Raw genomic sequence first — 57,671 nt, forward strand, 5'->3', positions numbered from 1 at the left:
TTAAGCAATGAGCTTTTAAGAAATGACCCTTTAAGCAATGGCTTTATATATAACGGGGTAAATAGCTGTTTTTTGAAATATGGGTTCAACATTTTTTTGTTCGACATCCTTGGCGTAACCTTCCCTTTCTAACGACCACAACTTCACTCATCATTAGATGAGCATTTAATCATTTAAGTTAAGCTAGCATGTTTTCTGCTTACATTTCCAGCACCAACCTCGCCACTAGCATTTACTCTCAAGATAAATTCTTATTATCAACAATATACATGACTCTTCAGATAGCACTGCATATCCGTTTGAGCTGCCAAGTTCCATGAGTATAGTGTGAAGATTTTTAGAGATTCATTAACAAGGATTAATAGTCAAAGTTGGGTAAATTAGAAGCTCAGTAAACAAAAAAGCTACCTAATAGGTAGCTTTACTATACTCTCTAAAACGCAGTCTAAAACGCGCTATAAAATCAAAGCTTCACTTTAATTTATGGCAGGATTACCCGCAGCACTGGTCACGGAGTGTGAACGAGATGAGTTCTCAGTAAAGGTCTTGCTTGCAATGGTATCCACATACATCCATTCACTTTTTACTTCATCTTGAGTAAATGTCAGTAATAACAAACCACGATCGTTAATATTGGTATATTTAAGATTAGTAACAAGATCCACCAATGCCGCTTCAGTTGCTGTAATTTGCTCATCTGGTAAGCCCAAATAGTATTCAAGACCTGGGGATGTCACTGAACTCGTTGCAAACTCAACCCCAACAGTATCCCCTGCTGCATCAGTTAAATCACTTGCCCAAGCATTATGAGTATCGCCTGCGATGACAACCAAGTTATGTCCCATAGACTTAGCTGACGCGAAAATGACTTCACGTTCATAAGCATAACCATCCCATGCATCTAGATTGTATGGAATGGCAGGTAATTGCAGTAACGCTAGTACTTCATCAGTCAGTTCAGCTTGGTTCTGTTGTAAATAGGCTAACTCTTCAGCGGTGAGACTCGGATCGCCAGCTTGTGCTCTTGCTGCTAATTGCGCTAATCCGCCTAAACGAGCAAATTCAGGAATACTCATTTGCAGTGTAGCAATCGCAGCAGGTAGTAACATGCTCCCCATTAACACTTGCTGCCCTAAGACTTGCCATTTTGCCGTTGACTGTAATAGTGAGCTTTGCAGCCATAATAATTGCTCTTGACCTAGCATGCTGCGCTCAGTATTGGTGACATCAGCCATAAACTGCTGGCTATCAAATGCACCTGTTGCAGGATCTGTGTAAGTGGCATATTCCAATTGTTTATCACGAGCTAACACACGAGTGTCCAGCATATGTAAATCGACTAAATCTCCGAATGCAAAACTACGGTAGATTTCCTCATGGTTACCTTCTGTCCATGGTCTAATTGGCAACCATTCAAAGTAAGCTTGCAACGCCGCTTGTTTTCTTGTGTCGAAATCACCTTCGTCATCATTATGATTTTCAGCGCCATCACGCCAAGTATCATTCGCGACTTCATGATCATCCCAAACGGTAATAAATGCGACAGCAGAGTGCAGTTTTTGCAAACTTGTGTCAGTGCGATACTGGCCATAACGAGTACGGTAATCGGCCAATGTAAATAGCTCACCTTCGGGTAGCACTTGTCGGTCATACTCTACGGCTTTTTCACTGGCATATTCATCGCGAGCATATTCGTAAATATAATCCCCAAGATGGATCACAGCATCCAAATCATCTTGCTGAGCAGCTAATTCATATACATTAAAATAACCGGCTGGGTAATTAGCGCATGACATAACAGCAAATTTAGCAGCACTCACAGCGCCTTCAGGTAAGGTGCGCCCTTGACCTACAACAGACACTTTATTAGCCGTTTTAAAGCGATAGTAATAAATTGTGCCCGCTTCTAAACCAACGGCATCGACTTTAACAATAAAGTCTTGATCTACAGTCGCTACCATTTGGCCATCTGTCACGACTGAGTCAAAATTTTCATCTGTAGCGACTTCCCATGACACTTTCACTTCGTTATCTTGCGAATTTTCTGGCGTTGCTCTGGTCCATAAAATAATCGCATCGTGAGTAGGATCACCACTTGCTACACCATGAAGAAAGTCTGCATTAACGCTCTTTTCATCGTCATCATCAAAAACGCACCCCATTAAGCCACATGAGACAACTACAGCCCCAACACCTTTTGAAGACATCGCCAAAAAATCACGTCTCGTCACTGACAACTTCATACCTATTCCTTTATTTATAATTGTTACTGATACGATTACGATTAGAGCATCTAATCTAATTGGATTATTGTGAGAGAATTTTGTGACACCAACATGATCAAAGTGTGACGAATAGAGTTCGTTACTCGTTGAGCTTTATAGCACTTTTAAACAGCAAAAAAAAAGCTACCTGAAGGTAGCTTTTTAGAGTCTAAAAACTGAAATTAATCTTCAGTTGTCAAATTAAGACTGTTGACTTCAATACCTAAACTGTAAGAAATATAGCCTTCTTGAGTTTCAGGGATCTGGTCTGTTCTATCTGTGATAACCACTTTAGATAAACGACAACCTTGGTAAAACTCTGGAGCGAAGTTGTATTCAAAAATATCACTGGTTTGAACTTCATAAGGGTTTTCTGGATCCGCAGAGTAGTGTTGGTTCGCTAATAGTGTGCGACCATTTTGGCTTTCGTCCTCACAGCCTATTAGCTTAATACCGATAACCCCTTTCTCAGCGTAAGTTAAATACGTTTGATCATTTGCAGTAAATTCATTGAATTTAAGAGTTTTACCAGCAATAGGGCAAGCAGCATTAATACCGTTCTGTCTCATGGTTAACTTAAGCTTACCCGCTTGACCTAGCGTTAAAAACTTATCATTAGCAGTACTAAAAACATTCGAAACGGTAGAGCGATCAGGGTTCGTACTTACTTTTTCCCCTTGAATCCACTCTATGTTAGCAGCTGTCAAATCACAGCCGATAGATTGAGGGTCGACATCCCCAACTAAACAACGTTTTAACGCTCGCGTGTGGGCAGCATAATAAGCCGAACATTCCAGCTCGCGTTCATTATCAGCTGTTTTAAAAGCTTGAACTCCGCGGATTAAAATACCGTAACTATCAGGAAAGCCACTATCACGTAAAATTAGCGGTGTATAAAAGCGATCAGCAGTAAATGTTATCCAGGCTTTCTTAAAGCCCTGATCTAATGCCTCGCCTTCAACTGCATCAATAGAAAGTTTATGCTTTTCAGAACCGACTCGAACAATCAAATCGCGAAATGCTTGCGCTTCATTGCGGGCACCAAGTCTTTCATAATCATAATCGCGCTTTTGATATTTAACTGAAATAGCGTATTCAGCACCAGGTACAGTAGGTACATATGTACGCATTCTGACTGTACCTAGCTTTTGTTCATTATTACATGCATGCGTATCAAGTTCTGCTGCGTAACCTTCACCATCAATGCCGTAAGTAGTGGCATAACCCACTTCCATACGCGCGTCACAAGCTTGATTACGGAGCTGTTTGATAGCAGCTCGGCGCTCATCACCGTCCAATGACTTTACGTTTTCCCATTCAGCAGGAAACATTTTCTTCAGTGTTTTTCGAGTCCACTGCACGTCAAAGTACATTTTACCATCTTCAGAATAAAGCGCTTTCAATTCGCGTTTAAGTGAATTGGGGTTTTCCTCTTGTAGTTCTGAAAAGTCGAGGTCATCAATAATCCCCCAAGTACCATTATTAAACTGGTCTTCATAGCCATAAAAGTATTGACCAGCAACAAGCTCTAGATCATTAGCTTGAGCCATAGAAACTGTGGAGCAAGACAGTGCTAACAGCATCCCTAACTTCTTTGTAAATTTCATATAAAATCCTAGTGTTATAAGTTGTACAAACAATCTGCCATCTTTTAACACTCAGTAATGCAGCCCACAGACCTGCCTGTGCTGTCACTTTGCGTCCTCATTTTACAACGAGTTTGCCGTTAGAGTATCTATTACATCCTAAATCTAAGCACATTTTAACATTGACCACATCAGGTTAACAAGTCAAAATATTGACAAACACAAAACCCATAAATAACTGAAATATAACCATTTAAATTAAAACGAAAAACTTTTGACTAGTAATTTATATCAAAAATACAACTTAAGAATGACAATAAATTTGCAAGATAAATTACATTTTTATCACTTAAAGTGCGAAGCAACCCTCAAATATCTAAAATAACGATTAAACTATTCTCATTAGTCGTACAAGACGATTGCAAATACATTTTTATAATATAAATTATCTATAAGTATCATTTAGATACGAAAAAATAACACACAAGGATTACAAACATTATGAAGATCAGTGCACGCAACTCGCTCGTGGGAAAAATTCTTTCAATTGAAGAAGGTTCAGTCAACAACGAAGTGGTTATCGAGCTTGCTCAAGGCGTAGAAATCACTTCTGTTGTGACGAAAAAATCTTGTGAGCAACTAGGTTTAGTGGTTGGCGGTAATGCTTACGCGATTATCAAAGCAAGCAATGTGATGGTTGCAGTAGACTAATTCAGCTAAACCGTAAGCTTGATACAAGCGATTCAATCACTTGTTGAATGATGAGGTTTATCAGAACAAAGTGGAATTCATAACATAATTGGGTTCCACTCTTTAATGCAATAGAAATCAAGAATCTCATTGCGGGATCAGATTTAGCGTACTTTTTGTCACCGCTGTAGATTGAATTCACCAGCCAGCTCTCTCGGGATTTATCACCCTCAAAAACGCAACAAACTGAACCTAGCAACTTTACATTCACAACTATTACGCTAACATTCCTCTCAATCCCTTTAAGACCATGTTAATTACAGCTTCGATCAGCTGGTTAATCCTTCATTTGGCTTTAATCTCATTATATTTAGCTTCTTCATAATCTATAATCAGCATAACTAATTAATTTGAGTCATATATAAAAGGCATACCATGTGGTGATGCGTTACGGCAGTGCGTAATTTTTTTTACTGCTACAAAGAGGAGTTTCATGAATACAGTCTACTCAATTGGAGAGCTTGAATCGTTTCTTATCGCGATTTTAGTTTTATTCATCGGCCATAGCGTTAACCGTCACGTTGCCGTTTTCAGAAAATACAATATTCCAGAACCTATTGTAGGTGGCTTGATTGTCGCTGGAATCATCACGGTTTTGCATTTTAATAATGTCAGTCTGCAGTTTAGTTTATCGATGCAAAACACCTTGATGCTGATGTTTTTCAGTTCGGTTGGGTTAGCGGCCAGCTATAAGCTGTTACTCAAGGGTGGTAGTAAAGTCTTTTTATTTTTAGGTATTGCTTCTCTCTACATTATTATTCAAAACGGTGTCGGTGTAGGCATGGCCTCAGCACTCGGTTTAGAACCAATAATGGGGCTTATTGCTGGTTCTATTACTCTCTCTGGTGGACATGGTACCGGAGCAGCATGGGCGCAAACATTCCAAGACTCTTACGGCATTAATACGCTTGAATTTGCCATGGCTGCTGCAACTTTCGGTCTTGTTATGGGCGGTATTATTGGCGGACCAGTCGCGCAGCGCTTAATTAATAAGAACAACTTAGTGTCATCTTATGGTGTTGGTGGTAATCATCATAAAGATCATCCTGATTTGGTCACCTATGACCAATTAGAAGAAGACAGAGTCACTGCAAAACGTATATTAGAAACCTTGTTTACATTATTGCTTTGTGTTGCAGGTGCAAAGTGGTTTGGCAGCTTTGTACATGAATCAGGGCTCACTTGGCTTAAAATGCCTGACTTTGTGTATGCATTATTCTTAGGTGTTGTTATCACTAACATCACTGAGTTAACCCGTGGATTTAAAATCAATAAAGAAAGTGTTGATATATTAGGTACGGTGTCATTGGCCCTATTTTTATCTATGGCATTGATGAATCTAAAGTTATGGGAAATTTTTGACCTTGCAATCCCATTACTAATCATCTTGCTGACTCAAGGTATTATCCTGGCATTTTTTGCTTATTTCGTGACATTTAGGTTGATGGGTAGCAATTATGATGCCGCGGTAATGGCAGGTGGTCACTGTGGGTTTGGTATGGGAGCAACACCAACCGCTGTAATGAATATGGGTGCATTAGTATCAAGAACAGGCCCTTCTCCACAAGCCTTTATGGTAGTGCCAATTGTAGGCGCATTCTTTATTGATATTGTTAATGCCATAATCTTGCAAGGCTATTTAAGCGTGATAGGCTAAGCCGTCACCTGTGATAAAAAACGCCACTCAATAGTGGCGTTTTTTTATGGCATCAGTTCATTCAACTACCTGTTATTGGAATTAATTGACACTGAAGTTGCTGAGGATTATCGCAGCATGACAACAAAGCTGATACTGAAGGACTGTATACCTGTTGCCAAAACGCTTGGCTATGGAAATTATTAATCGGCATCCAAGTACTCAAAGGATACTGGTTCGCTAATTGATCCCCTCCCTTAACAGGTAATGCCATTCCAGAGGCGACTTGAATATTACCAGGGAATGTTTGTCCCGTTTCAAGATCGACATTAACACAACTCCCTAAATTACCAATCCGATGACAAGTGGTACAGGTATTTCCCTCGGTTTCAATGCTTGAAGACGTTGGCCACAGAGCAAAATCACCAATCGCATTATTATATGGTCCGAATGGATCAACCGGCACATGTTGCCAAACCTGCCCTATATATGGACTATACATAAACGGATCTGCATCATGACAACCACCACAATTCTTGCTCACTGTATCAAGCGGCTTCCACCAAAAAGTCATTGCATCAACATGCCCTGGAGGAGGACTGACTTCATTAGGTGGTGGTACCCTTGAAGCATCAAATCCGGCACTTGTTCCAGAAGGGGCTTCAGCATGAAACCAACACGTATCACCTGTAGTGGTACTATGCAAAATGACGTCAACTTCGTCATATAACGGACTATCATCGGGTCGAAGGTATTTTCGGCGACAAAAAGCAGATATTTGAGTTGTCTTATTTGATAAATCTAACACCTTAGAATAAGGAGTACACTGGCCAAAAGTGCCTTCACCATAAGGCAATAATGCAGGACGGTCGCAAACCATATTTTGCGTATACTCTTGATACTCTGGTATTTGCCCATTAACTGTAATTGGCACATCAACCCCGTCATTACAGTCAAATGCTGGCACCTCAGCAACCAAGTTTGCGCACTGTTGGCCATACTCAATAATCGATTGGTTTGGCTCTACAATAACCACTTCATCAATCACTGTACTCTGCTTCTGCTGAGATGATGTACCCAAGCTATCACAGCCAATCAAGGCTAAAACACATATTGAGTGGCAAATATAAAATAACCAAGCTGGTAAAAATCGTTTATATCCCTTCATGACAAGTGCTCCCTCGTTAAAGGCAGCGCTAACTCTCTGATTGCTTGATAATATCTAACATAGCCACTACAGCGACAAATATTGCGGCCAACACCCTGCTCTATGGCATCATCCAGCTCATTCTCTGAAATGGGAGAAAGCTGTAACTTCTGCAATAACACCCAGGTGGCCATCAAAAATCCTGGAGTACAATAGCCACATTGAAAAGAAAAGTGCCTTAAAAAAGCTTGCTGAAGAGGTAACAACTCATCTCCTTGTTGTAATCCTTCTACAGTAAAAATTTCTAAGCCTGTCAAACTATCAACCGGAGTTGAACAAGATAAAGTCGTTTGCATTGCTGCGTTAGGGCCATTTCTAGTGGCAACAGTACACGCTCTGCACTCTCCTATACCACAACAAAATTTGGTTCCAGTTAATCCTAGTCGTTCATGTAGATAATCAACTAAAGCCATATCACCATCAGTAGTAGGCGCTTCAGTTTCCTCACCATTTACCACAAAAGAAATCCGTAAATTATCCATTAGATTGCCGTCCTTATTGCCGCTGGCGTTACAGGTAACTGTGTAAAACGATGTTGAGTTGCCATCGCTAATGCGTTGAGAATAGCTGGAGGAATTGGACACATTACAGCCTCAGCAATCCCCCTCGCAGTCGCTTCATTATCGGCAGGAGGCATAACCAGCAACTGTTGATTTAAAGGTACATTACCCATTTTCATTAGCTTATATTTATCTAAATTCCAATTGCCAGCACCTGGTCCTTCAGGACTTAAAGGGCAGTCTTCAGACAGTACATAACCCATTGCCATTGCAACACCACCTTGAGATTGGCCACTCACCAATTGCGGGCAATGTTGCACACCTGCACTTAACGCTGTAATACAATCTTCAACAACAACATAACCAGTGTTAGGATCGACAGATACCGCAATTAATGCCCCACTAGGTGCGTAAGTGCTACGCCCATAACGTGAATTAACCTTTGGTAGTGTAGTCATATTAGTTCGAGTGACAGTCTGTAAAGCATTAGGCGAGGTGCCAAGGGCAATATAGTCTAAAGGCAGAGTGATTGGGTCTTGGCTTGATGAAGAAAAGCTAAAGTCAGCATTGACGAACTCGCCAACAAAGCTGGCATGAACGGCAGCGCTATTGGGTAGTTGCTGACTAAAAATTACTTCAACAATCTGGCTCCATTCAATAGCAGGAAACCCTTCTAGACTGATACTTCCTTGGGAGAAAGCTAACAGTTTATAGTCCACTTGTGTTTGCCAAAGCTGCTGTAAAGCCGGAATAACAGAGCCTATAAGTAGACTTAGCCCCGCATATGATACGGCATGGTATTGGTAAAAAGCCCCAAGACAAGCACTTGATGAACCCGATAACTGTGCCACTTGTTTCGCAGGGTCATCTTGAACATCTGATGGTTCGCAAGAAGGGTAAGCATCTATCTTCGTTAAGCCAAGATTATTAAAAAATCCAGCATCGCCCATCATAATATTACTGGCATTTTTCCCTAACCAAACAGATGGTGCTAAGCCGAGCGCCGTGGCTGCACCATTACCCATATCGATATAGGGGGTGCGAACAGTAATGCTGCCATCAGGGTTAATCATCACAGCGCCAAACATACCATCACCACCGGTACCATACGCTTCGTTTGCTAACGCTAACCCCACACCATATTTAAGCCCTTGAGTGGCAAACTGTTGCTTTGTTGCCTCACGGTTAGTCCACAATGGCTGAGCTTCTAATGCATCAAGAATTTGGGGTAATTGCAAATCTTGCTGAATAGGTGCACCTGTTACCGTTGTGCTCTGATTATCAAGCAAGTTTAAACGGCGGATAGTGAAAGGGTCTCGACCTGTATCTTCTGCAGCCTGATCCAATAAGGTTTCTAAAGCAATAAAGGCTTGTGGTCCACCAAACCCACGTTGCGACCCGCCAATTAAATCAGGTGTATCTAGAGCTTCACCATAAGCGATGATTTGCGGGATATTATATGCATTACAGACACTTAACGCTGCAAGTTCAGCAACATAAGGGCTTAAGTTTTTTCTTCCTCCCCCATTTAATGTAAAACTCGCAGTAACAGCTTGAATAAGGCCATTATCATCAATACATAAATTTTCTGTAAATTCAGTATGATGACGTTTTAACCCGACTTGAAATTGCTCAAATCTGTCTTGTGCCCAGCGCAATGGATAGCCATTAGCATAGGGCGCTGCCATGGCTAAATACATGGTAAAGTAAGAGCTATCACGCCCACCAAATCCTCCTCCTGGATAGCAAGCAATCAAATCTACTTCACTGACATTATAAGTACATTTTGCATTTCGAAATATTTCTGCTGCTCCAGATATATCCCCTGTGGGTGATTGAGTACCGAGTAATAAGTGCAGACGAGACGATTGCTTGTCATACCAAGCTAAACCAGCCTCAGGCTCCATGAACATAGGATCCATAACTTGAGTGACATAATTAGCAGAATATTGCTGCCACACTCCAGAGGCAGTGTTAACCTCAATGGCAGAATTAATGTTGCTCTTTACTAAAGGACTGTGACTTTTATAGTACTCAGGCTCATCATGTACCACATTGAAGGGATTATCATTCAATGAGCCTTTTACATATTCATAAGAGTTACCATAAATACTCGGCTGAAGTGGAGTAACTGTATCACCATAAATAATAGTATCTTGATTAAATTGCAGGATTTTTTTAGCACGGCGATAGACATCAAAATTTGCAAAAATTAGCAAAGCTACAGGCTGGCCGTAATAATCAGCAACATGCCTACTCTTACACTTACTCTTACTCTTGTTCCTATTCTTGGCACACACAAAAAATGGCTTTTTCATATCACAGCTAATATCCACTTTATCTTCAACCAGTTTGTGCGCATCAATAATGGTAATGGGTTGTAATTCGGCTGGGAGCATTGAAAGCTGATAATCCATTACAATCGTATTTATCCGATTGGTTCTTAGGGCATACACCACCCTTTCTTCAGCTTGATATGGCCAGCCATATTCCGCTAAATCGCGAGCACGAAAATCACGAGCATATATCTTTTGCCCCATGACTTTTGGCTTACCATCGATCCGCCATTGCGCAACACCAGGCTCAGGTGCCCATGCTGGCTCAGGAGAAATATCGGTTAAAGGTGGGGATTCTGCAGCAAGCAAAGAGATGGGAAGGCTTGAAATAGTAAAACTGACGGCAGCGCCACCAGCGATAGTTTTAATAAAACTGCGACGACTAATGGGGTGACTGTTAAGTTTGTTCATCCATGATTTCCTGCATCCTGTGTTGTTTACAATTTAAGCAGGTGATAGGTAATTCATCAATGTCTTAATTAAAAAATGCTTTAGTGCTATGACAATATATCTCATTAAGACAGCGCATTTGTCACGATTAAAGAATCCAGTTACATTATTTACCCCCATAAAAAAACCACTCAGAGACTGGCTTTTATGAATAATCAAAACTGAATTCTGTCTCATTTAATCGTGTGAGTGAGTCTCTTCACCATGCTCTTTACCCGCACAATGACCACATTGATTGATCTCAAAGCCAGCTTCAGTTTCAGTTAAACGGCCGTTGCTGATAAACAAATCAACCAACTGAGAACCCGTCATATCACTAGCACGACATGTGTGAAACTGTGCATTTTCGCCAAACTCTTGCGCCATAAGAGCAAGCCATTGTTGATGTGGCTGTGGCGTATTCTGCGCTTTCAGCAACTTAATAACATTACGACCATGAATTGAGTCAGACATTTAACGATTCCTTATATTGAAAAAACCATTTTACGACAAAGCGCACACCCACTCATTGCGATAGCTCATGGTTTAACAATAATTAATCTACAATTTATCTTCGGTAGCAAGATTGGGTATAGTGTAGCGAGAATTTACATGGTGACAGTAGGCAGTGATGGCAAAGAGTATTTCTCAAGAAACCCAAAATGAAGCAATGAAGGTAGCAAAAGCCACTCAAAAGCCTTCGCAAACCAAAGAACAAACCAAGTTAATTGCGCTAGGCATCGAAAAAGGCATTGCTGAATACAAAAAGCAGCAAAAGGCCAAAGCCCGAGGAAGGGACAAACTGCGTAAACAAAGCCTAAAGCTAAAATCTCAGCAAGAAAATACTGAGCAGGAAGAAAACATTATTGCGCATCCATCAAACGCTAAACTTCCATGGATTTTATTAGTCGCTAGCTGGGTTGGCTTTTTAAGCTACGCCTTATTAAACGGCCAATAGAGCTCAGGTTAAAAGTTAACTTCCTCAATAAAAAAGGCCTCTCACGAGGCCTTTTGTTTAGGTTAGTTTGCTTAACATACCTGGAGTCTGTTGCTCTTTACAGGTTAACTTCTGTTCAAGATAAAAAACGTTGAAAGATCAACAGGCCCTAATTACTTAATGAGTTTTACGGCGACGAATTGCCAGTAAACCTAATCCACCTAATGCTAACCAGCCTAAACTACCACCACTTGAAGACTTCTTCTCTTCAGCCACTTGTTCAACTGGGAAGGCGCATGAACCATCATCGGTATTAGCGTTGGCATCATAATTAGTTGCATCTGAGTCAGTACAACCATTTTCAATACCATCAGAGGTAACTGTTAACATAAAGCTTGTTGATGCACTGTCAGATGGATATGCCATATCGTGCACCATCACGGTCACTAATGTTTCACCATGCCAATCTGCATCAGGCGTGATAGTGACAGTATCGCCATCGGCAACCGCAGTGATATTTTCACCTGACACTTGAATACCATTTACAGTCCCTTTTTGGTCAACATAAACCACATCAAGGCTTAAGTCAGTATTCTCAGCAACAGTATGATCACTCAAGCTTGCTAGTTGAATATTACTCGCTGAGCTCACCACTTCAGTCACGGTCACTAACTCAGAATCTGAATATTGGCTATTGACTGTTAGTGCGTTATCAACACCGACAGCATTAGCAGATACACGAGCTGAGAAAGTCACTTTCAAACCTGAGCTTTCAGGCCCTTGGTAGTTGGCACACACCAACATACCATCAGACACTTTGTCGTTAACATCATTAAAAGCAAACCCATCGCTTAACCAACCAGTTACAGGGCCAAAGGTGCCACGTTCACCGTAGTAACCGTGAAGACCAATGGAACCAAAGTGATCATTGCTAGTATGAATAGCTTTATAACCAAACATGATTTCATGCTGTCCTGGTGCAAAATCCAATTTAGTAGATATTATGGTTTCAACATCAAAATACGCTGCTGCATCCGGCGCTCGGTTACCCGTAAAACGGTTATAGATCTCTTCACCACCTTGCCACTGGAATACAAAGTAATCATCAATCACCGCACCATAAACAAGGTTAGCAGTAGCACCAACATCTTCACGGAAGCTTGCTTCAGGCATATAGACATCACCACGCCACAAAGGCGCAACTATTGTGTCAGGGAAGCTCTGGAAGCTATCGTTAAATTCACGATGGAAGTTATAGAAGTCAGGTAACTCATCAAACTTCACATAACCAAATGGTGAAATTTGCAGCAAGTCATGCAACATTTCTTGCTGTGCACCGTACAAAGGTACATGCGGTAAACCACTTTGCGACATTGGAATGGTTAAATACTGGTTAGAGTACCCACTAAGTCCTAAGTCTGTGAAACCATACTGAGTTGGAATATCTACATAGAGTTCATCATCACCCTGCATTGAAGCTGGCACTCGACAAGTGTTATCAGTTTCATTGGTGGTGAATACATAATGACGCTTAGTATCCAATGATGATGGCTGCAGTGTATCGATAACAATGCTATTACCTTCTACAGTCATGTCATCTGCATAATGCTCAAGACCAGAAACGGTAATCGTATCGCTAAGCAACTGTAACCCAGGTGCAAGCTCTGCATTCAGGTTAAGTGCTCGTTCACCACCTAATAAATTAGGCTCTACAGAGACGGTAAAGTCTACAATATCTCCAGCTTTGGCTTGTGACTGACTGGCTTCAACCATAGTATCGGTACCAATATGCATCAACTTGACAGGTAAATAACCTAGGTTGTCGGCATTATAGCTATCAGAACCTAAACCAACATAGCCATAGTAAAAATCACCTTCGGCTGCATCAGCAAGGTCATAGCTCAATTGCACATTGAAAGGCTCCATGCCATTGGTAGTTTCAGGTCCTTGAGCAGTTAAATTACCATTATCTTCATCACCAATGATGGCTAATGCAAAAATAATATTATCCGCTAAGTTATCAAAATCCTCATGGTCAAACTTATAGTTTGAACCATAAGCCCAGTATGTACCTGGGGTCGGATTATTGATTGCACAGTAATCGTTGTTATCAACTCTTGAGTAACAAATGGCTTCATCGTACCACTGAATTTCACCATCATTATTCACGTCAAGACCAATATCCAATGAAGCATAGGCATTGTAATCAGCTTTAACGACTTCCCAAACGATGCGTTTAGTGCCTTCTGGTACGTCAAAGAAGGTCACCACTTGACCATCATCCATACGGGCTTGAGCAGTACTATCAAGGGCTCGTACATCAGTACGTTGCATATTTACATCAAATAATTCAGCCTTAACTAAGCCATTTACAGCACTGTTAAAGCTTTGAATCTCATCAGTCATGATCTCAGGAGATAGAATATGGCCTTGCTGGCGATGAATTTGGCCAGAGATATTTTCAGGCATATTTTTACCACTATAACGAATACTCACAGGCAAATGCTGTATAGGCATTTCTGTGCTTTCTGGAGTAATCGTCACATCACCTAATAAACGTAAAGATGATGAGTCAGCACCTGGTGCTTGCACTTCCAACACTTTAGCTGTCAGTAAAATAGCTTGAGTTTCACCTTTCATTAAGCTGAAGCTTTTAGGTGATACCTCTAACTCCAACATATCGGCACCTTCCATTTCCATAGTCTGTGCATCAACGGTGAAACTACCATCTTGAGTCGCGGTGAAGGTTCGCATCATGGTGCAAGAACCACTACACGCTTCGTTATAAAAGTATGGAACGTTCAAAGTATTAACGGTGCCACCGTTACGTGGATTTGCAGCACGGTAATTATCACCTGTTTCATCCAACACTAAGCCTGCTTTATAGGCGCGCGCGACATTAATCACACCACTACCCGCATCGCTAAAACCTGCAGCCTCAATGCCTTCAAATGGATACACTTCAACAGAGCGCGTCATACCTTCAAGACTTGCAGTGGTCATTAGCGCTGATTGAATTTCAGCAGGTGACCAACTAGGTTGTGCTTGCTTTAAAAGTGCCATAGCGCCAGCAACATGTGGCGCAGCCATCGAGGTCCCACTTATCGCGTGGTAATCACTTGGGATACCATTGGCGGAAAACGGCATATCATCAGCCCAAGCAGCATAAACATCGACGCCTGGAGCGGCTAAGTTTGGCGACATAACTTCTGGATTATCGAAATTATGGCCTCTTGAAGAGAAGTCAGCCACCATATCAGCTGTACGTTCTTTAGTAACGACAGTTGAAGCTGTGATCGTTAAATGATGGTCACTACCTTCATTTAACCAATCAGACAAACCATAATAATCATTACTGCTATCGCCATAAAATTCGCCATAGCTTATTTGAATACCAGGAATGGCATAAGGATCGTTGGCTAACGATTCATTAGCAGATGCATTACGTAATATGAAACCACCTGCGCCACCAGTTGCAACATTCACAGCTTTATCGACTCGCGCTATATCACCACGTTTACATACAACAATCGGCGCAACAGCATAAGGCTCACCATCAGGTGAGTTTAAGAAAAAGTCTGCAGGAAAAGGATCATTACATTTTTCATACTCCCAACCATAGTCTGCAGCTAACACGACTGGGCCAGTGTACTCATCGGTAATCCCGCTACCTTCAATGTCCAGAGGCGACTGCTCACCACCAACAAAGTCTGTTAGCATTTTGCCTTCTACACCAAATTCACGTGGGTGGGTGGTTGCCGCAACAGATGTTAACCAAGGTGATAGATGATCAATTGCACCTCTGCGGGCGTTGGCTTCAGTTGGGTCAAACGAGTTACCTGCTGATGCAGATACTGAAATACCTGCTTCACGTGCTGATAAGAATGCCATTTCCATTGGGTCTTCCCATGGAAAAGCACCATATGCTGTACCAATTGAATAGTTAATGACATCCACGCCATCAGCAATGGCATCCTCTAGGCCAGCCAGTAACGCAGAACCTGGACAACCGGTGATGCCGTTTAAGGTGCCATCACCAGGTAAGCACACTTGATACATAATAACGTTGGCATGTGGAGCTACGCCTGATATGCGAGGTAAAATTAAGTCGGTAGGCTGACCATCGCTTTCCACGCCAATTTCAGGCAGAGTGTAAGCTTTATTGAATAGTACATTACCGGCAGCGGTTGAGGCAGTATGCGATCCGTGACCGTTATAATCTTCACCATTTGCAGGTCGAAGTGGGCCGTCTATTTCCCACCAATTTTTATCTGGCTGGAAACTTTCGTCACTATAAGTGTCGGTAATGACATCGTAAGAGCGCACACCAATTAACTTATCATTACACATTGACTCAAATTCAGCCTGCTCACAGTCACCTAAATAACTGTCATATCGAGCTGGAAGTTGATGCATATAACCATCGTCACCTTTTGCAGCAAACGACTCATGATCACTGTTAATTCCAGTGTCTAAAACCCCTACAACAATACCTTGACCAGTAAACTCTTCACCAGTTACTTCACCAGTCCAAAATTTATCGGCACCAATATGCTGTGGGCCGACATCGGTGTGTAGTTCGTACATGATTTCACGCGTCACACTGACAACATTAGGTAACTCAAGCACATGCTCTGCCTGCTCTTGAGTCATTTTTATCGCTAATCCATTAAAAGCAAGTTGGTAATCAGCAACTTGTTTCACTTGTCCGACAGTACTTAAAATAGCGGTCGCCACGTTTTCTTGTTGTTGTTTTAGGTAGCTAACATATGATTTTACATCACTGCTTTTTACATCAAGCTTGTCATGTAATTGTGGACTTAGTGCCGCTGGGATTTTATTGATTCTAGGAGTTGTTGCCTGTAGTCCTGCTACACCACCTTGATAAAGAGAAACGGGTGAATCAACTAATTGAATAATATAAGTCTGCTCACCACTGATATCAGCCTCATAAACAAAATCGACTTTTCGAGTTTGCGAATGCACCGCACGATGCACATTTCGCCCGTTACTATTTCGCTGTTGTGATTGCTCAGGATTAATTCGGTCTTTATTGCGATCTTCATTAAATTTTATAATGGCATCGGTTATCACAATAGGCTTTGCATTAGAACCTGAAGTGGAGTGACTTACACTATCCGCTGAGGCACCAACACCACCAGCATATATGGCCGCAAGGGTCATTATGTGCAATTTATTAAATTTCATTATTATTATTCCATCCTTGTAGATTGCCCAACCTCTTAGTGGGTTAGATAGAACATTGTTAACTTTTATTTAAATCTTGCGCTAATTGATTTTAAGAATAAACCAATAGCCACCTGGAATGGCATTAAATGACAAATTTTAAAAAGTATAAATATGGCTTAACAAACATACACTTGAAACAAAAATGAAATGTTTTTGATATAAAAAAGATAAGAAGTGAACAAAATAAATATGATAACTAATTTACATTTCTACTAAAAAGACAATAAATAGGAACCAAGGGTATTTGATAGTGACTTATATATTTATATTACTTCATAAACCTCACCTCAAATAAAGCAACTAAAAATTATAAATAATTTAACTAACAAAATTAGGTAGGGCATGGAATTAAGAAATATAAAACACTTTGTAGCATTATCTGAATATAAACATTTCAGTAGAGCAGCAAAAGAATTAAATATTACCCAGCCAACACTATCCAAAAGTTTACAAAAACTAGAGCTGCTCGTTGGAGGAAAGTTATTCTTACGAGACTCTAAAAATATGTCTATGACGCCACTAGGCAAATTGATGTTAAAGCATGGAAAAGCTATTTTAAAAGAGCATGATGACATGCTACAGGCACTCGCTTTGTTTCACGGGGAGAATGAATTAACCATCAATATTGGCGCCAGCCCCATTCCATCAAACAGTCTAGTCGGGCCAATCTTAGGAGAATACATTAACTCAAGGCCAAATATGACCTTAGAGCTAAGTGTTGATGGTTGGAAAGAACTAACTCAACAGTTACTTGAAGGGGAATTAGATTTATTTGTAGCTGAATCAGATTTTAACGGTTTAGATAATCAATATGAGTTAAGCGTGATAGAACTACCGCCATTCCCTGTCGTCTTTTGCTGCCGCCCAGACCACCCACTCGCCAAACTATCTCTACTGAGTTTAGATTCATTTAGAGATTACTCTTTAGCAATACCAAGACACTTACCAACCAGCATTCTTAACCAGTTCGAGGGCTTATTTAAGCAGCGAGATAACTTTTGTGGCCAGATTCGCTTCGATCAATTCCACTCCATTAAAGACTCAATAATGAATGCAGATCTGGTCGCCCTAACTCCCGAAATAGCAGTTAGAAAAGAAATACAACAAGGTAGATTAATAGCATTATCTCCACAGTTAATGCCTAAACTTACCGCTAAATTTAGTATTATTACATTGGCTGGTAAGATACAAAATCAAGCGGTGAATACCTTCATTGAACACTTAATAAAACGCACTTTAGCCGTTAATGCCAGCCATCAATCTCAGCTTGAGTCAGCATAAAATTGATTAATGGCTCTCGATATTAGCTCATAAAAAACACCGTCTGAATGCTTGCTTTAAAAATATCAATCTATTGCTAAGTTACATTTTTAACGTCACATCTGAAGTGATTTTCGTAGAGCAAGCCAATACATAACCCGCGGCAATTTCTTCAGGCGTTAATGTCATCGTACTACTCGACTCCGTCGTCCCTGAAGTCACCTGACACTTACATGCACCACATACGCCGCTGCGACAGGCTGCAATAATTGGTAGCCCTTCAGACTCAATACCATCAAGTAATGTTTGCTCAGTGGAAAGCGAAATGGATTTATCTGCTATTTTCAGCATGAATTGACGACTGTCGTCACTACTTGAATCACTAACAAGTTTGTCTGACTTTATCGCACCTGTGAAGCTCTCTTGATGGAAGTTTTCCATTTCAAATCCACTAGCTTCAACCAATGACTTAACCGCAACCATATAAGGTTCAGGGCCACAAACAAACACAGTACGCTCCATAAAATCAGGAACAAGTTTAACGAGTTTATCGATATCTAAACGCCCTAACATACGGCTATCATTCGCCGTATGGTTAACGCCTTCAACAAGCTCAGGAGCTGCTTCAAGTAAGTAATGTAAACTGAATTTGGCACTACGGTGCGCCATCGAACTCAAACCATCAGCAAAAATAATATCGTCATTACTGCGTGCACTGTGCACAAAGGCAATATCGCTGCCCACTCTGGCATCTAACAACCAGCGAGACATAGAGTACATTGGTGTGATACCACTGCCAGCACTTAAAAATAAGTACTTTGTAGCAGGAATATCCACTAAATTAAACGCCCCATCTGGCCCCATTATTGTGACCACATCTCCCTCGTTGACGTTATCAGCAACAAAGTTTGACACCTTGCCACCCGCAATTCGCTTGACCGTCACTACGATTGAGTAAGGGCGAGAAGGTGAAGATGACATGGTGTAACTGCGATAAACTATTTCACCATCAATCTCGAGCTTAAAGGTAATAAACTGACCAGGCTTATAGTTAAACTTAACCGGTGTTAAGCCTTGAAACCGAAAACTAACTACATCATGAGTTTCGTTCCACTTCTCAACACAGCGAAGCTTAATATCCCCACGCTGCCAATCATCTGCACTTAGTAGTGAAGCATCATCATTTACTGTCGCTGTTTTAGCTTGAGTAGCGTTAACTTGAGCAGCGTTAACTTCGGACTTAACTTCAGATTTAATCTCTACAGTCTTCTTAGCTGTGTTTGCTAACGCACTCGACATTGAAAAACCAGCGGCTGGCTTCTTCTCTGCTTTGTCGTCATCTTTAGTTGACTGCACTGCTGACAACGCAGCTGAAAATGAAAATCCTGATGAGCTCATAAGGCACCTGTTACTGGGTAAATGATGGAAGGAGAAATGGAAAAATAACAGTCATAAAAATGGTGATATAAGCCGAGTACTTATATCACCATTAACAGCGTATTAAGCCGCTTTGATCATCGCTTTAAGATCAGATTCAACATCAGTGGTGTTACGTAAACCGAATTGGTCTTCTAACACTTTTGCCAAGTTTTCAGTTAAGAAAGCTGGCGGAGTCGGACCTGTGCGGATGTTTTTAACACCAAGCGACAATAAGGTTAATAGCACCACAATCGCTTTTTGCTCAAACCAAGATAAAACAAGGCTTAACGGTAGCTCATTGATGTCACACTCAAAGATATCTTTCAGTGCTAATGCTAATTGAATCGCAGAATATGCATCATTACATTGGCCCACATCTAACAAACGTGGAATACCATTAATGTCACCAAATTCAAGTTTGTTGAATTTGTATTTACCACAACCTAAGGTCAAGATAATGGTGTCATCTGGTACTGATTTAGCTAAGTCAGTAAAGTAGCTACGTTCAGACTTATCGCCATCACAACCACCAATTAAGAAGAAGTGTTTAATAGAACCATTCTTCACATTCTCAACCACAGTAGGCGCAGCTTCCATTAACGCATTACGAGCAAAACCAATGGTGATTTTGTGCGGGATTTCATCGTAAGTGAAACCTTCAAGTTCAAGGGCTTTATCAATCACTTCACTGAAATCTTCGCCTTCTACGTGAGTCACACCAGGCCAGCCAACAATGCTGCGAGTGAAGATACGGTCTGAGTATTCACCCACATTTGGATCAATAATACAGTTAGACGTCATCACAACTGCACCAGGGAAAGTACCAAATTCACGTTGCTGGTTCTGCCACGCACTACCGTAGTTACCCACAAGGTGCGGATATTTTTTAAATTCTGGATAAGCTAAAGCTGGTAGCATTTCGCCGTGAGTAAACACGTTAATGCCCTTACCTTCAGTTTGTTGCAAGATAAGCTCAAGATCTTTCATGTCATGACCTGACACTAAAATCGCTTTACCTTTAACTGACTTAGTATTGACTTCAGTCGGCTCTGGGTGACCAAATGCACTGGTTTCACCTTCATCTAACATCGCCATCACGCGATAGTTTAATTGGCCAATCTCCATTGCTGTGCCAAATAGCTTGTCACCATCAACTGAATCTTCACCAAGGAAAGACATGATTTGGTGGAACTCACCGGCAACATCAGCATCTGTTTGCTCTAAAACGCGTGCATGCTCCATGTATGCAGCAGCGCCTTTAAGGCCGTATAAACAAAGTAAACGTAGGCCTAGAATATCTTCATGCACATCACCACGATTAGGTAAGGCTAATGGTGCTTGCTCTAGCATCTCAGGTTTTGAAGCAGCAAGGTTTAATGAACCTTGTGCAATAACAACTTCAGGCTCTACGCCTTTTTCAGCACACGCTTGCTCGTAAGCAGCTTTTAATTCGTTACGGTAATCTTGCGCCTGATAGGCATAATCCATTAAACGTTCGTCATCGAAGTTAACGTTAGTCAGTGTGGCAAAGAATGCCTTAGGAACAAAGGTGTCAATTTCAGCATTAATAATGTTGAACTCACGCGCTTTAACTGCATATGCAGAGACGCCTTGCAGCATATAGATAAGTAGATCTTGTAGGTCTGAAGTCGACGCTAGCTTGCCACACATGCCTTGTGAATAACTACAACCGTTTCCTGCTGGTGTTCTTACTGTTTGCTCACACTGAATACAAAACATTGCCTTTCTCCTGATGATAAACTTAATCATGCATATTATTTACATGTTTAATATCAGTTTACGCTCATCGCCAAAAAGCTAAACTACTTTTTACATAATTTAAGTGGTTTTATGATCTAGATCAGTTTCAGCACTCGCTAATATAAAGCTAACTCTTATCATGAGTTGAAAGCTAATTCGTTGAGTTATTAAGCCAATATATGATGGAAACCATGTTAAAAACTATAGTGAACAACTAAAGTGAAAAACTATAGTGAACAACTATGATTCAGCAACAAAAAAGCCAGTATCCTTAATGGTTAAGGAAACTGGCTACTATGACTAGTTAAGTGAATTAAAGAGTGCTTACTAAGGCGTGTTGATCTTTAGCACTACGATTAGTTTGCTAACAACACACTAAATCTACGCTGTAAGTTCTCAGGATCTTGCTTACCAAACCTTAATAATAAATCTTCTTTGCCATCAAGGTTAATATCGACCGCAGATAACATTGAGCCTTCGACCGGTATAGTCATTTGCCACTCTTCAGCCCTTTTAATAAACGGATTATTGCCAGCCTGACCATAATAAATATCCAGTGCATCGTTATCATCAGAAAGCAGTAACTCTTTAAAACCGTCACCATTAATGTCAGCTAACGCCACTACGGGTTCACCACTTTGACCTGAAGTTAAACTGAAATTTAACTCTACTTCTTTAATCACATTGGCTTTGGCGCCGAAACGACTCGACTCGTTCATTTTAAAAACATGCACGTCTTGATCAATACTGCCTGAAAGTAGCGCACTGATAATTTGAGAAATGCTGATATCAAACCCAGCCACAATCACTTCATCAATATTGTCGTTATCAATATCATCAAAGCGTAATCCAGTCAGGGTACCTTCAGCCTTAATAATCGTATCTGCCTCACGAGGGAAAGAAATACTGTCATCGCCTTTTACGCCAAGGTAAATTTCATAGTCATTGCTGCGTTCAAATACCCCTGAACTTTTGGTATAGCGTACAACTAAGTCCGTTACACCATCACCGTTAACATCGCCAATGCGCTCTACTTTTCGGTATAGCAAATCACTTTGATCTAAATTCTTACCATAAGCATCACGCTTATTCCACCAATCAACACCACTGATTGGCTGACTAACGGATATGAACTCAGCGATAGCTGAAAACTGGCCATCGTTTTGTTGATAGTAAACTTCTAACGACCCTTCACCTACCTTAATAATATCGTCACGACCATCAAAGTTCATATCACTGTGATATAGCTTGGAATGGCTATACTCAGCACCATTATTTTTCAGTTCAACCACAGGTAATAAAGGTAATGATTGCTGAATAAATGTCCCATCAGCAGCGCCTAATAGCACTTGAGTATCTCTAAAGTCACTCATCATGATATCGGCGATATCGTCGTTATTGATATCTTTAACAAACTCCCCACGGGAAATAAAATCAGCACGGCTTGTCACCGCAATAGAGTTTATATCAGCCACTTTAATCAGTGCACTAGAGGGGACTTTTGAAGCAGAGGTGGATAAAGGATCGTCTATATCAGTCAAGTTCAATTCGTCTTGTTGCAGAGTATTGTTTGCTGTTGCTGGATACTCTTCAAAGCGCAGCAAAGAGTCTGCGGTAACAAAGTACAATTGTTGCATTTTTTCAGCATCTTGATCTGAAGTTTCAGTTGATAATAACTTAGACGTATTCTGTTCAAGCTCATTGACGTCAAAACTATAAATGTCTTTGGTCAATAACACTTTATCAAGCATCACCAATTCATTTTGCTGAAAACCATAAATAGCCAACCAGCGGTCGTGGTTATCATCAACCCCTAAGGCAATTAATTCATTACCTGGATTTTCCAATATATTGGCGCTGACAACAGCTTGAGTCAGTTCAAAATCGGCATCAATATGAAAAGTCGTAAATTGCGGTTTAAAGGGTATTTCATCAGAAAATGCGGTGTTACTAACGACACTGCCACTCACAACTAACAGTAAACCCGTGCAGCATTGCAGTAATTGATTCAAACTCACTCGATTAAAAACATTCATCCTGAAAGCCTATCCTTAACAATTAGCGATTAATATTATTGTTTGCTTAATTATTAAGATAGCGAAGATTGATGAAAGTTCACACGATATAATTGTTACGATTTAAGTATGAAGGATATCGAGGGGTAGATTAGCATCACAATACAAGCGTATCTCATTGACTAGCATTGTTGATTTACTCAGTCATTAGCAAGCTATCGTAGGCTAATCTCACTGACTCTCCACCATACTTTCGCTCCAACCGCCTGACAATGAAATGCCCTCTTGCCATGTCTTGAAAATGATCGATAAATAAGGTGTTAATGATCGCGCCACCCGCAGCGCCAATCGCGGGCACAGCTTGAGCTGCCATCTTTTGAGTGACTTGTACGCCAAAACGCTCAGCGATAACGGTGACAAATTTAACCATCATAGGGCCAGCTTCTTTACTGAAGCCTTTAGCCGCAATATATTCAGCGGTTTCAGCAATCGAGTTTGCTAATACTGTGCGCACGGCAAAGTATCCTTTCTCAGCTTGATCGTCATCAGTTGACTCCCCGCCTAAAGCAAACACTTCTAAACACGCCATCTTAGTCTCAATATCATTAAGTTGCTCGCCTTCGCTACGAGCAACATCTGCGATAGACCGCAACATGATAGTAGTAGAAATAGGTAGCTCAATGGCTAAAGCAGATAAGCCAAAAAATCCACCCACTCCGCCACTGACAGCAACACCCAGTTTATGCCAGCGATCAGAAGACTGCTCACCTGGCGCTTCTTTCATAGTAAATAGCGCGGCATCTGATGCTTTAGTCAGCGCCATTTGAGTCACTTTGCCAATTCCGCCACTGACACTTTTAGGCAGTAATGAAAAACCTTTCTCAATTGGCGTACCAATAAAGTCTGTGATTTTTGCAGCAAGCCCTGGGTTTTCAAGCAATTGCTTAGCTTGAGTCAGTTGCAATATATCAGCTTCAGATAGACTCAAATTAACTCCCTTCAAACTCAAGTGCAGCCTCTTAGCTAATGGTAACTTTTTCAATCACGATAGCCTCTTTCGGCACATCATCATGACCTGCTATCGTCGCCGTTTTAACTTTTTCAATTTCTTTAACGACTTCAATGCCAGCAACCACTTTACCAAATACTGCATAACCCCAACCATTGTTGGTGGTCGCAGTATGATCTAAAAAGGTATTATCACCGACGTTAATAAAAAACTGCCCAGTAGCTGAATGAGGCGCATCAGTTCTCGCCATCGCAATGGTACCTAATACATTACTCAAGCCACGATTGGCTTCATTAACAATCGGATCCCGCGTCGGCTTTTCTTTCATTTTGGCAGTAAAGCCACCACCTTGGATCATAAACCCCTTAATCACACGATGAAAAATCGTGTGCTCATAAAAGCCCTCTTCGCAATACTGCAAAAAGTTCTTTGAACTCACAGGCGCTTTTTCCATATCGAGCTCAATGCAAATATCGCCAACATTAGTGCTAAAGGTAATCATATTTTTTATCTATATCCAAAGTAATCGCAGAAAAGGTTAATCCTGCTTATCGCCAATATTATAACGTTATTTGTCTAGCCAAGGCATGCTTGGCTCAGCAACAACTATTGTTTTTGGTTAAACAAATCCATTGCTGTGCGAGTCATCGCTCTCACACCCGTTTTAATCGTTAATGGATAATCTGGGGCAAACAAGCTTGAGTGTAATGACGGCAAGCCCTCACCAGAATCAAGACTTGCCTGATAAGCCCCAGGTTCAACAGCTCCTAGCCAAAATAACGTAATTGGCACATTTTGATCTGTACGGCCATACAAGCCAAAGTCTTCACCCGCCATCACTGGTGGTGCAATCACCACATTTTGTTTACCTAACTCAGTTTCGATACTGGCTTGCACTTTGGCAGCAAGCTGCGGCTCATTATAAGTTGAGGGAATGGTTTCATCGTCATGCACATAAACCTCTGGCATTAACTCGTCAGGTAAACCTGCGCTTATCGCAATGCCTTTAGTAATACGTTTAATGGCTGCAATTTGTTGTTCACGCACTTCAGGATTATAAGAACGTAACGTTAACTGCAGCTTTACTTGATTGGAAATAATATTGTGCTTTGAGCCGCCATGAATGGAGCCCACAGTGACAACATTAGGCTCAAGCGGTGAGACTTCTCGACTTGGTATCGTTTGCAGTGCTAACACCGTTCTTGCTGCCAACACCACGGGGTCGATGGTTAAATGTGGGTAAGCACCATGGCCACTCTTGCCCTTAATAGTAATATCTACTGAATCAACATTAGCTAAAGCGTAGCCACTCACCACACCCACTTTACCCGCTGGAATACCTGCACTGACATGTAAGCCAATGACATTGTCAGGGGTTGGGAATTGACTAAACAAACCTTGCTTTAACATGGCTTTCGCACCACCGCCGACTTCTTCTGCAGGTTGTGCCACCATCATCAAGGTGCCTTTCCAATCTGCTTTATGCTTCATCAACTGCTCAGCGGTACCAATAAAACTGGTCATATGAATATCATGACCACAGCCATGCATTATGCCAACGGTATTGTTGTGCTCATCTAGTGTTGTCACTTTTGAAGCATAGGATTTACCCGTTTGCTCAATAATCGGTAAACCATCTATATCAGCTCTTATCATCAGCACTGGGCCCGTGCCATTTTTATAAATGCCAACGACACCGTAACCACCAAAGTTATCAGTCACATCAAAGCCAAGTTGGCTTAACTCTTTTGCCATTCGAGCGCTGGTATTTTTTTCTTGATAAGACAGCTCGGGATATTGGTGCAAATGAGTATAAAGCTGCTCAAGTTTCGGCATAGATTTCATTACCGATGCATCAAAGTTTTCAGCTTGAGCTGAGACACTAACAATCGAGCTCGAACCAATCATAGTCGCCACGGCAAGTGAAATGGATAACGCTTTCGGTATTACAGCAAAACCTGCTGATAATTTCATGATATCTTCCTTGTTTACTAGGGCGTGTTGTTCTTTTTGTGGTCAAGGTATTGCTTAAAAAACAATATGCCGTCAAAGAGTAAGCACTTAAGTAATTATATTTATTAAGGTGTGTTATTAACCTAGCATAGTGGCTGGCAATTTTATAATGTGTGCTAAAACATGCACTCACTCAAAAAGGAAAACATTGGTGAAAATGGAAACTGGTCGGTTGGTTCGCTGGAATAGTAATAAAGGGTTTGGATTTATTGAACCAGACGAAGGTGACAGAGACGTTTTTATTCATATTTCAACCCTAAAGCATATGGCAAGAAAGCCACATGTTGGCGACAGAATTGAATATGTAACAGAGCAACTTGCTGATGGAAAAATAAAAGCTGTTCAGGCACAAATTGAAGGCGTTGCTGTTCGCACTCAATCTAACAAAGACAAGCAACAGACGAATCAATCACATCAGGGCCAAAAATCAATCAAGAAAAAAGGTCCAATTAAGATGCAAAAAGCCACCACGGCTTCAGGCACCATGAGTCGGATCATTATTATTTTGATTGTGCTCGCAATCGGTCGATTTGCTTATCAAGCTTACTATGACATCACTAATGCATCTGAAGCAGGTGCATCAGGAGCAGATACAAAAGTCCAAGAGCCAAGGAAATAAAGTGACAATAATCATCGAAACTGAACGCCTAATCATTCGTGAATTTAATCTTGGCGATACAAAGGCTGTGCTTGAGTTTAATTCAGAAGAAGTCAACCGCTACACTGGCGATGCAGGCATGTGTAATAACATCGAAGATGCGAAAAACATTATTCAGGACATCTGGTTAGCAGAATATCAGAAATATGGTTTTGCTCGTTGGGCTGTGGAGCTAAAAGCCACTAACCAAGTGATTGGTTTTTGCGGTTTCAAAAATGACTCCAGGATAAATGCTGTCGATATCGGCTATCGCTTACACCCAGATTTTTGGGGTAAGGGCTATGCCACAGAAGCTAACCTTGCCTGTATTGAGTATGCTAAGAAGCATATGGATTTAGATATTATTTACGGCGAAGTTGTTAACCTTAATCTTGGCTCAGTGAATATCATTGAAAAATTGGGCATGAGCTTTATCCGAGAATACCAAGAGGATGATTTTACTCTTTTACGCTATGCGCTTTCTCTAAAAGGTAATCCATTACCAACTGAGTAATGTTAAAAACAAAAAGAGCTCAGACATGGTTAAGTCGAGCTCTTATGGATACGTGATTAAGCATGACTGCTATTTAGTCTCGCTAAAAGTACGCAGCCCAACCAATGAGAAAACCTTGTGAAGCGGTATCGTAAGCAAAATTATCTTCATTATCGTAATCAACCCAGGTTGATTTATAGCCAATATTTAAATCAGACCAAGTGTTTATCTGGTATCTAACGCCCGTCATAATCGACGAAGTGAAGTCAGTATCAGTACCTAAACCTGCATCTGCGCTAACATAAAAAAGCCAATCCTCATTAATTGGATTCATCCATCGAATACCAATTACATAATCAACCCAGTCATCTTCTAAGTTAATCTCACTGAAAATGGCATTATTGTCTTTGCGGTATAACTGCATATCAATGTCGTTATCCCACCAACGCAGTCCAAATGTATAATCCAGTGTGCTATCGCCATATTCATAGCGTTTAAAGCCCTTAGCTTCTAATACGCCTTGGCGAATATCAATATCGCCTTTTAGCACCAAATTGTTAGTGTTATCTATTATGTTATTGGTTTCACCATTGAGCTTCATGAAACTATAATCAATGTAATAGCCCCACTGATTCTGATGAATTCCTTCAAAATGCACCATAGCAGTCATTTCAAGGGTATCCATAATAAATTGCGGATCAACATCGACCTCAAGATTCTGATCGTTGACAGTGGTGTCGCCACGTATATTCAGCGCTAACCCGTAAATCTCTACGCTGTGCTTCCATGATGCTTCTGTTGTCGAGAAACCGTCATCAGCAAACACGCTTATTGACGTAAACCCTATCGCTGTAGACAACAAAGTACTGCAAACAATTAGCCACTTTCTAAGCTTCATAAAACCTTCCTTGTTAACATGTAGACCTATATAACCCAACCGAAATGGCTATATAGGCCCTTTAAAGCAGACATTGAAAGAGAGTAAAAGCCTTTAATTCCCAACGCCACCACTATTAACTGAACCAATATCAGCTGTCATTGGCGGCCACTTTTTAAACGTCTCTAAATGCTTTTGTACAGCAGCTTGCGCTGGGCCAAATGCCCACATTTTTTGTCCCATCCATTTGAGATACATGCCAGATTCTTCAGCGGCACGTTCATAAGGATCACGTCGAAGGTTAAATAATAGCGGCGCATTCAACTCTTCTTTGGCTCCTGACCATCCATTATTCTGTACCACAAAATGCGCCTTCCAATCACCAACTCTTACAGCCTGTAAGCGATCACGTTCGTAATAAAATATCTCTTTACGCTGCGAAGGCTCATCTTTAGTCAGCATACCCAGCTGGTTGTAACCATCTAAATGGGCTTTAAAGCCTTTATAACCCGTCAACATTTTCTGCTTCAGATCATTAGGACCACCAGCTGCTGCAACCAAGGTAGGTAAAAAGTCCATACCATCAAACATGCCATTTTTAACTTGGCCCGCTTTAATTTTGTCAGGCCAACTAATTAACATTGGCGCTCTTACTCCGCCTTCCCAAGTGGTGCCCTTCTCACCATGAAATGGTGTCATACCGCCATCTGGCCAAGTCATTATTTCAGGGCCATTATCAGCCGTGAATACAATGATGGTGTTATCAGCAATGCCCAGTTCTTCCATTTTGGCTAGCATTTCACCCACATGGTCATCTAAATCTTTCATGACAACTTCTTGTAACCCCCAGCCATTTTGGCCAAGCATTTTTTCGTACTTAGGCGATAAATGAGTCCAAACATGACCTCGAGATGGGCAATACCAAGTAAAAAAAGGCTTATCGGCTTTGACTGCTCTTTCAATAAAATCGATGGTGTGTTTGTTTACTTCATCATCAAGTGTTCGCATACGTTCAATCGATAACGGTCCATCATCTTTAATAGACTGCTTACCTTTACCTGTTGATTTAGCATGGATTACATTACGAGGAGCAAATGATTGAAATGCTGGATCGGTAGGCCAATCAGGGTCTTCGGTGTATTCCATTGCATTCAAGTGATACAACCAGCCCCAATACTCATCAAAGCCATGCATTGTAGGTAAAAACTCATCGCGATCACCTAAATGGTTTTTACCAAACTGGCCTGTCATGTAGCCCATTGATTTTAATATCTCTGGCAGAGTAGGAGTATTTTTATTCAGCCCTACTGGTCCGCCTGGTAAGCCCACTGTATGCATTCCCGTTCTCACCGGAAGTTGCCCTGTCATAAAAGCAGATCGCCCTGCTGTACATGAAGGCTGAGCATAATAGTCAGTCATCAAAATGCCTTTTTCAGCAATACTGTCGATATTAGGTGTATCACTACTCATCACGCCATTGTGATAGGCACTTAAGTTTGAGATACCAATATCATCAGTAAAAATAACAAATATATTTGGCTTATCCGTTGCCGCAAATACACTGCTACTGACCAAAGTGAATAGCGTTAATACTCCCCATGAAACAATACTTTTCATACAGTCACCTTTTAGTTTAAACATCAATTTGATTATTAATTAACACATTAAAAGCTATGATTTATAAGCAAATAGCTCACTAGACTTGCGATAGAACTTAAACGTCTTCTAATACTGTTTTTCTGATCATTTGAATGCCCACTACACCAAAGCCAATTTCCAACAGCAGATACACAACCAACAACCAATGTGGCATACCATCAATGAATAAGCTCAAACTACGACCTGCAGCTAAACCAAGCATAAACACGACCAAACTGTATAAAGCTGCAAGCCTGATGGATGCCTTTAAAGCACCTGCCACCCAAAAGAGCACCAAGGCTAAATAAAGCCCCATTACAGCGCGAAAAATATGAGTCACATTAATGGGTTCTGCGTTGATATCGAATAAAAATGAAAGTGAATTAGCTGGAGAAAAACCATAAGATAATGCGATAGGAAGGAGCCCTACAGCCGCCAGAAGTAAAAATATTTGTTGTGCTTTCATGCTTCATTAACTCCATGTTGTTCTGTGAGTCTAAGTTTGATTCCATTCAACTGATAACGTACTTAATTTGTCGCGTTTGGTATTGGCTAAAACAATGATGCTCTTGTTTTTACAGGGTGTTAGTGGTTTCAGGCTATGTAGATTCAGTCTAGGCAAGATTCAACATTAATCAAATTCAACTTAGCTATTATTAAAAGTCTATTATTTTCAATAAGTCGCTATTCTTCAGCAAGAACGGTATCAGGAACAACTGCCTGAAATAGATAACCCACTTAACCTGCGACAAACACCACTATGCTCAGCTTCTTGTAGGCATTAATTGTTATCTGGAGGCGTGGCTTTACCTTAAGTGGCAAAGTATCAACCGCAAAAATGTAACCACCTTTAACTAACTTTGTGAAAATTATGATAATTCGAGCTAGCAGTCTGATGATAAAACACATATATTTGAAAGTGTTTCAGGTCTTATTTTAGGGATAAATTATGATGCACAATTGGCGCTGGCTTCTCTCTGTTGTTTTACTCATTTCACTCCACTGTGCCCCCTTTAACGCTGTTGCCGCTGATGACATTAATCTCAAAAAAGTCGCAGAGGCAGAAAAACGCAGTGAAGCCATTGCCGAAGCACAAGGCGGGTTGATACTTGCCCGAGATGGTGAAACGCCACTATCAACATTAATCGCCATAAGCCAAGCGGTTGAGCAAGATGATTGGGAAACAGCGGCTGAATTTGTCGACTTACGTTATTTACCTAACGGCATTAATCCAGAAGACGGCCCTGAATTACTGCGAAAGCTATCCATTTTATGGAACAAGCAAAATATCATCGACTTGTCGCAAATCAGCGATCAAGCAACAGGACACTTAAACGATAAGCTCCCAAGTTACCGAGATTTACTGGGCGTACTTGAAACCAATACCGGCCCAATTCCTGTTTATATGCAGCATGTCCCAGATGGAAAAGGCGGTAAAGTTTGGAAAATATCTAACGCTACCGTCGCCAAAATCCCTGAACTCTGGGACGAATACGGTTACAGTCCTCAAATAGAAACCCTCGCAAACTTCTTACCTGAATTTAAAGCCTTTCACATGGAAAACTGGCAATTACTCATATTCAGTTTAAGCATATTTTTTGGTTGGATAGGCACTGGGCTAATTAGTATCGCGGCCAAAAGTCTAGCCAAACACTTCGAGCCTCGTATTGCAGGGTTAAGCCGATTTTGTGGCCGCAGTCTGCGTTGGTTCTTATACTTATCATTACTGCAATATGTCGCTTTAGCACTTGGATTATCTGTGCGAGCAAGAGTTTGGTTTGATAACAGCACCTTACTCTACCTTGCCAATACCATTTTGATTTTGGGTTTAGTTGAGCTTTATTCTGCTTACAAGTCTAAGCAACTTCATGATCAAGATAAAAGTTACAGTGTGGCTTTATTAAGACCTATGGTAGCCATTCTTAAAATGGTCATAGTAGTGATTATCGCGCTGATGTGGTTTGAAAGTTCAGGCTACAATATGGCGACAATCCTAACTGGTTTAGGTGTTGGCAGTTTAGCCATTGCATTAGCCGCACAAAAACCATTAGAGAACGTCTTTGGCGCATTAACCCTCTATGCAGCAAGGCCGATTAAACCCGGTGATTTTTGCCGCTTTGGCACAACCTTAGGCGTGGTTGAAGAAATCGGCTTACGCTCAACCCGCATTCGTAAGCTTGACCGCACCGTAGTGCATATCCCTAACTCAGTATTTTCATCCCAAGAATTAGAAAACTTTTCAGTGATCGATCGCCGCCGTTATAAGCATGATTTGCGAATTAGCCTCGATACTTCCAAAGAGCAGTTACAAATGCTGCTGATGGAATTACGTAAATTACTTTTATCGCATCCAAGAGTATTAGAAATCGCCCAGCGAGCACGTTTTTTAGCGATTGAACGTGACGCTTTTGTGGTCAACGTCAATGCTTACATTGATACTGGTGACATCAATGAATATTTTGGTATTGCCGAAGATTTGAATTTTCACTTATTGAACATTATGAAAACACTGGATATCCATATTGCACCAGTAGGGCAAAATGTGGTGCTCAATAATGCGGTGCCTGCTGATCTCGACGCGCAGCAAAAGGCAGAGCAAACCATTCGCCAGCTTATTGAAGAAGAAGAGCTACCCTTTCCAAATTACAGTGAAGACACCCGCGAAGGATTTAAAGATAGTGTGGCTTATCCGCCAGTCGGTAGCGTGACTAAGCCTAAAGATGTACTGAAATCTCCTGAAGAATTAGAAGTAGATAACGAGATGGTCGCTAAATCTTGATGGTGAAGCAGCCTTGATGGAAAGATAACTCAAAATAAAACTCAAAAAGCCAAGCAGACGCTTGGCTTTTTAGTACGACAGCCCACCATTTAGTTCATTAATGGATGCTCTGGAGGAAGCTGTTTTGAAATCCATAACACCAATTTATGCTTTCTATTAGGGCCATCATCTTTGTCTTCGGCAAGTGCTTGTATCAAGCCATCTTGTACTAGTAAACGATAAATACATTCCACTTTATCTTTTGGCGAAATACCTACACCAAAATCTTTAAAACCTCTTTTTTTCGCATACCCCTCACCAATTTCCATGGCGAGTTTCAGTAACTTGCTATCATTTTTGCCTGGCTTCATATCCAAACTCCAGTCGGTTTCAATACCTTAAAATTACGCTATTTAATTCAAAGTTCAATGCATAACCCCTAAGTCTTGAGAAGTATTTCACTTATTCAGCGGTTAAACATACAATTTGCTCAATATTTATTGAATAGTATTTATTGAATTGTTTATTGAGTAGTGTTTAGCTCATTTCTACGCCAATACCGTTTCAATGTCGTATCAATGCCACATCAATACCGACCATAGAGAGATTATTTTCGTCGAATGAATATCGAAACTGACATTAATTCAAGCATTAACTCAAGTGTGCTCAACACCATAAAACAACAAACTGGTGCGACAGCAATTACTCAAATAGAACTGATTCAATCGCTTTGGAGTGGTTACGGCGAATTGTTCAGAGCTCACTTGTGTAGTTCGGAATATGGCAGCGTGATTGTTAAACACATCAAGCTACCTATGATGGACCCACAAGATAGCACCACAGCACAATCGCACCCTAAAGGATGGAATACAGCCCTTTCTCACCAGCGCAAGATAAAGTCATACCAGGTAGAGTTTCATTGGTATCAAGATTACGCCAACCGATGTAGCCAAGATAATCGGGTGCCTAAATGTTTATATCTAGAACAAGATGGCGATGACTGCTTATTGATTCTTGAGGACTTAGCCACTGTTGGTTTTAACAACGTCCTCACTCGAGCTGATGATACCGCCATCAAAGCTTGCCTTAAATGGCTCGGGAGTTTTCATGGCCAATTTCTATTTCAAAATCCTGATGTTCAGCACCTAGATTCAACTGAACAAGATAAAAAAGTAACTAACCACTTACATGAAAAACTCTGGCAGCAAGGGACCTATTGGCATTTAGATACTCGACCAGATGAGTTAGCAGCATTAGCCGACTCGAACTTAAAAGCCGCAGCCAGGCAAATCGATACCCTACTAAAACAAAGCCCTTTTCAAACCTTAGTTCATGGCGATGCTAAGCTGGCTAACTTCTGTTTTAGCCCAAATCACCAACAAGTGGCTGCAGTGGACTTTCAATATGTAGGCAAGGGTTGTGGCATGAAGGATGTGGCGCTGCTACTCAGTAGTGTACTGACATTTACAGAAAGTGAGGCAAAGATCTCTGGGTTACTGGATGATTATTTTAACGCATTGGTCAGCAGTACTTTAGTGCATCAGCCCCAAATATGTACCACCACATTGGTCCAGACTTGGCGACCTCTCTACTCCATCGCTTGGGCTGATTTTCAACGTTTTGTAAAAGGCTGGAGTCCTAATCATGTTAAAATTAATCCCTACACTGAAGCGTTAACGCTCAAAGCACTCAATCAGCTTAAATAACGACCATTCTTTTTATACCGCTCAACAGTGCATCTAGCTGCACGCCTTAACAATCCAATCGAAATAAAGCCTATATTTTATACATTTTCACACTTTAAGTGGTTACATATCTAACCATAAGTTGGTATAAGTAAATGCTAATGAAACGCAATTGCGATTATTTAGCAGTCAAAGCATGATGCAAATAGCTGGGATTTCAACGGAATGTAATAATGAAAAAAGAGATTTTTTTCTTTGGTGAGTGGCAGGTCGACCCCAATAGCAATAGCGTAAACCTAGGCAAAAAAACCAAACAGCTTGAACCCAAAGCAATGGACGTGCTGATCTTGCTATGCGAGCGCAGCGGTGAAGTCTTAAGTAGCGATGATATTGTTAATCACTGCTGGCCAGATAGCGATATTGGCGACAATCCACTGCATAAAATCATCAATCAATTACGCCGCGCCCTTGACGATAAAGCCACTTCGCCCTGTTATATCGAAACCATTCGCAAACGTGGCTATCGTACTATTGCCGATGTTAACTTTCCCATTGGACACGAAACCGTTGCCGATAACCAGCTGTGGAAATCTGGCTCACCCTTTCCAGGCCTGCAAGCCTACTCAGAACACTTTTATGAAGTCTTTTTCGGACGCAGTAAGCAAATAAGCGTCTTACTCGAACGCATCAGCCAGCAAGTCAAATTTGGCCGTGGGTTTTGCCTCTTATTAGGCCCCAGCGGCAGTGGTAAATCATCATTAATTAATGCGGGAATTATTCCCAATCTCACTGTCGGCGCAGGTTACAACGGCGTGCATCTTGCCTCCTATGGCAGTCTCGATTTTGCAGATGTATCTAAATCGCAACTCTTCATTGAACTTGCTGGCGTCATGCTCGATTGGGAAATCAATGATTTGCCAGTATTTGACGGTGACAGTGCCGACTCACTGTCTCATCGACTCATTACTGAGCCCCAAGCTATTGTGAGTCAATGTAAACAAGCGATAAAATCTAACCATAAACGCCACACTCACTTTGCTTTATTTATCGACCGCCTCGAAGTCTTACTATCTTCACCGATATTTTCTCAAGAGCAGCGCATAGCATTCATCAGCATCCTCGAACAATTAGCTAACTCGGGTTGCATTTTAGTACTGAGTGCCTGCCGTAATGAGTTTTACCCATTATTAGTGGCCTACCCCAGTTTAATGACAGGAAAAGGGCGTGGGGCTCATTTTGATTTATCGCCGCCTACTCGCAGTGAATTACTGCAAATGATCCGACTGCCAGCTGTTGCCGCCAATTTAACCTGGACCAGCGATCCTGATACAGCGACCCCCCTAGATGAAATATTATGCGCTGAAGCCGCCAGTAACCCTGATGCACTCCCCATGCTGCAGTACATGCTCCAAGCACTGTATTTAAAACGCAGCAAAGATGATCAGTTACTGTTTAGTGTCTATCAAGAACTTGGCGGGATAGAAGGTGCAATAGGTAAAAATGCCGAAGATGCCATTGCCGAGCTAACTGTGCAGCAAAAAGCCAGCTTGCCTCATGTATTGTCGCTATTGGTCACATTACGTGAAGATGAATCATCAATCACCAGCCGCACCGCTCGCTGGGCACAACTGCACACCAAAGAAGAACGGGCTCTGACCCAGGCGATGATCAATAGTCGTTTATTTGTTTCCAGCCTACAAAATGGCGAACCCTGCTTTAGCATTGCGCACGAAGCCTTATTAAGGCGCTGGCCAAGAGCCACATCATGGATTGCCGAACATAATCAAAGTATTCGTATTAAAAGCCGATTACAGCACCTTTCTAGCCGTTGGCTGCAAGAAAATAAACATCATGCATACTTACTTGCCGACGGTAAACCACTGAAAGAAGCGCAAGCACTTAAAGCTAATCCGTTATTTGATTTAGAGCCACAAGAAATCGAACTGATTAATGCCTCTAGTAAACATGAACGGATCAAGCGCTGGCAAAAAACCTTCACCGTCTCATTGCTGTTTTTGCTCACTATCACCTCGATTTTAGCCAGTATTAAAAGTTTCGAAGCTGAGAAGATGGCACTACAAAAAAGACAAGCAGCTGAAAACCTACTTGGCTTTATGGTGGGAGATTTTGCCGACAAAATGCGTGGCATTGGCAGAATGGATTTACTCGATGGTATTAATAAAAAAGCGCTGGAATACTATAGCGAAGCATCAACCCTTAAAGACACCAGCTTAAGCTTTGAGTCTCGCTTTCAACAAGGGCAAACACTAGAGGCGATGGGAGAAGTGGCTTATTCACGGGGTAAAATAACCGAAGCCAAAGAAGCATTGTTAGCCGCTAAAGAAAAGCTCAGCGCATTGTTAATTGAGCAACCTGAACATTTTGAGTTGCTTAAAACCCTAGGGGCTAATGCGTTTTGGTTAGGGCAATTGGATTATGACCAAAGTGACTGGACAGCCTCAAAAGTCTGGTTTGAACAATACCTAAATTACAGTAAAAAAATGTATGACCTAGCGCCAGAAAATACAGAAGCGCTGATGGAACTGTCATACGCATATAACTCCTTAGGCTCTATTTCGATAAAACAACAACGCTTTCATGAAGCCACCAATGACTTCACTGAATCATTAAAACTGAAGGGAATAGCTTTAATTAATGACTCGACTAATAGCCAACTTATCGCTGATATAGCCGACACTCGCTCATGGCTTGCAACTGCGGCAGTGTCTCAAGGTGACATCAATACTGGAATCAAGCTTCATGAACAACTGCAACAGGACTTAGTTAATTCGAATATAAACCTAAGCCCTTACTCCCTTAGCCGACTATTTGGTAGTTACCATATTCACTCTAATTTGCTCCGCTATCAAAGAAAATACAACAAAGCTTTTGAAGTGGCTATGTCAGGACTAAACACTATCGACAAAACCTTAATTCAAGATCCGAAAAATGAACAATGGCAAAAAGACAGGTTCGATGCATTGTTACGATTACTAGAAGTCGTTAACAAAACAAACCTGCATCGTATGGAGTATGACGTTGAGGCCCTAGCAAATTTATTGAGCGAAAATAAGCAGCTGATTAACTCTTCAAAAAATCAGTTAATTTGGGCTAATTATCATTTGGCATCTGCACGTTATTTTTTCAATCATAATCAATATCAACAAAGCGCTGAATACGCCGCTATTGCCGTGGATTTATTTTCTGATATTTCCAGTCGGCACCCTGATAATATCAGTTACAAAGCTTTACTCTCTTCAAGTCAGCTGTTAATCCACCAAACGCACAATCTAGTTGAGCCTGAACTCAATGACACCTCAACCTGCAATGAAGTCAAAACAAGATTAGCACTACTCTTTCAAAAGAATAAACACCCATTAATCACAAGTCCGTACTTTAAAGCACTGCAATGCTTAGGCGAACCTCTACCAGAAAATCAACTCAGCACTATCACACAACTTGTTTTACCTACCCACAATATAATGATTAATTAAAAGGAATTATCATGCTAAATATCACTGGCAAAGCCACTTTTATCACTGTTACCGTTACCATCGATAAAAATGAAGTCCCCACTTTTTCATACAGTAATGACACAGGTTCTGTCGAAGTTTCTGGTGAAAGTACCATTACTTACTTACTAGATGACTTAACAGACAAAGGATTAAAATTTGTAGGCGCCGCTTTTGAAACCCCTTTTGACGGTGTTATTGATGCTGTAACCACCAGCAGCGATGGTAAAATTATCCAGTTAATGGACCTCGATAAAGTTATTGGCACCACTAAATTTCAATTTGTATTAACAAACACCGATAACTCACTCTTATTACTCAGTGAAGATCCTCAAGTGATTAATAGAGGAGAAGGTTCAAGTAAAGCTTGCTAACTACCACTCAAACACAATAAATAACAATCACTTAAAAAGGAAGGTTGGCGAAAGGTTATCGCCAACAGAGTTCGATAGAGTATTAACTAGAAAACGCAGCTAATGCGATGAAATTAACACACTAGTAAGGATACTCGTTATGTTAGAACTCACTTCCACTGCAGAGAAACAGCTAAGCCAGATTTCTCAAGTGAAAATGGATATGTTCATTGGTGACACGCTTAGTGGTAATTATCATTACAAGTTTGGCGCTAATGAACAGCCTCCGAGTGCTAACCCATTAAAAATTGAACCCCAGTTCCTATCTAATAATTTAGCTCAACATACGACGGCTAATGCTGCAGATCTAGCCGCAAATAAAACACGCACTGATTCAAATGAATATAATCATTTTGATAAAACGTTGGAAACTAGGTTCAATCCTCCTCATAGCACAACCATGCTTGGTGGTAATGCGCTCAGCTCATTATCGACTTTAGTTGATTACATGATGGAAGCGATGATTGTGGTTGATGAGTTTGGCAATATCCAAATGGCTAACCGTCACGCAGTGGCGTTATTGCTCGATTGCAATAAAAGTTCTACAAACTCTTTAATAGGTCAACGCTGGCAATCTTATTTGACCGAACCTCAAAAGTCTCATTATCAACAGATGATTCTCGAATCAACATTTGAGCCAAGACCACTAAACCATCTACCTAATGAAACCACGCTTAACATGTCCAATGGCCAAACCATTGATGTTGAAATGTCTGTAACCCATTTTCCTATGTCAGAACCTTTATTTGGCATCATCATAAGAGATTTAAGTAAGTATCGCGCAGAGTATCAACAGCTTTATAAGTGGGCATCAACGGATTGCTTAACTAATTTATCTAATCGCCGTGTGTTTGATGCCGACTTAAAACACCACTGGAAAACCTGTATTGAACAGGGCGACCCAATCAGCGTATTGATTATTGATATCGACCATTTTAAAAGTTTTAATGATAACCATGGGCATGTGATGGGTGATCGCTGCTTGCAAAAAATTGCCGCTGCGATTCAAGTGTCTTTACCCAATGAAAATTGCACTGCCGCCAGATATGGCGGAGAAGAATTTGCCTTAGTGATGCCAAATTGCGATACCTCAGAAGTACAAGCCACGGCTCAACTTATTCAGCAAAATATTAATGCTTTGACTTATATGGATATAGGCCTAGATATTTCGGTTTCTGTCAGTGTGAGTCAGGGGCATGCCAGTGAGGTCAACGGCCAGTTCAGAACGGCCAACGCCCTACTTTGCGCCGCCGATACAGCACTATATCGTGCGAAAGCAGATGGTAGAAACCGTATAAATGCGTGCTGTTAGTCTGCAATTGCGAGTTAACAAAAAGCTGGCTTGGTTTTGAATCAAGCTAGCTTTATTGGTTAACTTCAATCACAGGTTAATCACCTGCTGGTATTTACCGCTATTATCTAAGCCACACATCTCATCATAAGCCGTTTGATATTCAAGGTGAGCGATAGCGTAATCATGACTTTTCAGTAAGGCTTTGGCTTCAACGATTGAATGAACACACTCGCCAGCCACTTCGCCATTTAATCCGGCGAAGTTATTATTCGCATCAGTAAGGCCCACCAAATAATGCGTGGCATCTGCAACACCAATGATCGTTGCAATACTTCCCGATTGATTCATATTATCCATCATTTGGCACCTGTTTAATTGGTTATAAAGTGCACTACGCAAATAGTGAAATATTGGTTCATTAATCTTCAAAGATAATGGAATAAAGACCAGTATCATTAATGTGTTCAATTCATGTTCATCACTGCGTAATGCTGATATAACTAATGACTTAAGCGGTAAACCTATGCTGTCTCTTTATGGTTTCAATTGAGTCAATGCCCCCGATAACAAGGAATAATTCATGGATTGGTATATAAAAGTTCTTAAAAATTACATTAACTTTAAAGACAGAGCCCGTCGTAAAGAATATTGGTTTTTTGTTTTATTCAATTTAATTGCGGGCATTGTATTGGGCTTAATTGACAATATGACTGGCACACTAAGCCCTGAGACCGGATACGGCTTGCTCAGCGGTATCTATTCTTTATTAGTTTTCTTACCAGGGCTTGGCGTTACTGTACGTCGATTACATGACACAGGCAGAACCGGTTGGTGGATATTAATTGGATTAATCCCGCTTATTGGTGCTTTGGTTCTACTGTATTTCCTCGTATCCGATAGCGAGCAAGAAACTAATCAGTACGGCCCAAACCCGAAGGGCTTTGAGTATGAGTGTTAACTTATCCTCAATAGCAGTGATTGGTCACAAACCATTCACTGCCGCTTTATAAAATCTCATTATGGCTACTCAGATTACTTTGGGATTGGGATTACTGTTGAATAATAGCGCAGTCAGTTACCGCTCGATTAAACTGTGATCCACTTCTCTTGAGTCAATGAAATAGATCCCGCATGCTAATCGCCCTTTTTGATTAATCACTTAGCTAATACCAAGCAAGATTATTCAATAAGATCCGTTCGGATGAAGGTAGCAGGAGAGTGGGGAGTAACCCCACACCGACGAGGCAAGTTTATTCATGCAATGACGTTTTGTGTAAACATTAAGTCATTTCAAGCAAATGAATAAAGCACTCTTTCAGGTGCCACATGGTGGTGAGGACTGTTACTGGACGAGCCTCTGGAGAGACTGTAAGCAAACGTGGTTCGTTAGCGATTGTTATTACAGCGCCGAAGGCGAAAGTGAGACTGACTTGTCAGTCACGCGAAACGCTCAGGCAAAAGGACAGAGGAGAGGATGACTGTATTCATTTATGGTCGCTGTCGTTTGCTGCTGCGCCTGATATTAACCTTGAGCTATTAGAACAAGGTGATGCTTCGCCCGTCTCTTTCTTCAGTACCACTGATCAGCCATTTCTTTTCCTCCTCCATATTAATTTTGTTGTTTAATATTCGAGGAATATCATGAATTTTCACGCGCTTTTAGCCGATATCAATGGCATTGTTTGGGGCCCTATTACCCTTTGCTTACTTGTTGGTACAGGTCTTTATCTCACTATTCGCCTTAAACTTTTGCAAGTTTTCCAGCTGCCTTTTGCCCTTAGTTTGTTATTCAAACCCGCTACTGGTAAAGGCGATTTATCGTCTTTTGCAGCCCTATGTACAGCCCTATCCGCCACTATCGGTACAGGTAATATTGTTGGAGTTGCAACCGCTATTAAAATTGGTGGCCCAGGCGCATTGTTTTGGATGTGGTTAGCCGCCTTTTTTGGCATGGCCACTAAATATGCTGAATGTATGCTCGCAGTTAAATACCGCACCACAGATGCTAAAGGTAATATTGCGGGCGGACCTATGTATTACATTGAGCGTGGTTTAGGCCTCAAGTGGTTAGCCAAGATCTTTGCTGTATTTGGTGTTGGTGTGGCCTTTTTTGGTATTGGTACTTTTGCACAAGTTAATGCCATTAGCGATGCCATGACCATCGCCTTTAATATTCCAACCTGGGTCACAGCGTTAATACTAACTACCATGGTTGCTGCTGTAACATTAGGCGGGGTAAAACGTATTGCTAACGTTGCTCAAAAGTTAGTACCCACTATGGCCCTAGGTTATGTGCTTGCGTGTATTTGGATTCTATTTAGCTTTTCAGAGCAAATCATTCCCGCTCTCGAATTAGTCATTCACTCAGCCTTTACTCCTATTTCTGCTGCGGGCGGATTTTTAGGCGCAACCGTTGCCCAAGCAATTCAAATTGGTATTGCCCGCGGGGTGTTTTCAAATGAATCGGGTTTAGGCAGCGCGCCAATTGCGGCTGCGGCAGCTAAAACCAATGAGCCAGTAGAGCAAGGACTTGTGAGCATGACAGGCACCTTTTTCGATACTATTTTGATTTGTACCATGACAGGCTTAGTGTTGATCATTACTGGCGTATGGAATGGCGATACAGCCGGTGCAGCCATGACCAGTGCCGCATTTGCCTCGGGCGGCTCAGTGATTGTCGGTCAATATATTGTGACTATTGCGCTAGTGTGTTTTGCCTTTACCACTATTTTAGGATGGCACTATTATGGCGAACGTTGTTGGAATTATTTGACCAATCAGCGACTCGGTGACAAAGGAATTAAGATTTACCAACTGACATTTTTAGGGTTAATTGCGGTAGGCGCTTTCATTCAATTAGATTTAATTTGGATGCTGGCTGATACCGTCAATGGCCTGATGGCAATTCCTAACTTAATTGCACTTATCGGCTTACGACATGTGATTTTAACGGAAACGAATCACTACTTTGAAAACAAAAAGCGTCAGGTTTCTCAACCTCAAACAGCTAATAGCAACTAAACGCACACAATAGATTTATTCGTTTTCATTACCGATGTGCAATATCAGTTTATTGCTGATATTGCTCATTTTTAGTGTATTTATCCACAATAGCTTGAATGGTGCCATCATTTTGCAACTGGGCAATAGCCATATTAATTCTCGGCATCACGCTACTGTGTTCTTTACGCAAGCGCATCACTAACACCCCACTTGAATGTACCGCAGCAAGCGCTATAGGTAATTTCAATTGCTTTGCCCAATACAATGCAGGTAAATCCCCTGATATCGCCGCGCTAACGCGATCTTTATGTAACGCTTTGATGAGCTGTTTTTCAGACGCGAAATCGACCCGAGTAAATATGTCATCATCGTGGTAAAGGTAGCCGCGCACCGTTCCAATAGACTTGCCTGTTATCTTGTCTATGTCAGACCACTGAGACTGGTTTTTTTCAAGCGTGATGATGTTTTCTTGAATAGATAAGATCGCGGAAGATTGAATAAACTGATCTCCCATATCACCTTTAGGAAACCAACTAGGACTAACAAAATCAAAATCCAGCAGGCCTTTTTCTAGCGCTTGATTAGTGCGCTTAGGCGGAAAGTTATGTTTTTCGACTTCAACTTCGGCAATGGATAAAATTTTAGGGACCAGTTCACCCAAAATCCCCGAGTTTTCAACTTTATTAGGAATATAATACGGCACCCAACTGCTTGAACCATTCACATTATATTTGAGAGTAGTCGCTATACTTATTGAAGAATAAAACAATACAAAAGCCGTCACGGCAATAAGTCTGATTTTGTTCAAATAATTATCCCCCATACAGTACAACAACAAATAAAAACCAAGCATTTATTATTTTATCAATAATTTACACTAGAACAATTTGTTAACATAGTTAAGCTTTTATTCGTTTATGATGCTAAAAACATCTTCCTTATATAGCGACAAATTGATTCGTCACTCAGGTTTAGTCCTTTAAATTCCCCCCTCAGATCCAGCTATGACGCATCAAAAAACAGCTTAAGCTAATACTAAAGTTCTGTTTAAGACTTTAAACTGATAACTAATTCAGTCATAGTGAAAAAACTGAATATAGCTTCGAATACTGGATAGCGACTAGATTGGAATCACGTAATACAAGCCCACGTGCAAAGTCTGAAACACCGCCATTGCTGACGCCTAAACTCAGCTTTTATATACCCGTCATAATCATTGCGGGCTTGTTGTTGACCTTCCCTCACAAAACGTTGGCAACATTCAGCTTATTTACTCAGTTTTTTCTTGAGCATTTTGACTCTCAATTCATTCAGCTTTCGAGTTTATTACTTATTTTTGCTACAGCAATATGTTTCAGTCCTATTGGCAAAATACATATTGGTGGAGAAAAAGTGCAAACCGAGTTCAGCTTTACCAGTTGGATAGCCATGCTATTTACTGCAGGCATGGGATCGGGGCTCATTTTTTGGGGCGTTGCAGAACCTGTATATCACTATGTTAACCCACCTGCATTTTTACAAGATGACTTCTCATCGGTATCTGGCGCGTTAGCGATTACCTACTTCCACTGGGGTTTACATGCTTGGGCGATATACGCCATGGCTGGCTTAGTCATGGCATGGTTTGCATATAATCGTAATCGCAGCCTGAGGATCAGTGCCAGTTTTAGCGCAGAAAAACCTAAATGGCTTAGCGTATTAGATTTACTTGCGGTCATTGCGATTATTTTTGGCATGGCTGGCACCTTTGCCAATACTGTCGCCTTAATTCAAACAGGGATTGAGCAAGCGATTGGACTTGATGTGGCCAGTGTCGGCTTTAGAATTGGGCTAATTTTGTTTATTGCAGTGCTATTCACCTTGTCATCCATTGCTGGATTAAATCAGGGAATTAAACGATTAAGCCAGTTTAATACCTTTTTTATGGTGGCTATTTTGGTCACGGTTATTGCTTTAGTTGATCCCTTCAACAGTCTACAGCTCATGTTTGAGTCAAGCGTGAGTTATTTGCAGTTACTGCCAAAAGTCTCTTTTAGTGTCGGAGACCCCGCTAATTGGAGCCAAGGCTGGAGCGTCATTTATTTGATTTGGTGGATTGCTTGGGCGCCTTTCGTTGGGCCGTTTATCGCTCGAATTAGTAAAGGCCGTAGCATCAGGCAATTTTTAGCATGTACCATTTTACTGCCAACACTCACTTCAATTATCTGGTTTTCTGGCTTTGCTGGTAGCGTGTTAACTCAACCCTTTGCTGCTGAGGTTATGGCTGCGGTCAATCAAGAATACACCTTAGGCTTGTTTAGCTTTTTTAATCAGTTAACCCCAAATGGTTTCCCCTTGGGCAGCATTTTATCGGTTGCCGCAATACTACTGTTAATCACTTTTCTTATCACCAGTGCAGATTCCTCCATTTACATTACCAGCATGCTCACTGGCAGTGAAAGTCACATTGCTAAAATGCTCTGGAGTCTTATTTTAATTGCGATAACAATTGCACTAGTGACCATTAACGACGTGGATTTAAACAAGCAAATTGCGATTGTTGGCGCCATTCCATTTACCTTGGTTATGTGCGCTCAAATAGCTTTTTGGATTAAGGATGTACTGAAAAGATAAACAGGTCATTAGTCTTAGATAAGCATATCGAGTGTCAAATCAATGAGGCACTCGATTTAGGATTAACACATTGTTATTTAACGTCAGTAGCGATATCGAGATTCAACTTCACATTCAGCGATAAACGCGCAAGTTTACGGTTCAATAATTCACGAATATGTTGAACATCAGCCAATAATTGATGTGATTTTTTAGGGTCGACATTAATGTTAACCATCAATTCAGGTCCTACTTTGGCAATGCCGGTTAACTTAAGGTTTTGCGGTGATACACCGTTAGCTTCAGAAACACTTTCACGCACAAGTGAACATATTTCTTGATCAGGTTTCATCATTAACAGCTCGCGTAATGCATTGGTTAACATAACAAAAGGTACTTTTAGGAAGTACAAACCAATACACAACATCATTAGAGAATCAGCATACACCGCGTAATGAAACAAGGGCGTCATCTCAAGAATCACGGCAATAATCAAGCCGCCACATACCGCTGCGCTCAGTACCGTATCCATTTGCCATTGCTTTTCTTCAGCGGCCAATAAGCCACTTTGTTGCTTTTTAGACTGGTTTTTATGTTGCAACCAACGCCACACTCCCCAACAACCAACTAAATTGATAAAACCAAAAATAGCTGCAAACGAAGTATCAATTGCTTGACCACCATTGATAAACACATGAAAAGCACTGAATAAGCTGTAGCCCAATAACATCAAAATCACTAAGCCTTTAATCGCAACAACTAACGGTTCCATCATGGCTTTACCAAAAGCGAAGTGAGAACGTGAAGAACCATGCATATAGCCAGAAGCAGCAAGAGATAACATTGTCAGTAATAAGCTAATGAGTGAGTAAACACCGTCAAAAAGAATGACAATAGATCCACTTAACAGGCCAACGATGACCCCGAGGATTGCAAAGCTAAAAGCAGCGACTGCTGACAGCTTAAGTAATTGTTTATCTTGTTTGTTGCTCTTTGCACACATTCATTATCACCTGTTAAAACCTAAGAAAAGTATGGCGTTAACAGCGAAAAACCTCAATGTCGTTAAGGTGTACATAAAGTGAACTTAGATGAAAAATGTACGTTTACATCATTATTTCAATGAGTTACCAACCGCCTATAGCGTCAACTACTTTGACGCTCAGTGATTGTGATATACAAGCCCATATTTGAAGAGTTCAAATATAACGAGCGCTAACATGAAAGGCTTTAATATGAAGAGCTCTACTATTACGAAGCCTACGAGTTAGGCTTAGCAAATAACAAGTGCCAATTATTTTATCAAAGTCAGCACCTTTAAAACTTAAACAAATAGTCGCTCACTTGATCTGATAACCAAGAAATCGGTGCAGGTATTGCATTACCGGGAGCTGAAAATAAACAATAATCTTGATGGGTTAATCCATAAGTATGCTTAATAACAGCCAATTGCTGTTGGCGTAAATGCTGCCTAATCAATGGTTCAGGTAATACACCCCAGGCTTTTTCAGACAATATTGTGTTGAGCATATATTCAAAGCTCGTAAAGCCAATATGGGTTAATGAAAAAGGCTGCAACTCAGGATTATCTTTATCATTGAGATACACCATCACCGCTTGCATAGATTCACGCAGTTGAATATCTGACACACGGCGAAGACTGGCTAACGGATGGGTATGTTCACACACCGACATCATTCTTATGCGCCCGAGTGGCAAATAGTCAGTATTGGCATCATCCACTCGCTCAAAGTCGACCCCAAAAGCAAAATCAACTTGCTTGGTATTCACCAAGTTAGCTAAGTCGCCACTGGATGCCAGCACGGTGTTCACTGTGGTTGCCTTAAAATGATTATTCAGTTGATGAATGAAATCTTGCCAAACCTCATCAGGAAAGGAGTCGTCACGAGCGAGCCAAATCTCTGAACGAAATTTCTCTGACGTTTGTTCGCAGGTTTGCTTAATTCGCTCGCAGGTAGACACCACGCTTTCACAATCTTTATAAATAGACTTACCGACTTCAGATAACACCAGGCTATTACCAGAACGGACAAATAATGTCGCCTGCAAATTCGACTCAAGCGCCTTAATCGCCATGCTTAGCTGGGTACGATTACTGTTAAGTTGCTTAGCGGCTGCAGTAACAGAACCCGTATCCGCTACGGCGCAAAAAATCTCTAATTGCTTTAGATTCATAGATTATCCATTGTGATAACTCACCCAGCTATCCTTCAGTATTAGTAGACTTTTATAACAGGCTGCTAATATTAGGCCTATTGCTGGCGTTGCCTTAACTCAAATTGCTCTTTCGCCAACTCATTGTATTGGGCTAATAAACTTAATTCATCAACGTTAGCTGACAAGGTATTTAAGTCGATTTTTAATTGCCCTTGATTATCAAACTGACTCGCAAACGTGCCCATATTAATCATATCAATCTGCCAATCAGTGAGTTGCCCAATAACATAATTACCATATTGGAAAGCCTCAAACTCATTCAACAACGTAAGGAAGTCACTAAATCCAAACCCCTTGAGTTGTTTTTGCGCCTTAAAAGCGGCTAAATACCCGGCGGATATCGCTACAATTTCACTGTCACTGTCACTGTCATTAGCATTGGCATTGGCATTGGCATTGGCATTAGCATTTAATGCTTGCTGGAATTGGTAAGAGTGCCGAGTCTCATGAATCAAAAAAGCCAGCGAAGCATAAGCCTCTTCTTCGGCTAATTTATCTGGATTTAAGTACACAATTCCATTGCCACCCGCTTCAATATCAAAGTCAAAATACACCATTTTGTTGGCATAGCTATGATTATCAATAATCAGTTGCGGCGCCTTAGTACCAAAGCTTCGCACTTCTAACGCAAACACTTTTTTAAGCCATGGTATTTGTTGCTCAATAGTCATCTCAGGCCATTGCTGAATTGCGTTAGTCAGCGCTTTATCTTCTGCGATTAAGCCTAATAAACGATCGCCATCTTTTATTGTTAATGCATAAGCTGACACTAAGAAGTCGTGAGCTTCAGGCTGCAATGCAAATGCATCAGGTGCCTGTCGCTGCAAAGTTTCATTCGCATAAAAACCATCGGCTAGGCTTGGAAGTGATAACCCCATAGCCAGTGATAAAAACGCTCCGGCGGCGAAAGTCTGAAAACGAAATGTCATGATGCGAATGTCCTTTAAAAGAGGATTATTTTTGTTGTTATCTCACACTATTATCGCAGCACTTTATCACTTATCGCGACGCCCTTCACGTAAAGCTGAGCTAGAATATAAGCGTATCATTTCATTCTTCTCGCGCTTTAACACACGAACCACAATGGCAGGCTATGTAAAAACGTTAAACGGGCTTGGGTAGAAACGGAGTGATTGAAAAGTATCGTCAATATAAAAGCTAGAAGTGGTGAACTAAACCACAACACAATAGTCAAAATTGTTTGTAGTTATTAATAATTAGCACGACGACAATCGAGTCACCTCCCAAGGACTCAACTTGATTAATACGCTATAAGCCATTAAGGTTATCGTTAGTATAATAGTAGTAATATCCACACCTTAAGTGAGGTAACAATGGACAAGTCCAAAATATTAGTGATTGATGATGACCCAGTTTGCACCAGTATGCTGCTCGCTATTCTTGGTGATGACTACTTGGTTATGACCGCTAATTCTGGCGACGGTGCAATTGAACTATTGTCTTCTGTAGAACCTGATTTAATCTTCCTTGATATCACCATGCCGGATGTAAACGGTTACCAAGTGATAAAATACGTCAAGAAGCATAGCCTGAACCAGCAAGTGCCGATTGTTGTGGTCAGTTCTTTGATTGAGGAGTCGGATCAAGATTTCGCGTTAAAGCTCGGTGCTGACGATTACTTGACCAAACCAATTTTGCCGAATAATGTCCAGAAAATGGTAGATAAATACCTTTAATCGCTAAGAAAAATTGCTTATCTAACCTCACGCATAAAAATGCCGAACAATCAGATTGTTCGGCATTTCTTCTCACAATCAAGTTAATTAGCATTTTCACTAATAGCTAAACGGGTTTACTTCGCACCTGGCTCAGCAAATTGATTCATCCACTTTTCAACTTCGTTGTACCAATAAATTGAATTGTTTGGCTTCATGATCCAATGGTTTTCATCAGGGAAGTAAATCATCCGCGATTCGATCCCTTTAGTTTGTAGTGTGCGGAACAACTCAAACCCTTGACCCACTGGCACGCGGTAATCTAATTGACCGTGTACCACTAGCGTTGGAGTGTCAAAGTTTTCAGCGCCGTAATGTGGAGAGATCGACTTGTAAATCTCAGGGTTATCCCAGTAATCGCCAAAGCGAGTGCTGTGAACCGAGAAATCAGCGGCCATTTGCGAGTACATGTTATACACAGCAGCGTGGATAAATAGCGCATTAAACGGCTGATCTTTTTGACCTAGAATAATCGATGATAAGTAGCCACCGTAGCTTGCGCCGCCAGCCACTAAACGCTCGTTATCAATCCAATCTTTAGCTTTAAACCAATCTGTTGCTTTAAACACATCCTCTAATGACTTGTTTTTCCAATCTGGGTTAATGCTATCGGTATAGTCTTGTCCAAAACTGTTTGAACCATGGAAGTTAGGCCAAGCCGTTACATAGCCCCAAGAGGCAAATGTTTGCGCATTCCAGCGGTAATGGAAACCGTCAGAAATCGCACTGTGTGGGCCACCGTGAATAAGCATCATTAACGGATATTTTTTGCTTTTATCAAATCCTGGCGGGTAATGTACCCACATTTGCACATCTTCATCGTTGTAACCTTTATAAGTTACTGACTCATAAGTGCCCATATCAACATCTGCTAAAACATCATCGTTAAAGCTGTCTAAACGAGTGGTTTTGCCATTCTTAGGATTAACTTTCACTAAACGTGCTGGGTACAAAAAGCTATCATTTGCCGCAACGATAGTACCGTCATTTGCAATCGCTGGTGCGCCAAAGTTGGTTTGCTTAGTGATTGGTTTTACTTTGCCATTTTTAGCACTGATATGGAAAATACGGCGGGTTGCAGCATCATCAATAGCGGCGTAAAAACCTTTGTTATTTGCAGTCCAGCTAAAGCGAGCCACTGAGCGATCCCAGTCAGTTGTGATCACTTTTTCAGAACGTTTTTTCACATCTAGCAGTACTAGGTTCGCTGTGTCAGCGTAAAAACCATGAATAAGCTGACGGGTAAACGCTAAAGTTTTACCATCAGGGCTAAAGGTTGGATTAGTATCTGGCGCTTCATTGTTAGCCGTTAAGTTTTCCACTTTACCACTGCCAATTGTTGCCATAAAAATATCAATTTTAGGGTCAACTTGGTTATCCCAGCCATTACTATTAAAGGCAATTAACTTACCGTCTGGCGAAATATCGTAGTTACCACTACTTTGCGATGAACGTGGTAACTGCTTGTTTAATGGCTGAGTAATAGCCGCAATGTCACCGCCTTTAGCAGGAATACTAAATACGTGTGCTTCACGGTCTTCGTCAATCCAATGATCAAAGCTTGAGAATGGTAATGCATTCCATTGGTGTGCAGAGACTTTAGTATCTTTGTTGGCCTTTAATTGAACCGACATTTCGTCCCAGTTTTTATTTGGGAACACATTACTAATAAAGTAAATATTGTCGCCAACCCACTTAATGCCTTTTACACCACCAGGCACTTCAGTTAAGCGCTGCGCCTCACCTGCTTTATCCATTGGTAATAAATACACTTGGCCAGCTTCGTCTTTATCACGCTTGCTAACAAAGGCTAATGTCTTACCGTCAGGTGAAAAAGTCGGTTCGCTCGCTCTCAGCCCTTTAGCTGTTATAGGGCGTTGGCCTTTACCGTCTTTATCAAACAACCATAGTTGAGTGGCACCTTTATCTTCAGGCACATCGTATTGGGTTACAGGCGCAATGATAAACTCACCGTTTGGTGAAATAATTGGATTGCCGATTCGGCTTAGCTTCCACAACACATCCACTGATAATGTGGTGTTTTGCGCTGCTTTTTGAACTGATTGTGTTGATTTGACTTGCTCTGCAGCCATTGACGCTGCTGGCATCAACAAGCACATAAGCACTATCCCGACTTTCTTCACGAGAGGTCTCCTTGATCTAGTTATTGTTATTTTTATTCCGCTGCCATCATTAGTAAATTGCGGCAGTAAGTTAAGCTAGCGATGAATGTTAATCGAATTAACACCGAGAGAACGGGACAACCATCACCCTTGTTACATCAACATAAATCCATTGTCATGGTTAACAATTAAATAAAGCTTAATGAATGCTAGCTAAAGGCAGTAAAGGGATAATTAAATAGCAATAAAGACAAGCCTTGAAGTAATCACAGTTTTGCCCTCAATTCATTTAATGCAGCAACTGAAAAACCTTGGTCATAAAAGTAGATAATTTTTCCTTCTGCATTTAACAATACCACCCGAGTATTATTCGGGTTTTCATTACCGGTAAAGGCTTGCACTTGTTCGCCATCTTCATAAATGGTTACCACGCCTTTCCACAATGGTTTTGGAATACCCGCGCGCATACCATTATCGATTAAGGTACTGAACATTCTTGGAAACATGCCTTGAATCGTCGGCAACTCATACACCGCAACTTGGGTTTGAGTCATGTCCAAACCAATCAGCCAACGGTCAATATCAAACTGTGAGTCTTGCTTGTAGCCAATTAACAATAGAGTCACTTGGCCACTCACATCCTCAGGAAAGTTCATCGCAGTTTGCGCTAAACTCTCACCTGACACCGACGGAAACACCTGCCCCGTCACCTGCTGATTTGGGTAAGTGGTACTGCATGCACTTAGCAGCAATACCACCACTGACATTAATATGGCTCGCATTTTACAATCCTTTAATTATTTCATTCGCTAAATCAATAATTAACCATACGTAGCCCAGAGGAATATAGATTGGAATTTTGCAGGTATTTTTATCACAAACAAAAATGCCTTACTTATCTCACTTAAACAGTGTGATAGTAAGGCATATCTTTCAGCTAAAGAGTGCTTTATTCCTATTTATCCATTTCCTGTATTTACCAAATTCAGGCCTTAGACTGTAGGCTCACAAATGGCTGTTTACTGTCTATCTTCAATTGTAAAACCATGCGGTATTTGGAACTGGCTATCATGTACTAATTCTTCAGATACTGAAGTAATTTCATATAAGTAACGAACTCGGGCATCTTTTTGCCATTCTGCAACCACCTTATCAACGGCCTTATCAGCTTCATCTTTGATAATATTACCAAAGAAACTAGTCGCTGCATTACCTAGCCCTTCAGAGAAATCAAGGTTGTTATCTGAACGCTTTTTCTTAGCTGAAGGGCAAGCTTCATTTTTTTGAAACCATTCCATTTTTATCGATAATGGATAACCTTTAATAACTGATAACTTTTGGCTAATCATATTTTTCTGCTGACTATCACTGCTCTCAACATCGCCACTAAAGCCTTGAATAGCTTTAAAACCGTCTTCACCTAACAAGCGTACTAAAGCATTTTTATCACCGACCTTACTTAAATAGTTTTCAGTCGATTTCTTATGCACTTTCCAAGCAGCAGTCATTTCTTCATTTGGAGTCGTAGTCCAAAATACAAATTGAATTAAGTTGAGGTCCACTTTACCATTTTCATCTTTGAACTCAGTGGTCCAAGTTGCTTTAAATTCTTCAGAAAGTAAGCCACTGATACGACGCTGTTGATTCGTAGCAGCAATCGTAAAATCATTTTTAACTAATTCGACATTACAGCTTTTATCTGCATAAGTTTCATACTCTTCTTCATCATCAGAAGACTCTTGTGCTTTTGCCATAAACTCATCAAAGCCGGTTGTACATCCGCTTAACGGACATTCACGATATTTTTCTTTATCGTTATCGATTTGCCACAATAAATTGTCTTCAATTCTAAAAACTGTGGTGTAATCGAAATTTGCCCATCGCATGTAAAAGCTATCAAATTCAGCAGTTTGATCAATCGCACGCATGTTCTCACGAGTATAAACGGTTTGTGTACCCTTATTATCAGGCATATATAATCCATTTAACGTCGTTTTTGCAGTAACAACGGTGGTAAGATTTTTTGGTGAATTATCTACAGGAGTAGAAGAACAAGCAGAAAGTATTGCAGCAACGGCAACAGCCGACACTTTACGAACAAGATTCATTTATATTTCCCTTATTAATGAATTAAGTTTTATTTTTATAGGTGAGTTAAGCTACAAACAAAAAGTCCAAAAGTGCTTATATTAACCAAGCCTTACAAACTCATCTATGCTTTATCAGTAACTTAGCTAGCATTAGCGCTAACCCGTGGACATACTACTTAGGTATTTACACAGATGCACGCTTGATTTCTTCCTTTCCAGTTAGTTTCTCATTAATAATCAATATAATGCCCCGTCATTAATCTTATCATGACTATGTTGGTTAAGGTTTTAGCCTGTTAAGGCCATAATCAAGTGAGACTTGTTGTAAATGGCTATAGCAACAGCGCTACTCTTCTGCTGCTATTTGAGGTTCAAGCTTATTCAGTTCAGCATCAAACATATTGGTTAATAGCACTTCACCCTGTTGATTGACGCTGAACTCACCGCCTCAGCCACTTCGCTTAAGCGTTAAATTTAGTAATCAATTGCACGGGTTTAAATTTATCTGTGCAGGCATACATCCCTTTACCTAAAATCTCGTGTTCATTCCAATGGGTAAAGCGCTTTTCCATCATTGCTAACCTTTCTAAAACGAGAGCCTTATCGTCATTACAACCACTGAGAATAAATCGAATAACACCATTGAATGTAGGAGTCGGTTGGCGTGTGCCATATGTTCTGCCGCCATGATTAAATCCATGGTGACTTGCTGAGTCACGAGTATAGATTTCACCAAAACGTAGTGCGTCATCTAAACTTGAAGAATGCATATTAATAACGATTTCATGCTCTAATTCGTCACTTGCAACCGCAACTAATTCAATTGTTTTTTCGGGCTCTTTTTCAAATTCAATTTGAGTACTTAAATTCAAAGGGTCAACTTCAAGACTTGGAAAATCTGCAACATCTTGAGTGCGATTATCCAAGGTAAAGTAGTGTTTTCCTGTATTGGGATCAGTAAATTGATGTCCCTTAATACGGTAACCTGTTGGCATTGGGACGGTATAAAGCAGCGCATAGCTGTTGAGGTCATAAATCAATAACAGCTCGTCTTCTGCATGGGTAAAATAGATGTAGCTGTCATCAACAAATATATGTGCAGCACTCACTCTGTAGCCTGGTAAGGCTGTATTGGTCGCAATACTTGTTACAACATTACCGCTTTGGGGATCGACAATGAGTATTTTGTCATAGATAGCGACATAAATTTTACCGTGATACAGGCCTAGATCATCTATCGCTTCTGGTATGGGAAGTTGCCACATTATTTCCCCACAGTCATCGTTGAACCCCGTAAGTGTTCCACCGCTTTCTTTGAGTTTACTAACTGTGTTTTCAACGAAATTTTCTGATATTTCTGGACCAATAAAACTGATTACAATCCCTTTCCATTTTATAGGTGTGGATGTACGACGCCCACTATAATTTAAATCAGTCGCCCATACTGTCTGTAACTGTAAGTCTCTCTTAATAAACTTCTGCTCAAGACGTTCATAGCCATAGACATGCTCATCAATTAACTCGCTAAATATTGAATTACTGCTTTTAGTGGTAATACTCTTAGTTAAAAAGTTATAAATAACTAAACTAGATTTGCGCCATTCAGGGTAATTACTTACATAACTGAAAAATAATTCATCGCTATATTCAGCCATTAAACTCGAAAACATAGACTCAATAAATAACTCCGGTACATCGAGGGCTTTAAAGCTTTCATCAACTAAACTGCAAATCTCTTTGCGCCCGTTTGCAACATCTAAACGCCGAAAAGACACTCCACAAATACTGAAGAAATTTCCTAAAGTACGGATAACCTCATAGTTTTCAATGGATAGCCTTCCATTTTTAAAAAAGTAGCTACACCCTTCTCCTCCATAGATATAAATAGTATAGGTATCAAATGGATTTATATGGAATTCGCAACTATCAGCAGTTTTGTATATTTTCATTACTTTGAAATCCCTTCAACATTTGTAATATCACCAGCAGCTTGATACTCAAGCTTATTCAGCTCAGTATCAAACATATTGGTTAATAGCACTTCACCCTGTTGATTGACTCTGAACTCACCGCCTCAGCCACTTCGCTTAAGCGTTAAATTTAGTAATCAATTGCACGGGTTTAAATTTATCTGTGCAGGCATACATCCCTTTGCCTAAAATCTCGTGTTCATTCCAATGAGTAAAGCGCTTTTCCATCATTGCTAATCTTTCTAAAACAAGGCCTTGATCTTCATCACAACCACTGAGAATAAATCGAATAACACCATTGAATGTAGGAGTCGGTTGGCGAGTGCCATATGTTCTGCCGCCATGATTAAACCCGTGGTGACTTGCTGAGTCACGAGTATAGATTTCACCAAAACGTAGTGCGTCATCTAAACTTGAAGAATGCATATTAATAACGATTTCATGCTCTAATTCGTCACTTGCAACCACAACTAATTCAATTGTTTTTTCGGGCTCTTTTTCAAATTCAATTTGGGTACTTAAATTTAAAGGGTCAACTTCAAGACTTGGAAAATCTGCAACATCTTGAGTGCGATTATCCAAGGTAAAATAGTGTTTTCCTGTATTGGGATCAGTAAATTGATGCCCCTTAATACGGTAACCTGTTGGCATTGGGACGGTATAAAGCAGCGCATAGCTGCTGAGGTCATATATCAATAACAGCTCGTCTTCTGCATGGGTAAAATAGATGTAGCTGTCATCAACAAATATATGTGCAGCACTCACTCTGTAGCCTGGTAGTGAGGTATTGGTGGCAATACTTTTTACTACATCACCGCTTTGGGGATCGACAATGAGTATTTTGTTATAGATTCCGACATAAATTTTACCGTGATACAGGCCTATATCATCTATCGCTTCTGGTATGGGAAGTTGCCACATTATATCGCCGTTATCATCGTTGAAACCTATGAGGGTTCCACCGCTTTGTTTATATTTACTTATGGTATTTTCCATATAAAATTGTGATATTTCAGGGCCAATAAAACTAACCACGGTATTATGAGATTTAATATTCGAAATAGCCGAAGTTGCAGAAGTAATGACTTCTTGCTCCCAAACTTTATTAAGTTTTATATCACGCTTGATATAGCAATGTTTTTTATCATCGTAGCCATAAATAAAGCCATCCATTAGTTTAGAATAATATTTATCTAAACTTTCTGATATCACATTATTGTCTAAGCAATTAAACACTATTGTATTCAACTTCCAATCTGAATTAAAATCTCTAAAAACATATACATCCTGACGTTTCGGATAGCCATAATTAAAAGAAAGGGACATTTTTTTTATAAAACGTTGAGGCAGTATTAACTCCTCTCCTTGACCATTTATTAATAAATAGGTTATCTCATCACCTGAACTTATTTCTATCCGCCGATAAGTTTTACCGCCTATACAAAAAAAACGCCCTAATGTTCTGTTCACTTCATAATTTTCAAAGCTTAATTTTCCATTATCAAAAAATAAACTGTTCCCCTCGCTACTATTAACGTAGATTCTATTGTCATCCAGTGATTTTTTATGGAGCACGCATCTATCAGCAGTTTTGTATATTTTCATTACTTTGAAATCCCTTCAACATTTGTTGTATCACCAGCAGCTTGATACTCAAGCTTATTCAGTTCAGCATCAAACATATTGGTTAATAGCACTTCACCCTGTTGATTGACTCTGAACTCACCATATTTTGCAGCTTCATAGACATTGGCGTGACCTTCTTGAAAGAAAAATGCATTGGTGGCAAATTTGATCCTGCCGTCTCTGACTCGATACTGTAAGCGCATTTCATCTGCTGCTAGCTCCAGCCCATCATATAAGGCTTTATAAGTCGCGATATTGCGTGAATCGAAACTCACCACCACGTAGCCGTCGCGATTAGCAAGTTTTCGCCATTGTCGGTCAGTTTCAGCTTGTTCATTGGTTGCAGAACTAGCAGTTGAATTAGTGCTTAGGTCAGCACTTGATTCCGCTGCAGCAAGGTTCTGCTCTGTTTGAATCTGTTCTTCTTGAACCCGTTCTTCTTGAGCAAGCTCCTCTTTACGCAGCTCTTCTTGACGCAACTTGAGCGCACTACGAATATCGTTACTCATTTGAAATCGTAGCGCCATATAATCGCCCTGCATTAGCGAGCGAGGATCTACCGGTGCCAGTTCAAGATAAATTAACTCCCCATGGCGTATGTGCTGCTCTTTTTC

Annotated in this window: 43 protein-coding genes and 2 riboswitches (1 of these 45 running past the window's edge); of the genes, 15 read left to right on the forward strand and 28 right to left on the reverse strand. The window is 40.7% G+C overall.

Going from position 1 to position 57,671, the window contains the following annotated elements:
- Positions 1 to 476: 476 nt before the first annotated feature.
- A complete protein-coding gene (locus AB4153_RS17245; RefSeq protein ID WP_371998225.1) occupies positions 477 to 2,243 on the reverse strand; it encodes an alkaline phosphatase in 1,767 nt (588 codons plus the stop codon).
- Positions 2,244 to 2,446: 203 nt separating this feature from the next.
- Entirely contained in the window at positions 2,447 to 3,871 is a 1,425-nt protein-coding gene (locus AB4153_RS17250) for a hypothetical protein (RefSeq protein WP_371998226.1), read from the reverse strand.
- Positions 3,872 to 3,921: 50 nt separating this feature from the next.
- A riboswitch (cyclic di-GMP riboswitch) is annotated at positions 3,922 to 3,999 on the reverse strand.
- Between the two features lie 352 nt (positions 4,000 to 4,351).
- Here AB4153_RS17250 and AB4153_RS17255 point away from each other — a divergent pair.
- Together AB4153_RS17255 and gltS are read left to right on the forward strand one after the other, a co-directional pair.
- Positions 4,352 to 4,561 carry a molybdopterin-binding protein gene (locus AB4153_RS17255; protein ID WP_102528454.1) on the forward strand — a complete coding sequence of 70 codons (210 nt, stop codon included), beginning with the start codon at positions 4,352 to 4,354 and terminating at the stop codon, positions 4,559 to 4,561.
- A 472-nt stretch (positions 4,562 to 5,033) separates the two neighbouring features.
- Positions 5,034 to 6,257: a sodium/glutamate symporter gene (gene gltS, locus AB4153_RS17260; protein WP_229370759.1), complete on the forward strand. Its 1,224-nt coding sequence runs from the start codon at positions 5,034 to 5,036 to the stop codon at positions 6,255 to 6,257.
- Between the two features lie 61 nt (positions 6,258 to 6,318).
- Here the strand turns inward: gltS and AB4153_RS17265 are convergent, their stop codons facing one another.
- From AB4153_RS17265 to AB4153_RS17280, 4 genes are all read right to left on the reverse strand, one after another.
- The gene (locus AB4153_RS17265) at positions 6,319 to 7,404 is read right to left on the reverse strand and encodes a hypothetical protein (RefSeq protein WP_371998227.1); all 1,086 of its coding nucleotides are present in this window, start codon (positions 7,402 to 7,404) and stop codon (positions 6,319 to 6,321) included.
- Positions 7,401 to 7,925, reverse strand: a complete 525-nt coding sequence (locus tag AB4153_RS17270) for a (2Fe-2S)-binding protein (protein WP_248956154.1) — start codon at positions 7,923 to 7,925, stop codon at positions 7,401 to 7,403. Before AB4153_RS17270 ends, AB4153_RS17265 begins: the two co-directional genes overlap by 4 nt.
- Positions 7,925 to 10,690 carry a xanthine dehydrogenase family protein molybdopterin-binding subunit gene (locus AB4153_RS17275; protein WP_371998228.1) on the reverse strand — a complete coding sequence of 922 codons (2,766 nt, stop codon included), beginning with the start codon at positions 10,688 to 10,690 and terminating at the stop codon, positions 7,925 to 7,927. Before AB4153_RS17275 ends, AB4153_RS17270 begins: the two co-directional genes overlap by 1 nt.
- Before the next feature lie 216 nt (positions 10,691 to 10,906).
- Entirely contained in the window at positions 10,907 to 11,182 is a 276-nt protein-coding gene (locus AB4153_RS17280) for a YecH family protein (protein WP_371998229.1), read from the reverse strand.
- 157 nt (positions 11,183 to 11,339) lie between these two features.
- Between AB4153_RS17280 and AB4153_RS17285 the strand changes: the two genes are divergently transcribed.
- A complete protein-coding gene (locus AB4153_RS17285; RefSeq protein ID WP_248956151.1) occupies positions 11,340 to 11,666 on the forward strand; it encodes a DUF2956 domain-containing protein in 327 nt (108 codons plus the stop codon).
- Positions 11,667 to 11,822: 156 nt separating this feature from the next.
- Here the strand turns inward: AB4153_RS17285 and AB4153_RS17290 are convergent, their stop codons facing one another.
- Entirely contained in the window at positions 11,823 to 16,853 is a 5,031-nt protein-coding gene (locus AB4153_RS17290; protein ID WP_371998230.1) for a S8 family serine peptidase, read from the reverse strand.
- Between the two features lie 384 nt (positions 16,854 to 17,237).
- On the opposite strand from AB4153_RS17290, the gene AB4153_RS17295 reads away from it, so the two are divergent.
- Complete coding sequence (locus AB4153_RS17295) at positions 17,238 to 18,176, forward strand: LysR family transcriptional regulator (RefSeq protein ID WP_303513884.1); 939 nt, start codon at positions 17,238 to 17,240, stop codon at positions 18,174 to 18,176.
- 81 nt (positions 18,177 to 18,257) lie between these two features.
- Here the strand turns inward: AB4153_RS17295 and AB4153_RS17300 are convergent, their stop codons facing one another.
- From AB4153_RS17300 to AB4153_RS17325, 6 genes are all read right to left on the reverse strand, one after another.
- Positions 18,258 to 19,553, reverse strand: coding sequence for a hybrid-cluster NAD(P)-dependent oxidoreductase (locus AB4153_RS17300; protein WP_371998231.1), 1,296 nt, complete (start codon positions 19,551 to 19,553; stop codon positions 18,258 to 18,260).
- A gap of 102 nt (positions 19,554 to 19,655) precedes the next feature.
- Positions 19,656 to 21,314: a hydroxylamine reductase gene (hcp, locus tag AB4153_RS17305; protein ID WP_248956148.1), complete on the reverse strand. Its 1,659-nt coding sequence runs from the start codon at positions 21,312 to 21,314 to the stop codon at positions 19,656 to 19,658.
- Positions 21,315 to 21,691: 377 nt separating this feature from the next.
- On the reverse strand, positions 21,692 to 23,371 hold the full coding sequence (locus tag AB4153_RS17310; protein ID WP_371998232.1) for an FG-GAP repeat domain-containing protein: 1,680 nt from the start codon (positions 23,369 to 23,371) through the stop codon (positions 21,692 to 21,694).
- Between the two features lie 175 nt (positions 23,372 to 23,546).
- A complete protein-coding gene (locus tag AB4153_RS17315) occupies positions 23,547 to 24,338 on the reverse strand; it encodes an EcsC family protein (RefSeq protein ID WP_102527774.1) in 792 nt (263 codons plus the stop codon).
- Positions 24,339 to 24,369: 31 nt separating this feature from the next.
- Entirely contained in the window at positions 24,370 to 24,861 is a 492-nt protein-coding gene (locus AB4153_RS17320) for a peptidylprolyl isomerase (protein WP_153912574.1), read from the reverse strand.
- 104 nt (positions 24,862 to 24,965) lie between these two features.
- Entirely contained in the window at positions 24,966 to 26,267 is a 1,302-nt protein-coding gene (locus tag AB4153_RS17325) for a M20 family metallopeptidase (RefSeq protein WP_371998256.1), read from the reverse strand.
- A gap of 262 nt (positions 26,268 to 26,529) precedes the next feature.
- On the opposite strand from AB4153_RS17325, the gene AB4153_RS17330 reads away from it, so the two are divergent.
- Together AB4153_RS17330 and AB4153_RS17335 are read left to right on the forward strand one after the other, a co-directional pair.
- Positions 26,530 to 26,991 (forward strand): cold shock domain-containing protein, encoded by a 462-nt coding sequence (locus AB4153_RS17330; protein ID WP_371998257.1) that lies wholly within the window; start codon positions 26,530 to 26,532, stop codon positions 26,989 to 26,991.
- A 1-nt stretch (position 26,992) separates the two neighbouring features.
- Positions 26,993 to 27,523: a GNAT family N-acetyltransferase gene (locus AB4153_RS17335; RefSeq protein WP_241906400.1), complete on the forward strand. Its 531-nt coding sequence runs from the start codon at positions 26,993 to 26,995 to the stop codon at positions 27,521 to 27,523.
- 82 nt (positions 27,524 to 27,605) lie between these two features.
- On the opposite strand, the gene AB4153_RS17340 is transcribed toward AB4153_RS17335, so the two are convergent.
- From AB4153_RS17340 to AB4153_RS17350, 3 genes are all read right to left on the reverse strand, one after another.
- Entirely contained in the window at positions 27,606 to 28,400 is a 795-nt protein-coding gene (locus tag AB4153_RS17340; RefSeq protein WP_371998233.1) for a hypothetical protein, read from the reverse strand.
- Between the two features lie 93 nt (positions 28,401 to 28,493).
- Positions 28,494 to 29,996 (reverse strand): arylsulfatase, encoded by a 1,503-nt coding sequence (locus AB4153_RS17345; RefSeq protein WP_102527769.1) that lies wholly within the window; start codon positions 29,994 to 29,996, stop codon positions 28,494 to 28,496.
- Positions 29,997 to 30,093: 97 nt separating this feature from the next.
- Complete coding sequence (locus tag AB4153_RS17350) at positions 30,094 to 30,483, reverse strand: DUF4345 domain-containing protein (RefSeq protein ID WP_102527768.1); 390 nt, start codon at positions 30,481 to 30,483, stop codon at positions 30,094 to 30,096.
- A 483-nt stretch (positions 30,484 to 30,966) separates the two neighbouring features.
- Here AB4153_RS17350 and AB4153_RS17355 point away from each other — a divergent pair, with 483 nt between their 5' ends.
- Positions 30,967 to 32,796, forward strand: coding sequence for a mechanosensitive ion channel family protein (locus AB4153_RS17355; RefSeq protein ID WP_229370745.1), 1,830 nt, complete (start codon positions 30,967 to 30,969; stop codon positions 32,794 to 32,796).
- Positions 32,797 to 32,885: 89 nt separating this feature from the next.
- Here the strand turns inward: AB4153_RS17355 and AB4153_RS17360 are convergent, their stop codons facing one another.
- Entirely contained in the window at positions 32,886 to 33,146 is a 261-nt protein-coding gene (locus tag AB4153_RS17360; protein WP_102527766.1) for a DUF5062 family protein, read from the reverse strand.
- Between the two features lie 249 nt (positions 33,147 to 33,395).
- Here AB4153_RS17360 and AB4153_RS17365 point away from each other — a divergent pair, with 249 nt between their 5' ends.
- The 4 genes from AB4153_RS17365 to AB4153_RS17380 all read left to right on the forward strand — a co-directional run bounded on the left by AB4153_RS17365 (position 33,396) and on the right by AB4153_RS17380 (position 39,697).
- Positions 33,396 to 34,481, forward strand: coding sequence for a phosphotransferase (locus tag AB4153_RS17365; protein ID WP_371998234.1), 1,086 nt, complete (start codon positions 33,396 to 33,398; stop codon positions 34,479 to 34,481).
- A gap of 212 nt (positions 34,482 to 34,693) precedes the next feature.
- Positions 34,694 to 37,954 (forward strand): winged helix-turn-helix domain-containing protein, encoded by a 3,261-nt coding sequence (locus AB4153_RS17370; protein WP_371998235.1) that lies wholly within the window; start codon positions 34,694 to 34,696, stop codon positions 37,952 to 37,954.
- A gap of 11 nt (positions 37,955 to 37,965) precedes the next feature.
- Positions 37,966 to 38,346 carry a DP-EP family protein gene (locus AB4153_RS17375; protein WP_102527763.1) on the forward strand — a complete coding sequence of 127 codons (381 nt, stop codon included), beginning with the start codon at positions 37,966 to 37,968 and terminating at the stop codon, positions 38,344 to 38,346.
- Positions 38,347 to 38,485: 139 nt separating this feature from the next.
- Positions 38,486 to 39,697, forward strand: coding sequence for a diguanylate cyclase (locus AB4153_RS17380; protein WP_303513856.1), 1,212 nt, complete (start codon positions 38,486 to 38,488; stop codon positions 39,695 to 39,697).
- Positions 39,698 to 39,766: 69 nt separating this feature from the next.
- Here the strand turns inward: AB4153_RS17380 and AB4153_RS17385 are convergent, their stop codons facing one another.
- Positions 39,767 to 40,036: a DUF6482 family protein gene (locus AB4153_RS17385; protein WP_102527761.1), complete on the reverse strand. Its 270-nt coding sequence runs from the start codon at positions 40,034 to 40,036 to the stop codon at positions 39,767 to 39,769.
- A gap of 223 nt (positions 40,037 to 40,259) precedes the next feature.
- Here AB4153_RS17385 and AB4153_RS17390 point away from each other — a divergent pair, with 223 nt between their 5' ends.
- Positions 40,260 to 40,637 (forward strand): DUF805 domain-containing protein, encoded by a 378-nt coding sequence (locus tag AB4153_RS17390; protein ID WP_102527760.1) that lies wholly within the window; start codon positions 40,260 to 40,262, stop codon positions 40,635 to 40,637.
- A 389-nt stretch (positions 40,638 to 41,026) separates the two neighbouring features.
- Positions 41,027 to 41,155: riboswitch (glycine riboswitch) on the forward strand.
- 165 nt (positions 41,156 to 41,320) lie between these two features.
- Positions 41,321 to 42,700: an alanine/glycine:cation symporter family protein gene (locus tag AB4153_RS17395; protein ID WP_371998236.1), complete on the forward strand. Its 1,380-nt coding sequence runs from the start codon at positions 41,321 to 41,323 to the stop codon at positions 42,698 to 42,700.
- A gap of 49 nt (positions 42,701 to 42,749) precedes the next feature.
- On the opposite strand, the gene AB4153_RS17400 is transcribed toward AB4153_RS17395, so the two are convergent.
- Complete coding sequence (locus AB4153_RS17400) at positions 42,750 to 43,505, reverse strand: substrate-binding periplasmic protein (RefSeq protein ID WP_371998237.1); 756 nt, start codon at positions 43,503 to 43,505, stop codon at positions 42,750 to 42,752.
- Between the two features lie 302 nt (positions 43,506 to 43,807).
- Between AB4153_RS17400 and AB4153_RS17405 the strand changes: the two genes are divergently transcribed.
- On the forward strand, positions 43,808 to 45,295 hold the full coding sequence (locus AB4153_RS17405) for a BCCT family transporter (RefSeq protein WP_371998238.1): 1,488 nt from the start codon (positions 43,808 to 43,810) through the stop codon (positions 45,293 to 45,295).
- 73 nt (positions 45,296 to 45,368) lie between these two features.
- On the opposite strand, the gene AB4153_RS17410 is transcribed toward AB4153_RS17405, so the two are convergent.
- The 3 genes from AB4153_RS17410 to AB4153_RS17420 all read right to left on the reverse strand — a co-directional run bounded on the left by AB4153_RS17410 (position 45,369) and on the right by AB4153_RS17420 (position 48,441).
- Positions 45,369 to 46,277 (reverse strand): cation transporter, encoded by a 909-nt coding sequence (locus AB4153_RS17410; RefSeq protein WP_371998239.1) that lies wholly within the window; start codon positions 46,275 to 46,277, stop codon positions 45,369 to 45,371.
- Positions 46,278 to 46,591: 314 nt separating this feature from the next.
- A complete protein-coding gene (locus AB4153_RS17415) occupies positions 46,592 to 47,470 on the reverse strand; it encodes a LysR family transcriptional regulator (RefSeq protein WP_229370732.1) in 879 nt (292 codons plus the stop codon).
- A gap of 77 nt (positions 47,471 to 47,547) precedes the next feature.
- Positions 47,548 to 48,441: a hypothetical protein gene (locus AB4153_RS17420; protein ID WP_371998240.1), complete on the reverse strand. Its 894-nt coding sequence runs from the start codon at positions 48,439 to 48,441 to the stop codon at positions 47,548 to 47,550.
- A 405-nt stretch (positions 48,442 to 48,846) separates the two neighbouring features.
- On the opposite strand from AB4153_RS17420, the gene AB4153_RS17425 reads away from it, so the two are divergent.
- Positions 48,847 to 49,209, forward strand: coding sequence for a PleD family two-component system response regulator (locus AB4153_RS17425; RefSeq protein WP_102527754.1), 363 nt, complete (start codon positions 48,847 to 48,849; stop codon positions 49,207 to 49,209).
- Between the two features lie 116 nt (positions 49,210 to 49,325).
- Here AB4153_RS17425 and AB4153_RS17430 read toward each other — a convergent pair whose 3' ends face one another.
- From AB4153_RS17430 to AB4153_RS17455, 6 genes are all read right to left on the reverse strand, one after another.
- Positions 49,326 to 51,392 carry a prolyl oligopeptidase family serine peptidase gene (locus tag AB4153_RS17430; RefSeq protein WP_371998241.1) on the reverse strand — a complete coding sequence of 689 codons (2,067 nt, stop codon included), beginning with the start codon at positions 51,390 to 51,392 and terminating at the stop codon, positions 49,326 to 49,328.
- 245 nt (positions 51,393 to 51,637) lie between these two features.
- A complete protein-coding gene (locus AB4153_RS17435) occupies positions 51,638 to 52,153 on the reverse strand; it encodes a hypothetical protein (RefSeq protein WP_371998242.1) in 516 nt (171 codons plus the stop codon).
- A gap of 237 nt (positions 52,154 to 52,390) precedes the next feature.
- Positions 52,391 to 53,479, reverse strand: coding sequence for a hypothetical protein (locus AB4153_RS17440; protein ID WP_303513837.1), 1,089 nt, complete (start codon positions 53,477 to 53,479; stop codon positions 52,391 to 52,393).
- 443 nt (positions 53,480 to 53,922) lie between these two features.
- Positions 53,923 to 55,410 (reverse strand): hypothetical protein, encoded by a 1,488-nt coding sequence (locus tag AB4153_RS17445; protein WP_371998243.1) that lies wholly within the window; start codon positions 55,408 to 55,410, stop codon positions 53,923 to 53,925.
- Positions 55,411 to 55,548: 138 nt separating this feature from the next.
- Positions 55,549 to 57,036, reverse strand: a complete 1,488-nt coding sequence (locus AB4153_RS17450) for a hypothetical protein (RefSeq protein ID WP_371998244.1) — start codon at positions 57,034 to 57,036, stop codon at positions 55,549 to 55,551.
- Positions 57,036 to 57,671 carry the 3' portion of a GDYXXLXY domain-containing protein gene (locus AB4153_RS17455; protein ID WP_371998245.1) on the reverse strand. The gene runs 102 nt beyond the window's last position, so only the last 636 of its 738 coding nucleotides appear in the window; its start codon lies off the right edge, out of view; it ends in the stop codon at positions 57,036 to 57,038. Before AB4153_RS17455 ends, AB4153_RS17450 begins: the two co-directional genes overlap by 1 nt.

The organism is Shewanella sp. 10N.286.52.E4, assembly GCF_041468785.1.
Classification (GTDB): Bacteria; Pseudomonadota; Gammaproteobacteria; order Enterobacterales; family Shewanellaceae; genus Shewanella; species Shewanella electrodiphila.

Coding starts and splice junctions, on each gene's coding strand:
- AB4153_RS17245 (WP_371998225.1), bottom strand. CDS start 2,243: ATGAAGTTGTCAGTGACGAGACGTGATTTTTTGGCGATGTCTTCAAAA.
- AB4153_RS17250 (WP_371998226.1), bottom strand. CDS start 3,871: ATGAAATTTACAAAGAAGTTAGGGATGCTGTTAGCACTGTCTTGCTCC.
- AB4153_RS17255 (WP_102528454.1), top strand. CDS start 4,352: ATGAAGATCAGTGCACGCAACTCGCTCGTGGGAAAAATTCTTTCAATT.
- gltS (WP_229370759.1), top strand. CDS start 5,034: ATGAATACAGTCTACTCAATTGGAGAGCTTGAATCGTTTCTTATCGCG.
- AB4153_RS17265 (WP_371998227.1), bottom strand. CDS start 7,404: ATGAAGGGATATAAACGATTTTTACCAGCTTGGTTATTTTATATTTGC.
- AB4153_RS17270 (WP_248956154.1), bottom strand. CDS start 7,925: ATGGATAATTTACGGATTTCTTTTGTGGTAAATGGTGAGGAAACTGAA.
- AB4153_RS17275 (WP_371998228.1), bottom strand. CDS start 10,690: ATGAACAAACTTAACAGTCACCCCATTAGTCGTCGCAGTTTTATTAAA.
- AB4153_RS17280 (WP_371998229.1), bottom strand. CDS start 11,182: ATGTCTGACTCAATTCATGGTCGTAATGTTATTAAGTTGCTGAAAGCG.
- AB4153_RS17285 (WP_248956151.1), top strand. CDS start 11,340: ATGGCAAAGAGTATTTCTCAAGAAACCCAAAATGAAGCAATGAAGGTA.
- AB4153_RS17290 (WP_371998230.1), bottom strand. CDS start 16,853: ATGAAATTTAATAAATTGCACATAATGACCCTTGCGGCCATATATGCT.
- AB4153_RS17295 (WP_303513884.1), top strand. CDS start 17,238: ATGGAATTAAGAAATATAAAACACTTTGTAGCATTATCTGAATATAAA.
- AB4153_RS17300 (WP_371998231.1), bottom strand. CDS start 19,553: ATGAGCTCATCAGGATTTTCATTTTCAGCTGCGTTGTCAGCAGTGCAG.
- hcp (WP_248956148.1), bottom strand. CDS start 21,314: ATGTTTTGTATTCAGTGTGAGCAAACAGTAAGAACACCAGCAGGAAAC.
- AB4153_RS17310 (WP_371998232.1), bottom strand. CDS start 23,371: ATGAATGTTTTTAATCGAGTGAGTTTGAATCAATTACTGCAATGCTGC.
- AB4153_RS17320 (WP_153912574.1), bottom strand. CDS start 24,861: ATGATTACCTTTAGCACTAATGTTGGCGATATTTGCATTGAGCTCGAT.
- AB4153_RS17325 (WP_371998256.1), bottom strand. CDS start 26,267: ATGATTGGTTCGAGCTCGATTGTTAGTGTCTCAGCTCAAGCTGAAAAC.
- AB4153_RS17330 (WP_371998257.1), top strand. CDS start 26,530: ATGGAAACTGGTCGGTTGGTTCGCTGGAATAGTAATAAAGGGTTTGGA.
- AB4153_RS17340 (WP_371998233.1), bottom strand. CDS start 28,400: ATGAAGCTTAGAAAGTGGCTAATTGTTTGCAGTACTTTGTTGTCTACA.
- AB4153_RS17345 (WP_102527769.1), bottom strand. CDS start 29,996: ATGAAAAGTATTGTTTCATGGGGAGTATTAACGCTATTCACTTTGGTC.
- AB4153_RS17350 (WP_102527768.1), bottom strand. CDS start 30,483: ATGAAAGCACAACAAATATTTTTACTTCTGGCGGCTGTAGGGCTCCTT.
- AB4153_RS17355 (WP_229370745.1), top strand. CDS start 30,967: ATGATGCACAATTGGCGCTGGCTTCTCTCTGTTGTTTTACTCATTTCA.
- AB4153_RS17360 (WP_102527766.1), bottom strand. CDS start 33,146: ATGAAGCCAGGCAAAAATGATAGCAAGTTACTGAAACTCGCCATGGAA.
- AB4153_RS17365 (WP_371998234.1), top strand. CDS start 33,396: ATGAATATCGAAACTGACATTAATTCAAGCATTAACTCAAGTGTGCTC.
- AB4153_RS17370 (WP_371998235.1), top strand. CDS start 34,694: ATGAAAAAAGAGATTTTTTTCTTTGGTGAGTGGCAGGTCGACCCCAAT.
- AB4153_RS17375 (WP_102527763.1), top strand. CDS start 37,966: ATGCTAAATATCACTGGCAAAGCCACTTTTATCACTGTTACCGTTACC.
- AB4153_RS17380 (WP_303513856.1), top strand. CDS start 38,486: ATGTTAGAACTCACTTCCACTGCAGAGAAACAGCTAAGCCAGATTTCT.
- AB4153_RS17385 (WP_102527761.1), bottom strand. CDS start 40,036: ATGGATAATATGAATCAATCGGGAAGTATTGCAACGATCATTGGTGTT.
- AB4153_RS17390 (WP_102527760.1), top strand. CDS start 40,260: ATGGATTGGTATATAAAAGTTCTTAAAAATTACATTAACTTTAAAGAC.
- AB4153_RS17395 (WP_371998236.1), top strand. CDS start 41,321: ATGAATTTTCACGCGCTTTTAGCCGATATCAATGGCATTGTTTGGGGC.
- AB4153_RS17400 (WP_371998237.1), bottom strand. CDS start 43,505: ATGGGGGATAATTATTTGAACAAAATCAGACTTATTGCCGTGACGGCT.
- AB4153_RS17410 (WP_371998239.1), bottom strand. CDS start 46,277: ATGTGTGCAAAGAGCAACAAACAAGATAAACAATTACTTAAGCTGTCA.
- AB4153_RS17415 (WP_229370732.1), bottom strand. CDS start 47,470: ATGAATCTAAAGCAATTAGAGATTTTTTGCGCCGTAGCGGATACGGGT.
- AB4153_RS17420 (WP_371998240.1), bottom strand. CDS start 48,441: ATGACATTTCGTTTTCAGACTTTCGCCGCCGGAGCGTTTTTATCACTG.
- AB4153_RS17425 (WP_102527754.1), top strand. CDS start 48,847: ATGGACAAGTCCAAAATATTAGTGATTGATGATGACCCAGTTTGCACC.
- AB4153_RS17435 (WP_371998242.1), bottom strand. CDS start 52,153: ATGCGAGCCATATTAATGTCAGTGGTGGTATTGCTGCTAAGTGCATGC.
- AB4153_RS17440 (WP_303513837.1), bottom strand. CDS start 53,479: ATGAATCTTGTTCGTAAAGTGTCGGCTGTTGCCGTTGCTGCAATACTT.
- AB4153_RS17445 (WP_371998243.1), bottom strand. CDS start 55,410: ATGAAAATATACAAAACTGCTGATAGTTGCGAATTCCATATAAATCCA.
- AB4153_RS17450 (WP_371998244.1), bottom strand. CDS start 57,036: ATGAAAATATACAAAACTGCTGATAGATGCGTGCTCCATAAAAAATCA.